Consider the following 57671-nt stretch of genomic DNA (forward strand, 5'->3'; position numbering starts at 1 on the left):
TGGCGAGGGAGCTTGCTCCCGCTGGGCTGCGAAGCAGCCCCAAAAATCTTGCGACCGCTTCGCGCTGGAGCGCCAGCCCGGTCGAACGGGAGCAAGCTCCCTCGCCACAAAAGCAGTCTCGCCACCCTTCAACTTCAAACCACCGCAGCCCGCCGCTGCACAAACCGGTCTACATACTCATCCGCCGGCGAATGCAGGATCTCGCGCGGCGTGCCGACCTGAATCAGCCGCCCGTCCTTGAGGATCGCGATGCGGTTGCCAATCCGCACGGCTTCGTCGAGGTCATGGGTGATGAAGACGATGGTCTTGTGCAGGGTTTTCTGCAGCTCCAGCAACTGATCCTGCATTTCGGCGCGGATCAACGGATCAAGGGCGCTGAACGCCTCGTCCATCAGAATGATGTCGGTGTCCGCCGCCAAAGCGCGGGCCAGGCCGACGCGCTGGCGCATGCCGCCGGAGAGCTGATGCGGGTATTTGTTTTCGTAGCCTTTGAGGCCCACGGTGTTGATCCAGTGCAGCGCGCGTTCGCTGCACATCTGCTTGCTCTCGCCGCGCACTTTCAAGCCGTAAGCGACGTTGTCCAGCACGGTCTTGTGCGGCAACAGGCCGAAGCTCTGGAACACCATGCTGATCTTGTGTCGGCGAAATTCGCGCAGGGCTTCCATGTCGTACTGCAGGATGTCCACGCCATCCACCAGGATCGCGCCGCTGGTGGGGTCGATCAGGCGATTGAAGTGGCGCACCAACGTGGATTTGCCCGAACCGGACAGGCCCATGATCACGAAGATCTCGCCAGTGCCGATGCTCAACGACAGGTCATTCACGCCGACTACGCAGCCGGTTTCGGCGAGCACCTGATCCTTGGTTTTGCCCTGCCCCACCATGGCCAGCGCCTCCCTGGAACGGTTGCCGAAAATCTTGAAGACGTTTTTGACTTCGATCTTGCTGATGGCTTCGTTGCTCATTTGCTCACCTCATGCCGTGGCCGACCGTACGCTTGAGTAATCCGGTCGATGACCACTGCCAGAATCACGATCGCCAGACCGGCTTCAAGGCCGCGTCCGACGTTGAGGGTCTGAATCCCCACCAGCACGTCTTCACCCAGGCCTCGGGCGCCGATCATCGAGGCAATCACCACCATCGACAGGGCCATCATGGTGGTCTGGTTTATCCCGGCCATGATGCTCGGCAGCGCCAGCGGCAGTTGCACGCCAAACAGTTGCTGCCAGCGGTTGGCGCCGAACGCATTGATCGCTTCCATCACTTCGCCGTCAACCTGGCGAATGCCCAGGTCGGTCAGGCGGATCAGCGGCGGCGCAGCGTAAATCACCGTGGCGAAAATCGCCGGGACCTTGCCCAGACCGAACAGCATCAATACCGGGATCAGGTACACGAAACTCGGCATGGTCTGCATGATGTCCAGCAGCGGCATCAGCACTGAGCGCAGGCGATTGCTGCGCGCGGAAAGGATCCCCAGCGGGATGCCGATCAGCACCGATATGACTGTCGCCACCATCATCAGCGCCAGCGTCTGCATCAGCTTGTCCCAGAGGCCGACTGCGCCCACCAGAAACAGCAGACCGACGATGACGGCGGTGGTCACCACTTTGCGCGTGGCGTGCCAGGCGACGCCACCGACGATAGCCAGCATCAACCACCACGGCGCCGCACGCAGCAGGCCTTCCAGATTGACGATGGCCCACAGCAACGTGTCAGAGATGCTGCGGAACACATCGCCGTAATTGGTGACCAGCGAATCGACCCAACCGTTGACCCAGTCGGCGATGGAAAAGGTAAAGCTTTCGGGAAACATAGGAGACTCTCAATCAAGGGGTTGCGATCAAGCGTTCGACTGCCGGTGCCGGCAGTCGGAAAACTCGACCTACAAGGCCGCGTCGATTTTTTTGGCGGCGTCTTCGCTCACCCATGCATGCCAGACTTCAGGATGTTCCTTGAGGAAGATTTTCGCCAGTTTCGGCGAAGCAATCCGCTCCTTGGCCATGCGCCCGAGATTCTGGTTGAGCAGGTCGATCGGCAGGTTGACCTTTTCCAGCACGGCCACCAGTTCCGGGGCTTCGTCGTGGAAGACTTTGGACAGGCCGACCTTGATGGTCACGCTCTTGTCGACGCCCGGTTTCTCTTCGAGTTTGACCAGATCGACCTGGCCCATCAGCGGGGTCGGCGACCAGTAATAGAACAGGATCGGCTCGCCACGTTTGTAGCTCGACAACACCGCCGCATCCAGCGCCGGGCCGGTGCCCGGACGGAAGTTGGTGTAAGTGCTTTCCAGACCGTAGCTCTTGAGCATTTCGCTGTTGTCCAGCTCACAGGTCCAGCCGGCAGGGCAGTTGTAGAAACGGCCTTTGGACGGCTCTTCCTGATCCTTGAAGACTGCTGCGTATTTGCTCAGGTCAGCAATGTTTTTCAGGTCGGGGGCCTTGGCTTCCAGCTTGCGGCTGGCATCACCCTCGATCACGTAGCGCGGCACGTACCAGCCTTCGATCGCGCCAGTGACCGGCGCGCCGACACCCACGACTTTGCCGGCCTTCTCGGCCTTGTTCCAGACTTCGCTGCGGCCAACCCATTCTTCGGCGAACACCTGAATGTCATTGCTGCTCAGGGCGTTTTCCATGGTGATGGAGTTGCCCGGCAGGCTGTCGGTCTTGCAGTCGTAGCCTTTCTCCAGAACGATTTGCAGCACGTCGGTCAGCAGCATGCCGCTTTCCCAGTTCAGGCCGGCGAACTTCACCGGTTTGCCCGATTCGCACCAGCCAGCCGCCTGAGTGGCGCCGGCACCGGTCAGCACGCCCATGGCAAGCAATGCGGTCAGCAGGGTCTTGTTGGATTTCATTGTCGTGACGCTCCTAATCATGAATTGGCTTACGGCAGTCAAGAGGCATCCAGCCCTGTCCACGTCCCAATCAGGCCTGCGCCGCAGCGCCACCGGCCACTCTTGTTTCAGGTTGTGCAACGCTGTCCTGCTCGACCGGCAGAATCAGATGATCGGGCACCGAACCGTGCCATTTTTTTGCGCACAGGTAATACAGGGCGGCGGGAAGCACCAGACCGATAATCCAGGAAATATCCACGCCACCCAGGGTTTCCACCAACGGACCGGTATAGAACTTGGTCGCAATGAAAGGCAACTGCACCAGCACACCGAAAACATAGACGCTGATGCCCAAGGCGTTCCAGCGACCGTAGCGACCGTTTGGATCAGCCAGCGCCGGCACGTCATAGCGCTCGCGAGTGATGCAGTAGTAGTCCACCAGATTGATCGCGCTCCAGGGTGTGAAAAACGCCAGCAAAAACAGGATGAACGACTTGAACGCACCGAGGAACGAGTGCTGGCCGAGCAAGGCGATCAGGGTCGCAGTACCGACGATAATCAGTACGAAGACCAGACGCTGCAAACGCGTGACCTGCAAGTGACCTCGAAAACCGCTGATGATCGTCGCAATGCACATGAAGCTGCCGTAGGAGTTCAGCGTTGAAATGGTGACCTTGCCGAATGCGATGCTGAAGTACAGCAGCGCAGCCGTTGCACCGGTACCGCCCAGACCCACAATGTAGGCCACTTCGTGCCCGGCGAATTGGCCGTTGGCCGATGCGGCGGCAAACACGCCGAGAATCATCGCCACCTGGGCGCCAATCACCGAACCGGCGCCAGCGGCGAAAAAGGTTTTCACCGAGGAAATCTTGCTCGGCAGGTAACGGGAATAGTCAGCCACGTAAGGGCCGAAAGCGATCTGCCAGGACGCCGCGAGCGACACCGCAAGCAGAAAACTGCTCCAGCTGAAGTGGCGGATTCGCAGAAGAGCGCCCACGTCCGTTTGGCTCATCAGACGGTAGAACAGGTAAACAAAAGCAATCACTCCGATAACGCTGGCGACCCGGCCGATGAAGTGGATCACCCGATAACCGAGCACCGTGACCAGCACGATGACGCTGGCGAAAATGAGGATACCGACGCTGTCGCTGACCCCGAACAACTGGCCTAGCGCCTGGCCGGAAAGCACCGTTCCCGTGGCGGTGAAACCAAGGTACATCAAGCAAACCAGTACGATCGGAATGGCCGCGCCGTAAACGCCGAACTGTACCCGGCTGGAAATCATCTGCGGCAGACCCAGCTTCGGCCCTTGCGCCGCATGCAACGCCATCACCCCGCCGCCGATCAATTGGCCGATCAGCAAACCGATCAACGACCAGAACACATCGCCGCCCAGCACCACGGCCAGGGCACCGGTGACAATCGCAGTGATTTGCAGGTTGGCGCCCAGCCACAGGGTGAACTGGCTCAACAGACGACCGTGTCTTTCCGCTTCCGGGATGTAGTCGATCGAACGCCTTTCGATCAACGGTTCGCTGCCTGCACGAGCGTTGTTAACAGCCATGATTCAACCTCTGTGGATTGTTCTTGGAATTCGACTCGTTTTGCTTTTCCTGTGGGAGCGAGCCTGCTCGCGAAGGGGCAAGCACATCTAACATTGATGCTGAATGACCCACCGCTTTCGCGAGCAGGCTCGCTCCCACATAAAGCACTTCTCCAGATCTGTGTTACTTGCCGGTAATCATCGGCAGGTTCAGCCCCTGCTCCTTCGCACAATCAATCGCGATCTGGTAACCCGCATCGGCGTGACGCATGACACCCGTCGCCGGGTCGTTGTGCAGTACGCGCGCGATGCGCTCGGCCGCTTCATCCGTCCCGTCGCAGACAATCACCATGCCCGAATGCTGCGAGAATCCCATGCCAACGCCGCCGCCGTGATGCAAGGAAACCCAGGTTGCACCGCTCGCGGTGTTGAGCAGCGCATTGAGCAGCGGCCAGTCGGACACGGCGTCGGAACCGTCCTGCATCGATTCGGTTTCACGGTTCGGGCTGGCCACCGAACCGGAATCCAAGTGGTCGCGACCAATCACGATCGGCGCGGACAATTCACCGCTACGTACCATTTCGTTGAACGCCAGACCCAGCTTGGCGCGCAGGCCCAAACCGACCCAGCAGATACGTGCCGGCAAACCCTGGAAGCTGATGCGCTCACGGGCCATGTCCAGCCAGTTGTGCAGGTGGGCGTCGTCTGGAATCAGTTCTTTGACTTTAGCGTCGGTCTTGTAGATGTCCTCGGCGTTGCCCGACAGTGCGGCCCAGCGGAACGGACCGATGCCACGGCAGAACAGCGGACGGATGTAAGCCGGTACGAAGCCCGGGAAGTCGAACGCGTTTTCCACGCCTTCCTCTTGCGCCATCTGACGGATGTTGTTGCCGTAGTCGAAGGTCGGAATGCCCATCTTCTGGAATTCCAGCATCGCTTTCACGTGCACGGCCATCGATTGCTTGGCGGCTTTGACCACGGCAGCAGGCTCGGTCTTGGCGCGAGCGCGGTATTCGTCCCAGGTCCAGCCGGCCGGCAGGTAACCGTTGAGCGGGTCGTGGGCGCTGGTCTGGTCGGTGACCATGTCCGGGCGTACACCGCGCTTGACCAGTTCCGGCAGAATTTCCGCGGCGTTACCCAGCAGCGCGATGGAGATCGCCTTGCCTTCCTTGGTGTATTTCTCGATACGCGCCAGCGCGTCGTCGAGGTCGGTAGCTTGCTCGTCGACATAGCGGCTGTTGAGGCGGAAATCGATGCTGACCTGCTGGCATTCGATGTTCAGCGAGCACGCCCCGGCCAGGGTCGCGGCAAGCGGTTGCGCGCCGCCCATGCCGCCCAAACCTGCGGTCAGCACCCAGCGACCTTTGAGATTGTCGTTGTAATGCTGGCGACCGGCTTCGACGAAGGTTTCGTAAGTGCCCTGGACGATGCCTTGGCTACCGATATAGATCCAGCTGCCGGCGGTCATCTGTCCGTACATGGCCAGGCCTTTGGCGTCGAGTTCGTTGAAGTGCTCCCAGCTCGCCCAGTGCGGCACCAGGTTGGAGTTGGCGATCAGCACGCGCGGCGCATTGCTGTGGGTCTTGAACACGCCGACGGGCTTGCCGGATTGCACCAGCAGGGTCTCGTCGTCATTCAGGTTAGTCAGGCTCTCGACGATTTTGTCGTAGCACTCCCAGTTACGCGCAGCACGACCGATACCACCGTAAACCACCAGTTCTTTAGGGTTCTCGGCGACTTCCGGGTCGAGGTTGTTCATCAACATTCGCAGCGGCGCTTCGGTCAGCCAGCTCTTGGCGGTCAGCGTGTTACCGCGTGCAGCACGGATTTCAACGTCACGGCGCTTGGTGAAAGAAGCAGTCGTAGATTTATTGTCAGTCACGAAAAAGACTCCTCAGCGATCAATTCAAACCAACCCTGGCAGTGGGCAAGCAGCCTGCGCGCTTCGTTGCGGCGCAAACGAATCAGTGGACGCTGCAGAGAGTCTCGATCGACTCATACGCATACGTCTTTACTTGTACATACAAGCATATGCAATCGAGCGGCCAACTTTTTGAATCAAATCTTTTGAGAAAACCGGCGCAGGGCTGGAGAGCGCCTGAACCGTGGGTTCTGGCGAAGATGAAATTTTTGCAGGGGGATTTTGCGGAGGGGTGGCTGCTGATTTTTAAGCGTAGCTTTGCGCCACGCTGGGGCGTTTGGTAACAAGATGGTGCGCGATGGGAAACAGGTAAAGAGACTTTTGTGGTGAGGGGGCTTGGCGAAACGTCGCACCGCCCCGTTGGGCTGCGCAGCAGTCCTGTTGTTTTTTGGGGCCGCTTCGCGACCCAACGGGGGCAAGCCCCCTCGCCACAGTGGATCTGTTCAGCAGTTGATCAGCGTGCGGTCAGTTCGATTACGCAGCAGGCGCCGGTAATGGAGACTTCCAGCAGTCCGTTGTTTGCGTCGAGTTGCAAGCAGTCGTGGCGACCCAACTCTGAGGCGCTGTTACCGACTTTGACTTCCAGCGCATCGCTGACACTGAACACCAGCACCGTCCCCGCCGAACTGAAAAACCGTTGCTCGCCTTCCAGCCACTGCAGCCGCGCGCTGTATCGCTGCGGCGCATAAATCAGATTGAAATCGCGGATGGGTCCGCCGAGCAATTTGCAGGAAACCAGGCTCTCGCCGCTGAATGCAAACGGGTCGAGCGGTAACAACGGCCGAGTGTTTTGACCGTCAATCCGCAAGGTCATGCCTTGGCCTTGCAACACAGTGATCACGCGTTGGTAGCCGGTGAATGTGGAAAATCCACCCGACTCACCAATGTCGGCAATCGACAGACGCCAGCCAAAACCATCGAGACCCCTCCCCGCGTCGCGGGTGATTTCTTCAGTGCTGCCGCCGCCGTTTTTCCACGGCATGCGCGGATAATCGACCGCGCGCAAAACCTTCAATTCGCTCATTTGTGGCTCTTTATTTATGAAAGCGTCCTTCCAGACGATGACGGGAACCTGGGTGGATCAAACGGGCGGCGGTCACTGGCTGACGGCCGGACCAGGTGCGACGACGGATCAGCAGGCAAGGCTCGCCCTTTTCAATCTGCAACAACTTGCATTCGGACGCCTCCGCCAGAATCGCCTCAACCACGTGCTCGCCTTCGGTCAACGGCGCGACCTGGTTCAGATAGGCGTAAGGCGTCTGCAGGGTGAAGTCCTGCTTGAGGTAGTCCGGTGCCACCAGCGCGTTGACGAAGCGGTCTTCGATCTGCACCGGAATATCGTTTTCGAAATGCACGATCAGCGAGTGGAAGACTTTCTGTCCCTCGCGCATGTCCAGTGCCAGCGCACGTTCGGAACCCGCCGCCTCTTCTTCGAGGGTGATGACCTTGCAGGTATGGCGATGGCCGCGCGAAGCGATCTCATCGGCAATGTTGTGCACCTCAAACAGGGCCGACTGGCTTTTCGGCTCGGCGACGAACGTACCGACGCCTTGCATGCGCACCAGCAGACCGTCGGCCGTCATCTCGCGCAGAGCACGGTTGATGGTCATGCGGCTGAAACCGAGCTGGTTTACCAACTCGCTCTCCGACGGAACGCGGTAATGCGGCGGCCAGTTTCCACTATCGATCTGCTGGGTGATCATCTGTTTGACGCGGGCGTACAAGGGCGCCGGACTGTCGCCCATGTGTGCGGCCAACGGTGACACTGGGGGCGGAGTCGGCACGGTTAATCCTTGATCGTCTGATGATGGTGGCTAGCTTGCCGGAGTTTACCGAGCAGGCAAACGTCTGTATATGTATATACAAATAACACACGATGGGGTGCTGAACCATGTCCGCCTTCTTTGCCGATCGCGCGCTGCTGCCTAGTGGATGGGCCAATAATGTACGTCTTGAGGTCAGCGCCGACGGCGTTCTGACCCGCATCCAGGCCGATTCCCACGCTGATGGCGCAGAGCGGCTGAACGGTCCGCTACTGCCGGGCATGCCGAATCTGCACTCCCACGCATTCCAGCGCGCGATGGCCGGGCTGGCGGAAGTGGCGGGTAATCCGAACGACAGTTTCTGGACCTGGCGCGATCTGATGTACCGGCTCGTCGGAAAAATCAGCCCGGATCAGCTCGGTGTCATCGCCCGACAGCTTTACATCGAAATGCTCAAGGCCGGTTACACCTCGGTCGCAGAATTCCATTACGTTCATCACGACGCCAGCGGCCAGCCTTACGCCGACCCGGCCGAACTGGCCTTGCACATCAGTCAGGCGGCGCGCTCTGCAGGCATCGGCCTGACCCTGCTGCCGGTGCTCTACAGTCACTCCGGTTTTGGCGGCCAGATCCCGAACGACGGTCAGCGCCGTTTTATCAACAGCACCGAAAGTTACCTGAAGCTTCAAGCGCATCTGCAGCCGATCCTGGCAAGGCAGCCCGCGCAGTCCCTGGGTTTGTGTTTCCACTCATTGCGCGCGGTCACACCACAGCAGATCAGCGAAGTGCTCGCGGCCAGCGACAAGCAGTGCCCGGTGCACATTCACATCGCCGAGCAGCAGAAGGAAGTCGACGACTGCCTGAGCTGGAACGGCCGTCGTCCGCTGCAATGGCTGTATGAAAACGCCGAAGTCGATCAGCGCTGGTGCCTGGTTCACGCCACTCACGCCAACCCGGAAGAAGTCACGCTGATGGCCAAGAGTCGCGCCATTGCCGGTCTGTGCCTGACCACCGAGGCCAATCTGGGCGACGGGATATTCCCGGCGGTGGACTTTCTGGCTCAGGGTGGGCGGATGGGCATCGGCTCCGACAGCCATGTGTCATTGAGTGTGGTGGAAGAATTGCGCTGGCTGGAATACGGCCAGCGTTTGCGCGATCAGCGCCGTAACCGCTTGTATGGCGCGGACCAGCCGATGGTCGGCCGCACACTGTATGACGCGGCACTGGATGGCGGCGCTCAGGCGCTGGGGCAACCGATTGGTGCGCTGGAAGTTGGCAAACGGGCGGATTGGCTGGTGCTGGATGGCAACGATCCGTACCTGGCGACGGCCAATGGTGACGGGATTTTGAATCGTTGGTTGTTCGCCGGTGGCGATCACCAGGTGCGTGACGTGCTGGTCAATGGTCAGTGGGTGGTGCGGGACGGGCGACATGCCGCAGAAGAAGACAGCAACCGCGCGTTCACCCAGGTTCTGCGCGACCTCCTGGGCTGACAACCGATCCCTGTAGGAGCCGGCTTGCTGGCGATGGGGGAGTGTCAGTCAACTTTGATGTAGCTGACACACCATCGCCAGCAAGCCGGCTCCTACAAAGGATTTGCGATCAATGCGACGTCTTCGCCATCTGAGTATCCGACGCTCGCCAGATCAGCCGCGTGGTGTCGTAACCCTGCTGACGCGCCTTGCTCAGCAATTCTTCTCGCACGACGCCATTGACTGATGGCGACCGCGACAGCAGCCACAAGTACTTGCGACTTGGATCGCCGACGATGGCGGTCTTGTAGTCATCGCTGACGTACAACACCCAGTATTGCCCCTTCGCCACGCCGGGCAGCAAACGCGAGAACCAGTTATCAAACTCGACCCACAGCTTGTCGGTTTTACCCGGCACTTGCGGGTAAGCCGTGCCTTTAGCCTCTTCCCACTGCCAGTCTTCAGTCAGGCAGCGGTTCAATACCAAGACGTTGCCATCCGGCTTGAGCGTGTAATGAGCTTCGGATTGTGCGCAGTTGCGCTGGAAGTACATCGGCAGTCGGGCCAGCTCGTACCAAGTCCCTTGGTACTTCTTCAGATTGACACTGTCGACGGTTTTCGGCGCCAAAGGATCTTCGCCAGAAGTGGCGCAGCCAGCCAATACCAGGCCGGCAAAAAGGAGGATCAATAACCGCTTCATTGTTTTTCTCCCGTGGGCAATTGCCCCGGTTTACTTCAGGCCTTGGCCGGAAAACATCAGCACTTTGTCACCGGCATACTGCACGCTGATAAAGCTGTTCTTGTCGCCCCAAGTGCAGCTGGACATGCCGAGCGCACCCGAACAATCCGTGGCTTTGCCGAGCAAGGCTTCTACTTCAGCCTTGGGCATGCCTGCCTCCAACTTGGAATAATTTTCCTGATTGACCTTGCTGCATGCAGCCAGCAGCACACAGAACGACAGCAAGGCGATGGATCGCAGCGACATGTTGAAACTCCTGGAGCGAAGGGGGTTGGCATAGGCTGCCAAGCTGAACCTTAGAAGAGCAAACCCCTATCTGGTTCCCTGATAGTCAGGCTATTTGTGAAGCCGCTCGTCTGGCTTTTTTGAAATTTCAGGAACTTTCGCTCGCTGTTGAGCATTTCGTCGCTTTTCCAGAATGTGCCTAATCTTTGACGCTGAGCTGTCGACATATTCATCAGGAAGAAATTTGCGCCTACAACAGCCCCTTCGCGGTAGCTCAACTAATGACCAGAAACATGAAATTCAGCCACAAGATCCTGTTGGCTGCCGCCCTCGTGGTGGCCGTTGCATTCGCTTGTTTCATAATGTTCAACGACTATCGCCAGCGTCAGACGCTGCGCACCAGCACCGAAACGTCGATGCAGGAACTCGGCAGCCTGACCACCAGCAACATTCAGACCTGGCTGGAAAGTCGCATCCAGCTGCTGCAATCACTGTCCCAGCAGATCGCCGTGGACGGCAGTGCGCCGGCCAGCCTCAAACGCGCCATTGACCTGCCGGCTTACACCAGCAATTTTCAGCTGAGCTATTTCGGCGGTACTGACGGCGTGATGTTCTCGATCCCGGCCGGCAATCGCGCCGCCGACTACGATCCACGCGCCCGCGGCTGGTACAAAGCGGCCAACAGTGCGCAGCAGACTGTCGTAACAGAACCGTATATCGCGGCCTCTTCGGGCAAACTGGTCATCACCGTTGCCACACCCGTGAAGCGTGAAGGTCAGATGATCGGCGTCGCCGGTGCTGACATCGACCTGTCCAGCGTCAGCGCAATCATCAACTCGCTGAACTTCGGTGGCCATGGCCATGCGTTCATCGTCGGTGCCGACGGCAAGATCCTGATCCACCCGGACAGCAAACTGGTGCTGAAGAATCTGGCCGAGGCATACCCGAGCGGCGCGCCGCAGGTCAGCCCCGGCATGAAAGAGGTCGAGATCGACGGCAAGCGCCAGTTCATCTCCTTCACCCACGTCAATGGCGTGCCGTCGGCAGACTGGTATGTCGCGCTGGTGCTGGATCAGGACACCGCGTTCGCGATGCTCAGCGAATTTCGCACTTCGGCGATCATTGCCATGGTCATCGCCGTGGTGATCATCATTGCGCTGCTGGGCATGCTGATCAGTTTTCTGATGCAGCCTTTGCTGACCATGGGCCGCGCCATGCATGACATCGCCGAAGGCGAAGGTGACCTGACCAAACGGCTGACCATTCATGGCCAGGATGAATTCGGTGCGCTGGGTACGTCGTTCAACCGGTTCGTGGAGCGAATCCACACCTCGATTCGTGAGGTGTCTTCGGCCACCGGCCAGGTCAACGAAGTCGCCCTGCGCGTGGTTGCCGCCTCGAATTCGTCGATGTTCAACTCCGACCAGCAAGCCTCGCGCACCAGCAGCGTTGCTGCCGCAATCAACCAGCTCGGCGCCGCCGCCCAGGAAATCGCCCAGAACGCCGCCCTCGCCTCTCAGCATTCCAGCGACGCGCGGGCACTGGCCGAAGACGGCCAGCAAGTGGTGGATAAAACCATTGCAGCGATGCAGCAGCTGTCGGCGAAGATCAGCGATTCGTGCGGCAATATCGAAACGCTCAATAGCAACACGGTCAACATTGGGCAGATTCTGGAAGTGATCACCAGCATCTCGCAGCAAACCAACCTGCTGGCACTCAACGCCGCCATTGAAGCCGCCCGTGCCGGGGAAGCGGGACGCGGGTTTGCCGTGGTCGCTGATGAAGTCCGCAACCTCGCCCATCGCACGCAGGATTCGGCGCAGCAAGTGCAGAAAATGATCGAGGAACTGCAAGTCGGCGCCCGCGAAGCAGTCAGCACCATGACCGACAGCCAGCGCCAGAGCGAGAGCAGCGTCGGCATTGCCAACCAGGCGGGCGAGCGTCTGGGCAGCGTGACTCAGCGCATCGGCGAAATCGACGGTATGAATCAGTCCGTAGCGACCGCTACTGAAGAACAGACGGCGGTGGTGGAGTCGATCAACGTCGACATTACCGAGATCAACATGCTCAACCAGGAAGGTGTAGAAAACCTGCAATCAACCTTGCGTGCGTGCTCCGACCTTGAACAGCAGGCGGCGCGATTAAAGCAGCTTGTTGGTAGTTTCAGGATTTAAGGCGCTCTCACTGGCCTCATCGCCAGCAGGCTGGCTCCCACAGGGGATTTGTGAACGACACAAACCTAATGTGGGAGCCAGCCTGCTGGCGATGGCGGCATCAGCAACAACGAAAAATTAGAACCTGGAACCAGGCTCTGACAGAAAGACCAACTCCTCAGCCGTAGAGTCCCTTCCCAATACCGCATTGCGATGCGGGAACCTTCCAAACCGCGCAATGACCTTTTGATGCTTCTCGGCAAAGTCTAGATAGTCGGTAAACAGCTTCCGATCAGCCTCTGGTAGCTCCGTGAGCAAATCGATGTATCGCGAGACGGCTTCGTTCTGCACTGCAAGATTTTCGCAGTGCTCGAACACCAGGTAGATGAAAACCCGCTGGATGGGCCGCAACTGCCGATCGAAATCCGCAGCAATACCCTGCGCCACCAGCGCTTGAGCTCTGAGGTCGCCGGAAAAGGATTTGGGGGAATTGCGAAAAATCATGCGTGGCAATTGATCGAGCAACAGCACCAGTGCCAGCCAACCTTCGGGGCGTTGCGCCCACTCGGTCAATTCGCCGGCCAGTGCCTGCTCGACCCAGTCCCCGAAACGCATTTGCGCGTCGAGGTCCTGGCTGTCGCGTTTGCCGAACCACAACTTGCCCTTGTCAGCCACTGTCTCTTGCACTGATTCGGAGGAACCGAACCACCAGTCGAGCAATGGCTGCCAGGGCGCGGTCATGCTTTATTCCTTGTGGTAAGCCGTGACACGTGCAACTTCTTCTTTCGAACCGAGGTACACCGCTACGCGCTGGTGCAGGCCTTCAGGCTGAATGTCGAGGATGCGCTGATGGCCGTCGGTGGACGCACCGCCCGCTTGCTCAACCAGGAACGACATCGGGTTGGCTTCGTACATCAAGCGCAGTTTGCCCGGCTTCGACGGCTCGCGGCTGTCACGTGGGTACATGAACAGACCGCCACGGGTCAGGATGCGGTGCACGTCGGCAACCATCGCGGCGACCCAGCGCATGTTGTAGTTCTTCTTCAGCGGGCCTTCCTCACCTGCCAGCAATTCGCTGACATAACGCTGCACCGGTGCTTCCCAGTGACGCTGGTTGGACGAGTTGATGGCGAATTCCTGGGTGGACTCAGGAATGGTGATGTCTTCGTGAGTGAGCACGAAACTGCCCATTTCACGGTCCAGGGTGAAGCCTTTGACGCCGTCGCCCAGGGTCAGCACCAGCATGGTCTGCGGGCCGTAAATGGCATAACCGGCCGCTACTTGCTCGGTGCCTGGCTGCAGGAAGGCCTTTTCATTCAGGGCTTCGTTCTGGCTGAGGTATTCGCTCGGGCAACGCAGTACCGAGAAAATGGTGCCGACCGGAGCGTTGATGTCGATGTTCGACGAACCGTCCAGTGGGTCGAATACCAGCAGGTAGGCGCCTTTTGGGTATTTGCCCGGGATCTGGTAGGCGTTGTCCATCTCTTCGGACGCCATGCCAGCCAGGTGACCGCCCCATTCGTTGGCTTCAAGCAGAATCTCGTTGGAAATCACGTCGAGTTTCTTCTGCACTTCGCCTTGAACGTTTTCGGTGCCCATGCTGCCCAGAACACCACCCAGGGCGCCTTTGGACACGGCGTGGCTGATTTCTTTACAGGCGCGCGCCACCACTTCGATCAGGAAACGCAGATCGGCAGGCGTGTTGTTGCTACGGGTCTGCTCAATCAAATAGCGACTCAGGGTAACGCGGGACATGGAAGGCTCCGGTGGAATGGGGGGCTAAAAACCCGCGCAGTTTAGCGCGAGTCGCGGTGCATTTGCTCCTATCAGACGTGATCCGCCCAAGAGAGTTCATGTGTCGGGTTCAGCGTAGTTGGAAACGGATTGGATGAGCGTTGAGATTCACGGCATTTTCGAATTTTTCTTCGATTGAAAGACAGTCTCCTCAGGATTTCTCAAAGGATTTACGCAGCAAGCTGAATGCCATCGCAGCCAGGAATACGACGCTGAGCAACAGCACTGCCCACAAGCCGAACTTCTTCCAGTCGGGCTCAGCCTGAGATGTCGAGGTTGCCGTTGATGCCGATGCGACCATCGCCGCTTCATCTACCGCTGCCGCGCCCAACGACGCCCCAATGGCAGGCAACTCCCAGATCAATTCCGGGGAAGCGGCAGGAATTTCGTCGAGGGTGAAATGAAGGGTCACAGATATCCCTAAGCAGCCCACTGCCGGGCGGATCCCACAAACCCAATGTGGGAGCGAGCTTGCTGGCGAAAAGGGGCATCACATTCAACATTTTATAGTGAATGTCAGTGCGCATTCGCGAGCAAGCCCGCTCCCACAAGGGTTAAGCGGGCGCTCAATATATCGATCCGATCCCACAACCGTTGGGCATTGATCACATTTGTTGAGGAAGTTACTCCAACGCTTTCCAGATCTCCGTGGCGTACTCGCGAATGGTCCGATCCGAGGAGAACCAGCCCATACGTGAGGTGTTCAACACTGCCGAACGCCACCATTGCTGCGAATCATGCCAATGCGCTTCGACGCGCATCTGCGCATCCCAGTAGGAATCGAAATCGGCACACACCAGGAAGCGGTCGTAGTCGATCAACGAATCGATGAAGCCGGCATAACGCGACGGATCATCCGGCGAGAACACCCCGCCGCGGATCGCTTGCAGCACATCATTGAGGCGATGCGAAGCAGCAATGTCCGGCGTCGCATTGAACTCGTGGTTCTGCTTGCGTGCTTCTACCTGCTGCGCGCTCAGGCCGAAAATGAACATATGCTCGGCGCCGATTCGCTCGCACATTTCCACGTTCGCGCCGTCCAGCGTGCCGATGGTCAACGCGCCGTTGAGGCCGAACTTCATGTTGCTGGTGCCGGACGCCTCGAAACCTGCGGTGGAAATCTGCTCCGACAAATCCGCCGCCGAAATAATGCTTTCCGCGAGGCTGACGTTGTAGTTGGGCAGGAACACCACTTTGAGCAAGCCGCGCACGGTCGGGTCGTTATTGACCACCCGGGCAATGTCGTTGGTCAGTTTGATGATCAGCTTGGCCTGGTGATAACTGGCAGCGGCCTTGCCGGCGAAAATCTTCACGCGCGGCACCCAGTCGATTTCCGGCTCGGCACGAATCGCCTGATACAGCGCGACGGTGTGCAGCAGGTTAAGCAACTGGCGCTTGTATTCGTGAATCCGTTTGACCTGCACGTCGAACATCGCCGCCGGGTTGACCGCCACGCCGAGCCGCTCGTGAATGATGTAGGCCAGGGCTTTTTTGCTGTGCAGACGCTGCTCGGCGAAGGCTTTGCGGAACGCCGGTTGCTCGGCGAACGGTTCGAGATCGAGCAAACGCTCTTCCGGGTTATCTAGCAGATCCGGCCCAAGCGCATCGACCAGCATCGAGGTCAATTCCGAGTTGGCCTGATACAGCCAGCGGCGGAAGGTGATGCCGTTGGTCTTGTTGTTGATTCGCTCCGGGTAGAGCTTGTGCAGCTCGGAGAACACGGTTTTGCGCATCAGCTGCGTGTGCAGCCCCGATACGCCGTTGACGCTGTGCGAACCGAGGAACGCCAGGTTACCCATACGCACGCGGCGGCCGTTGTCTTCTTCGATCAACGATACGGCGCGCAGCACATCAAAATCGTGAACGCCTTTGGCGCGCAGCGAGTCGATGTGTTGCGCGTTGATCAGGTAGATGATCTGCATGTGCCGCGGCAGCATGCGTTCCATCAGCCCGACCGGCCAGGTTTCCAGCGCTTCGGGCAACAGCGTGTGGTTGGTGTACGACAGCGTGTCCACCGTAACCTGCCATGCCGCATCCCACGCCACGTCATAGACGTCGACCAACTGCCGCATGAGCTCGGCCACTGCAATCGAAGGGTGAGTGTCGTTGAGCTGGATGGCCGCGTGGTCACCCAAGGTCAGCACGGAGGTGTGCATGTTGCGATGGCGTCGCAGCAAGTCTTGCAACGACGCTGCAACAAAGAAATATTCCTGACGCAGGCGCAGTTCCTGGCCGGCCTCGGTGCTGTCCGCCGGGTAAAGCACGCGGGAGATACTTTCGGCCCGGGCAACTTCCGCCACGGCGCCCAAGTGGTCGCCGGCGTTGAAGCGCTCAAGGTGCAAGTCTTCCACGGCACGGGCGCGCCACAGCCGCAAGGTATTGACGCTGGCTCCGCGCCAGCCGACCACTGGCGTGTCGTACGCAATGGCGCGCACGGTCTCCGCCGGGGTCCAGACTTGTTTGGTTTTGCCCGATTCGTCGGTGACCGTTTCGACGCTGCCGCCGAACCCGATCGGATACACCACTTCTGGTCGTTCGAACTCCCACGGGTTGCCGAAATCCAGCCAGTGTTCGGTCTGCTCCTGCTGCCAGCCATCGACGATGGCCTGGCGGAACAAACCGTGTTCGTAACGAATGCCATAACCGTGACCGGCGATGCCGAGGGTCGACATGCTTTCCATGAAGCACGCGGCCAGACGGCCGAGACCGCCGTTGCCCAGAGCAGCATCGGGTTCGAGCAAGCGGATGCGCTCGATGTCGACGCCGAGCTCGGTCATGGCTTCGCGGGCGACGTCGAGCAGGCCGAGGTTGCTCAGGCTGTCGTAGAGCAACCGGCCGATGAGGAATTCAAGAGAGAGGTAATAAACCCGTTTCTGACCTTTGCGGTAGATCTGCCGGGTGTGGTCCATCCAGTGCTCGACCATGTGATCGCGCGCGGCGAGCGCAATGGCTTCGAACCAGTCGTGGTCGAAGGCGTGATCCGGGTCTTTGCCCACCGCGTAGGTGAGTTTGGTCAAGACGGCGTCGCGAAATGCGGCCACCTCTGCTTCGCGAACTAGTGGTTCTTGAGTCATCGATAGGACCTCGAGCGAGCGTGAAGTTTCTGAGCCTAGACGCTCTGACAGGTTGCCGGGGCTCTTGTTCGGCAGTTTTCCCTGATAGTGCGAAATCTGTCGCCATTACATTGGCAGGTGCCTGATTCAATGCAGGGGCCGTGCCGAAAGACCGGGCGTTTCGCATGACCCGGGAAAAAATCTGGCGAAAGGTTGTTCAAAAATCCACCAGTCCCGGTATGATCGCGCGCCCTGATGCACACGCTGGTAACAACCGATGATGAAGTCCAACCTGATCGCTGCCGCCGAGATTGATCGCCTCGATACCTGGGCCAAGTACTCTGCGCCTATGTGCGGCTCCTGCGTATCCAGCTGCTGCACGCTGCCCGTCGAGGTCAAGATCAAGGATCTGATCCGCATCGGCATCGTCGATGAATTCGAGCGCGGCGAACCGGCGAAAAACATCGCCAAGCGTTTGCAGAAGGAAGGGATCGTCGAGCGCTACAACCAGAAATCGGAAATCTTCACGCTACAGCGCATGAGCAATAACGATTGCCTGTACCTGGATCGTAAAAGCCGTTTGTGCACTATTTATGAAAAGCGCCCCGATACCTGCCGCAATCATCCAAAGATCGGCCCGCGGCCGGGGTATTGCGCGTACAAGCCGAAGGAAGTGGCGCGCGAGACCAGTGCCAGCCGCCGGACACTCGAGAAGTTCTGATCCAACATTTCGCCGCCTGCCCGGGCCTCATCGCGAGCAGGCTCGCTCCCACAGTGGCCGGTGGCGTTCACAAAATCGGTGCTCACCGCCGAGCCCTGTGGGAGCGAGCCTGCTCGCGATGAGGCCGACACAAACACCGTAAAAATCCCTGACAAACAAAAACGCCCCCGATCTCGCGATCGGGGGCGTTTTTTCAAGCGCTAACTAAGTCGAAACTCAGTTGCCGCTTTTCTTGGCTGCGCGGGTACGCTCGCTTTCGCCCAGGATCTTCTTGCGAAGACGGATGGACTTAGGAGTGACTTCGCACAATTCGTCTTCTTGAACGAATTCCAGAGCCTGCTCCAGGGTGAAACGGATAGGCGGAACCAGAGCGATGGTTTCGTCTTTACCCGAAGCACGCATGTTGTCGAGCTTCTTGCCTTTGGTAGGGTTAACGCCCAGGTCGTTGTCGCGGCTGTTGATGCCGACGATTTGACCTTCGTACACGTCTTCGCCGTGACCCAGGAACAGTTTGCCGCGAGCTTGCAGGGTTTCCAGCGAGTAAGTCAGAGCCTTACCGGTAGCAACCGAAACCAGCACGCCGTTCTGACGGCCGGACATGTCGCCGGACTTCATTACGTCGTAACGGTCGAAGATCGAGGTCAGGATGCCTGCACCGGAGGTCAGGGTCAGGAACTCGTTACGGAAACCGATCAAGCCACGAGCCGGGATGTTGTACTCAAGGCGCACACGGCCCTTGCCATCCGGAACCATGTTGGTCAGGTCGCCCTTACGGATACCGATCTGCTCCATGATCGAACCTTGCGATTCTTCCGGCAGGTCGATGGTCACGTTTTCGTACGGTTCGTGCTTGACGCCATCAACCATACGGATGATCACTTCCGGACGACCAACACCCATTTCGAAGCCTTCGCGACGCATGGTTTCGATCAGTACCGAGAGGTGCAGCTCACCACGGCCGGAGACTTTGAACTTGTCGGCGCTGTCGCCCTCTTCAACGCGCAGAGCAACGTTGTAGAGCAGTTCCTTGTCCAGACGTTCCTTGATGTTACGGGAAGTCACGAACTTGCCTTCTTTACCGCAGAAAGGCGAGTCGTTTACCTGGAAGGTCATGGAAACAGTCGGCTCGTCAACGGTCAGCGGCTTCATCGCTTCAACGTTCAACGGGTCGCACAGGGTGTCCGAGATGAACAGCTGATCGAAACCGCTGATGCAGACGATGTCGCCGGCAGCTGCTTCGTCAACGTCGATGCGGTGCAGACCGTGGTGGCCCATCAGCTTGAGGATACGACCGGTACGCTTCTTGCCGTCGGCGTCGATAGCGACAACCGGAGTGTTCGGCTTGATGCGACCACGAGCGATACGGCCAACGCCGATAACACCCAGGAAGCTGTTGTAGTCCAGAGCCGAGATTTGCATCTGGAACGGACCGTCACGGTCAACTTGCGGCGCAGGTACGTTGTCGACGATCGACTGGTACAGCGGGGTCATGTCTTCAGCCATGTCGGTGTGTTCCAGACCGGCAATGCCGTTCAGGGCCGAGGCGTAGACGACTTTGAAGTCCAGCTGTTCTTCGGTGGCACCGAGGTTGTCGAACAGGTCGAAGATCTGGTCCAGAACCCAGTCCGGACGCGCGCCTGGACGGTCAACCTTGTTGATCACCACGATTGGACGCAGGCCGGCTTCGAAAGCCTTCTTGGTCACGAAACGGGTTTGCGGCATAGGGCCGTCTTGAGCGTCAACCAGCAGCAGAACGGAGTCAACCATCGACATTACGCGTTCAACTTCGCCGCCGAAGTCGGCGTGGCCCGGGGTGTCCACGATGTTGATGTGGAAGCCGTTCCAGTTGATGGCGGTGTTTTTCGCCAGAATGGTAATACCGCGCTCTTTCTCCTGGTCGTTGGAGTCCATCACGCGCTCGTCGTTGAGCTCGTTGCGCTCCAGGGTGCCGGATTGACGCAAGAGTTTGTCTACCAGGGTGGTTTTACCATGGTCAACGTGAGCAATGATGGCGATGTTGCGTAGATTTTCGATCACTTGTGTATCTCGATCAGAGGATTCGGTGTGCTGACAAGTCTTGGCAGCGATTAACAGTAGAGTCAGGCCTTGCCGTTACAGCTTTACGGCAGAGTCGGGGGGCCGGTGACGCAGGCCACAGGCAAACAGCCCCGGGCTCTTAGCTCGGTCGATAAACGCGCACATTGGCATGCCCCTCACTGAGCAAATGGTGGGCATGCAGGCGACTCATCACGCCTTTGTCGCAATACAGCAGGTACTGGCGAGTAGGGTCCAGTTCCTTGAAACGAGCGTTCAATGCATAAAACGGCATCGCTTGTACCTCAACGCCAGCGAGTTCCAGCGGCTCGTCTTCAACGGCATCCTGATGACGGATGTCGATGATGATCTGGCCCGCCAGTGCTTCGCTGACTTCTTCAATCTGCAAGTCCTGGCCCAATTCGTCGATCACGCGATCGATCGGCACCAGCTTGGCATTCTCGAGCGCACGCTCAAGGACTGCCATGTCGAATTCTTTCTCTTCATGCTCCACGCGCGGACGCTTGGCGTGGGTCTTGGGGTTAACCGAGATGACCCCACAGTATTCCGGCATGTGCTTGGCGAAATCGGCAGTCCCGATTTCGTTAGCCAGGTCGATGATGTCCTGCTTGTGACTGGCGATCAGCGGACGCAAGACCAGCTTGTCGGTCACGCAGTCGATCACGGACAGGTTCGGCAATGTCTGGCTCGACACCTGGGAAATCGCTTCACCGGTGACCAGCGCTTCGATTTCCAGCCGATCGGCAATACGGGAAGCAGCGCGCAACATCATACGCTTCAAAACTACACCCATATGACTGTTATCGACTTTCCCGAGAATTTCTCCCAGGACTTCCTCGAACGGCACACTGACAAATAACACGCGTTGGGAGCTGCCGTACTTCTTCCAGATGAAGTGCGCGACTTCCATAACGCCCAGTTCATGGGCCCGGCCGCCCAGGTTGAAGAAGCAGAAATGGCTCATCAGGCCACGGCGCATGATCTGGTAGGCGGCAACGGTGGAATCGAACCCGCCGGACATCAGCACAAGGGTCTGTTCCAGAGCACCGAGCGGGTAACCGCCGATGCTGTTGTGCTGGTTGTGGATCACGAACAACCGTTTGTCGCGAATTTCGATACGGACTTCGATTTCCGGCTCTTTCAGCGAGATTCCGGCAGCACCGCACTGACGACGCAGCTGGCTACCGACATATTTCTCGACGTCCATCGAAGTGAATTCATGCTTGCCGGCACGCTTGCAGCGCACCGAAAAGATCTTCCCGGCCAGCGCCTCACCAAAGTGCAGTTTGCACTTGGCCACGATGTCGTCGAAGTCACCCAGCGGATATTCGTCGACCTGCAGGAAATGCGCGATACCCGGCATGCAGCTCAGGCGCTCGGTCATCTCCTTCAGTACTTTGGGCTCGGCCACGCGGGTTTCAAGCTCGAGATTGTCCCACACACCGTTCACCACCACCGCCGGGTCCAGGTCACGGAGCACGGTGCGGATGTTTTTGGCCAATTGGCGGATGAAACGCATCCGTACCGGGCGGCTTTTGATGGTGATCTCGGGGAAGACTTTTACGATTAGTTTCATGAAAACAGCGCGCGCTGGGCCAGCCGAAAAAGGGGGGCGCGGATTATAGCGGAAATTGCTCAAGGTTTAACCAGTTAATGTGCAGAAGGTTTTTGGCGCACCAAAACGGGTCATTCACAGATTAAAGCGCGACATTACAGGGCGATTAATTTAGCCTCGTCGCATAAATGGCCTTAATAAGCGTGATATTGGGGCAAAAAACCCATGCTGGGGCACTGGCATGCAATTTGCTCCCTTGTGAGGCAGGTTGCCTTGGCAGAGTATTCGCGCCGGCATCACAAACATTATCAGGGCCATCCACTACTAAAGCCCGAAGCCACCCGGAGGACACTATGTCGAAGTCGGTTCAACTCATCAAAGATCATGACGTCAAGTGGATTGATCTGCGCTTCACGGACACTAAAGGCACTCAGCATCACGTGACCATGCCGGCTCGCGACGCGCTGGATGACGCTTTCTTCGAAGAAGGCAAGATGTTCGACGGTTCCTCCATCGCTGGCTGGAAAGGCATCGAAGCCTCCGACATGATCCTGATGCCGGACGACACCACCGCCGTGCTCGACCCGTTCACCGAAGAGCCGACCCTGATTCTGGTCTGCGACGTGATCGAGCCGTCGACCATGCAAGGCTACGACCGCGACCCACGTGCGATCGCCAAGCGTGCCGAGGAATACCTGAAGTCGACCGGTATCGGCGACACCGTATTCGTAGGCCCAGAGCCAGAATTTTTCATTTTCGACGAAGTGAAATTCAAGTCCGACATCTCGGGCTCGATGTTCAAAATCTTCTCCGAACAAGGTTCGTGGATGTCCGACCAGGACGTGGAAGGCGGCAACCGTGGCCACCGTCCCGGCGTCAAAGGCGGCTACTTCCCGGTTCCGCCGTTCGACCACGACCACGAAATCCGTACCTCCATGTGCAACGCCATGGAAGAGATGGGCCTGGTCATCGAAGTTCACCACCACGAAGTGGCGACTGCCGGCCAGAACGAAATCGGCGTGAAGTTCAACACCCTGGTTGCCAAGGCTGACGAAGTTCAGACCCTGAAGTACTGCGTACACAACGTTGCTGATGCATACGGCCGCACCGCGACCTTCATGCCCAAGCCTCTGTACGGCGACAACGGTTCGGGCATGCACGTCCACTTGTCCATCGCCAAAGATGGCAAGAACACTTTCGCTGGCGAAGGTTATGCCGGCCTGTCCGACACCGCTCTGTACTTCATCGGCGGCATCATCAAGCACGGTAAGGCCCTGAACGGCTTCACCAACCCGTCGACCAACTCCTACAAGCGTCTGGTCCCAGGTTTCGAAGCACCGGTCATGCTGGCCTACTCGGCTCGCAACCGTTCCGCCTCGATCCGTATTCCATACGTGTCCAGCCCTAAAGCTCGCCGTATCGAAGCACGCTTCCCGGATCCGGCAGCCAACCCGTACCTGGGCTTCGCTGCACTGCTGATGGCTGGCCTGGACGGCATCCAGAACAAGATCCACCCAGGCGACGCTGCCGACAAAAACCTGTACGACCTGCCGCCTGAAGAGGCGAAAGAGATCCCACAAGTTTGCGGCAGCCTGAAAGAAGCCCTGGAAGAGCTGGACAAGGGTCGTGCATTCCTGACCAAAGGCGGCGTGTTCTCCGACGATTTCATCGACGCTTACATCGCGCTGAAAAGCGAAGAAGAAATCAAGGTTCGCACCTTCGTACACCCACTGGAATATGAGCTGTACTACAGCTGCTGATCCGGTAGCACCTGCGCAAGCGGCGTGACAAAAGAGGCCTCCTTCGGGAGGTCTTTTTTATGGGCGCAATCCGGCAAGCGCTGAGCTCCCGCCCTGTAGGAGCCGGCTTGCTGGCGATAGCGTTCGCACGGACGCCATCGCTGGCAAGCCAGCTCCTACAGGGGTTGGGTGGTGTTTGGACGAGTGGGTCAATCATGCCCAAATGTTAACCGCTTGGGTCTACCGCCACCCGTGGCCTATGCTGCAAGCCAACGCTTTGAGATCGGGTCGATGTTATGGGTCGTGGTTTTCTATTCATCCTGCTGCTGATCGCCCTGCCCGCCGCAGCGCAGATCTACAAGTACACCGACGCCGCCGGCAATACCGCCTACAGCAATCAGCCACCCGATGGTGTCAAGGCCGAAGCAGTCGAGCTGCCGCCAACCAACAGCATTGAGTCGCCACCGACGACAGCACCTGCGCCCCCCCCCGAAGCCGACAGCAGCGAGAAATTACAAAGCGCGTACGAAGTGCTTGAGCTGACCAACCTGCCAACCACCGAAGCCCTGCGCGCCAACAACGGCACGTTTACCGTGAACGTACTGATCAAGCCGCGCCTGCAAGGCTCTCATCTGTTCAGGCTGTTGCTGGACGACCAGCCCTATGGTCAGCCGAGCAACGTGCCAATCCTGCAACTGGTCAACATTGATCGCGGCACCCACAGCCTCGCGGTGCAAGTCATCAGCGGCGAAGAGGTGGTTCAACAAAGCCCATCCGTCACCTTCACCGTTCAGCGGGTGCATACGCCGTGAGGTGGTGGCTCCTGATCGCTTGCCTGAGTTCGCTCCCGGTTTCGGCAGAGGTTTTCACGTATATCGATGCCCAGGGTAATCGGGGTTTCACCGACCAGCCCGGTTCGGGCAACGCCAAACGTGTACCGCTGGCGCCGAGTAATCGCATGTCCGCCAACCCGACCGGCGCTGCGCCGGCGGCGGTAGAAAAAACACCGAAGGCCAAGCCACTGCTCCACTACAACATGCTGCGGTTGTTGATTCCCGAACCCGACGCCACCGTCCGCAGCACTGCCGGCGAAGTGATCGTCACTGCCACCAGCGAACCCGGCCTGCAACGCGGCCATCGGTACCGTTTGCTACTCGACGGCCAACCCACCGGCGAACCTGGCCCCAGCCCGGTGTTTGCGCTGACCGATATCGATCGTGGCACGCATAACCTGTCGGTCGAAATCGTCGACGAGCAGGGACGCACCGTCGAGCGCACCGCCAATCAACCCTTCCACATGCTGCGTATTTCCCTCGCACAGAAACGCCAAGTCAAACCCTGCGCCCTCGCCGATTACGGCCACAGACCGGAATGTCCGCTCAAGAACAAACCCAAAGAAGAAAAAAATCCCTTTCTGCGATTCTTTTAACGTCACGAGAGTTTGCGCACTATGTTGGTGCGATACGCTGCCCAACAACCTTATCGCAACCCATTTTGGTTCGAAAGTACCCGTCAGAGCTGGCAGAACGCCACGCAAACGAGCGTTAAACGCCGGTTTCAGGGGTTAAACGCTTCTTTTCGGAGCCTTGGTTTGGTTTTTGCATTTTCACTGCATCGGCGCGTTGTTCCCGCGCATGCCCTGCTCCAAAAGAGGTCCTGATGACCATAAGCGACGCACTGCATCGATTGCTGCTCGATAACCTGACCACCGCCACCATTCTGCTCGATGCCGAGCTGCGTCTGGAATACATGAACCCGGCGGCGGAAATGCTTTTGGCCATCAGCGGCCAGCGAAGTCATGGTCAATTCATCAGCGAACTGTTCACTGAATCGCCCGAGGCGCTCAACTCACTGCGTCAGGCCGTCGAACAGGCGCACCCGTTTACCAAACGCGAAGCGATGCTCACTGCCCTGACCGGTCAGACATTGACGGTCGATTACGCGGTAACGCCAATCCTCTCTAACGGCGCCACCCTGCTGCTGCTGGAAGTGCACCCCCGCGATCGCCTTTTGCGGATTACCAAGGAAGAAGCACAGCTGTCGAAGCAGGAAACCAGCAAGATGCTGGTTCGCGGACTCGCTCATGAGATCAAAAACCCGCTGGGCGGGATTCGCGGCGCGGCGCAGCTGCTGGCTCGCGAACTGCCTGAGGAAAGCCTGCGCGATTACACCAACGTGATCATCGAGGAAGCCGATCGCCTGAGGAATCTGGTCGACCGCATGCTCGGCTCGAACAAATTGCCATCACTGGCCATGTGCAACGTTCACGAGGTGCTGGAACGGGTTTCGCACCTGGTCGAGGCCGAAAGCCAGGGTTGCATCACCTTGGCGCGCGACTACGACCCGAGCATCCCTGACGTATTGATCGATCGTGAACAAATGATTCAGGCCGTATTGAACATCGTCCGCAACGCGATGCAGGCCATCAGCAGCCAGAACGAATTGCGCCTGGGCCGCATCACGCTGCGCACCCGCGCCATGCGCCAGTTCACCATCGGCCACGTGCGCCATCGCCTGGTGACCAAGATCGAAATCATCGACAACGGTCCTGGCATTCCTGCCGAACTGCAGGAAACCATTTTCTTCCCAATGGTCAGCGGCCGTCCGGACGGTACCGGGCTAGGCCTGGCCATTACCCAGAACATCATCAGCCAGCACCAGGGCCTGATCGAGTGTGAGAGCCACCCAGGCCACACCACGTTCTCGATCTTTCTGCCACTGGAACAAGGAGCCACATCGACATGAGCCGTAGTGAAACCGTGTGGATCGTCGATGACGACCGATCAATTCGTTGGGTCCTGGAAAAAGCCTTGCAACAGGAAGGCATGACCACGCAAAGCTTCGATAGCGCCGATGGTGTGATGAGCCGCCTGGCCCGCCAGCAGCCGGACGTGATCATTTCCGACATTCGCATGCCCGGCGCCAGCGGCCTGGACCTGTTGGCGCGGATTCGCGAGCAACACCCACGTCTGCCGGTAATCATCATGACGGCGCACTCGGATCTGGACAGCGCTGTCGCGTCCTATCAGGGTGGTGCATTTGAATACCTGCCCAAGCCGTTCGACGTTGATGAAGCTGTGTCCCTGGTCAAACGGGCCAATCAGCACGCTCAGGAGCAACAAGGCCTGGAAGTACCCGTCGCCTTGACCCGTACGCCGGAAATCATCGGTGAAGCGCCGGCGATGCAGGAAGTGTTTCGCGCAATCGGCCGCTTGAGTCATTCCAACATCACCGTGCTGATCAACGGCGAATCCGGCACCGGCAAAGAACTGGTGGCCCACGCCCTGCACCGTCACAGCCCGCGTGCAGCTTCACCGTTTATCGCCTTGAACATGGCGGCGATTCCGAAAGATTTGATGGAATCCGAGCTGTTCGGCCACGAAAAAGGCGCGTTCACCGGCGCGGCCAACCTGCGTCGCGGTCGTTTCGAACAGGCTGACGGCGGCACGCTGTTTCTGGATGAAATCGGCGACATGCCGGCGGATACGCAGACTCGTTTGCTGCGCGTATTGGCCGATGGCGAGTTTTACCGCGTCGGCGGTCATGTGCCGGTCAAGGTCGATGTGCGCATCATCGCCGCGACACACCAGAATCTGGAAACCCTGGTACAGGCCGGTAAATTCCGTGAGGACTTGTTCCATCGTCTCAACGTCATTCGTATTCACATTCCACGGCTGTCGGACCGTCGTGAAGACATTCCGACCCTCGCCAGGCATTTCCTCAGCCGCGCAGCGCAAGAATTGGCCGTCGAGCCGAAACTGCTGAAAAGCGAGACCGAGGAATACCTGAAGAACCTGCCGTGGGGCGGCAACGTGCGTCAGCTGGAGAACACCTGCCGCTGGATCACGGTGATGGCTTCAGGCCGCGAAGTGCACATCAGCGACCTGCCGCCGGAACTGCTGAACCTGCCGCAAGACTCGGCACCTGTGACCAACTGGGAGCAAGCGTTGCGTCAGTGGGCCGATCAGGCACTGGCGCGTGGCCAGTCGAGCCTGCTCGACAGCGCGGTGCCGACGTTCGAGCGGATCATGATCGAGACGGCGCTGAAGCACACCGCCGGGCGCCGTCGTGATGCCGCGGTTTTGTTGGGTTGGGGGCGTAATACCCTGACGCGCAAGATCAAGGAATTGGGCATGAAGGTTGATGGCGCGGATGAGGATGAAGGGGAAGAGGGTTAAGCAGCCTGCAGATATTCGCTGACAGCTAGATCTGATCGCGAGCAGGCTCACTCCTACAATGGATTTACGTATTTTCACCGTCGAGTGAATATCAAAAAAACCTGTGGGAGCGAGCCTGCTCGCGAAGGGGCCGGACGATTCAACATTGATGCGCACTGAACCGCCGCTTTCGCGAGCAGGCTCGCTCCCACATTTCGGGCTCTGTGCACCGACTGAACGCACCGTGACCCGCAATCGCGCACGGCCACCGGTTGAAAATCTTGCCTGAATTCGCAATCGAACCCCTACCGAAAAAACACGAAAGCCCCGTATTACGGAGCTTTCGACGTTTTAACGGGGCTTCGTGTTTCAAATTGTTAAAACCTGGCACGCCGCCTGCAATAGTCCAATCAGTGATTCAGTTCACTACCCGGTTTCGGGGACCTTGGTACAGGCAGGCCGGGGATTCCCCTCTTTACATCGGACTCACACCGCACAAGGCGACGAGTCCTGCCGTTTTGGGGCCCTTGATACAGGCAGGTCAGGGGTTCCTTCTTTACACCGGGCTCACGACGCAATGCGCGAGCCCGCCCCTTTCGGGAACCTTGGTACAGGCAGGCCGGGGATTCCCTCTTTTATTGCTCCCGGAGATGGATCTCCAACCGCCAACGGTCATCGACCTCACTGCCGGACCACTCGCCCTGCAGCGGCCGGGCCGCAACCACCGACAGCAATAACCCCCCATCACTCAAACGTACTCGCCAGTTCACGTTCTTGTCGTTGAGCTTGAGCTGGCCTTTCTGCGCCTTGCCGGTAGCCTCGAATAGTAGCGCCAGGCTGCCATCGACAAACTCGCCATGGGACTTGGGTTCATTGTTGAACCAGACCACCAGGCCATCGTTGGTCACTTCGACTTGCTGCAGTTCAGTGGGGTCGGGCGTGGTCAGGCGACCGATCATCAGCCCCACCATAACGCCGACGATCACTAAAGATCCCATTACCCGTGGCAATAGTTTCGATCGATCAACCGCAGGCGGCGTAGAATGCCGCTCATCTTTATCTTCGGAGCCGTGCATGTTTCACGTCATCCTTTTCCAACCAGAAATTCCGCCGAATACCGGCAACGTTATCAGGCTGTGCGCCAACAGCGGCTGCCACCTGCATTTGATCGAGCCGCTGGGTTTCGAGATGGACGACAAACGTCTGCGCCGGGCCGGTCTCGACTACCACGAGTATGCCACCCTGCGACGTCACGCGGACCTCGCCAGTTGCCTGGAAAGCCTCGGTCATCCACGCCTGTTCGCTTTCACCACCAAGGGCTCGAGGCCGTTTCACGATGCCAGCTTCGCCGAGGGTGATGCGTTCCTGTTCGGCCCGGAAAGCCGCGGCCTGCCCGCGGAGATGCTGGATGCCTTGCCCGCCGAACAACGTTTGCGCCTGCCGATGCGTGAAGGCTGCCGCAGCCTGAACCTGTCGAACACTGTGGCCGTCGCCGTCTACGAAGGCTGGCGCCAGCTGGGATTCAAGTAACCCACGTCCCTGTAGCAGCTGCCGCAGGCTGCGTTCGACCCGAAGGGTCGCGGCGACCTGGAAGCAACGACCGCTTCGCGGCCGGACGCAGCCTTCGGCAGCTGCTACAGAATTAATGCCACGAAAAAAGCGCCTTCGAGGCGCTTTTTTCATGATGGCATCAACCGCTTATTGAACAGTCGGCGTCTCGCCCTCAGCCTGCATGCGTTGCAGTTCTTGCGCGTACAGCGCGTCGAAGTTCACCGGGGCCAGCATCAGTGCCGGGAACGAACCGCGAGTGACCAGGCTGTCCAGGGTCTCGCGAGCGTACGGGAACAGGATGTTCGGGCAGAACGCGCCGAGGGTGTGGCTCATCGAAGCGTCGTCGAGGTTCTTGATCAGGAAGATTCCGGCCTGTTGCACTTCAGCGATGAAGGCCACTTCTTCACCGTTCTTCACGGTAACCGACAAGGTCAGCACGACTTCGTGGAAGTCACCTTCCAAAGCCTTTTGACGGGTGTTCAGATCCAGACCGACACTCGGCTCCCATTGCTGGCGAAAGATCGCCGGGCTTTTCGGGGCTTCGAAGGACAAGTCACGAACGTAGATGCGCTGCAAGGAAAATTGCGGTGCGGTTTCTTCTTCGCTGGCTGCAGTGTTCTGTTGGTCAGTCATCTCAGATCCTTTCTGATCTTGGGGTCTTATAGGGAAGGCGTTCAGGCCTTGAGCAGCGCGTCGAGCTTGCCGGCGCGCTCAAGGGCAAACAAATCATCACAGCCGCCGATGTGGCGCTCACCGATCCAGATCTGCGGCACGGAGGTGCGCCCCGCTTTCTGAGCCATGGCGGCACGCACCTGCGGCTTGCCATCGACCTTGATCTCTTCGAAAGCCACGCCTTTGTTCTCGAGCAGGTACTTGGCTCGCGAGCAGTAGGGGCAGTAATCGCTGGAGTAGACGATGACGTTGCTCATGTCACTTCACCAACGGCAGGTTGTCGCCTTTCCAGCTGGAAATTCCGCCGGACAGCTTGGCGGCGGTGAAGCCGGACTTCATCAGTTCGCGAGCGTGGGTACCAGCGGTCTGGCCCATGGCGTCGACCAGAATAATGGTTTTGGACTTGTGCTTTTCCAGTTCGCCAACGCGAGCTGTCAGTTTGTCGTGCGGAATGTTCAACGCGCCGACAATGTGACCAGCGGCGAAATCCTTGACCGGACGAATGTCGATCACCACGCCGGCATCCTTGTTGACCAGCCCGGTCAGTTCACCGGTGCTCAGGCTCCGACCGCCGCCCTGCATCTGGTAAGCGATCAACAACGCCAGCAGTACGACGAAGATACCGACGAGAAGATAATGATTAGTGGCGAATTGAATCAGGTTAGCAACCATCGAAGGAGGTTCCAGGGCGTTAAAATGTCGGCCAGTATACACAGCCACTATGGTGGGCCAAACCCCGTCCGGCGGTGACGGCGTCGGAACTTAGCTTTAAACTGCGACTCACTTTTTCCATCGCCTCTTTTAATTCAGCCACGAGTGGAATCCATGACTACCACGCCTAAACCTTTGGTCCTGATTATTCTCGACGGCTTCGGTCACAGTGAGAGCCCGGAATCCAACGCTGTCCTAGCCGCGAAGAAGCCCGTGCTGGACCGCCTCTGTGCCACCTTGCCGAACGGCTTGATCTCGGGGAGTGGAATGGACGTCGGTCTGCCGGACGGGCAGATGGGCAATTCCGAAGTGGGCCATATGAACCTCGGTGCTGGCCGCGTTGTGTATCAGGACTTAACGCGGGTGACCAAATCGATCCGCGACGGCGAGTTTTTCGAAAACCCGACGATCGTGGCTGCCGTCGATAAAGCCGTTGCCGCCGGTAAAGCGGTGCACTTCATGGGCCTGTTGTCCGACGGTGGTGTTCACAGCCATCAGGATCACCTGGTCGCCATGGCCGAACTGGCCTACAAGCGTGGCGCTGAAAAAATCTACCTGCATGCTTTTCTCGACGGCCGCGACACGCCGCCGAAAAGCGCGCAATCGTCCATCGAATTGCTCGACGCAGCCTTCCAGGCGCTGGGCAAAGGCCGGATCGCCAGCATCATCGGCCGCTATTTCGCCATGGACCGCGACAATCGCTGGGACCGCGTGTCCCAGGCATACAACCTGATCGTCGACGGCAGCGGCCAATTCAATGCCGCCACCGCGCAGGAGGGCCTCGAAGCCGCCTACGCCCGGGGCGAGAGCGACGAGTTTGTCAAAGCCACCTCCATCGGTGAACCGGTAAAAGTCGAAGATGGCGACGCGGTGGTGTTCATGAACTTCCGCGCCGACCGCGCCCGCGAACTGACCCGCGTGTTTGTGGAAGACGATTTCAAGGAATTCGAGCGCGCGCGTCAGCCTAAACTGGCTGGCTTCGTCATGTTGACCCAATACGCCGCCAGCATTCCCGCGCCTTCGGCCTTCGCCGCCGGCAGCCTGGACAACGTGCTGGGCGATTACCTGGCGCAGAACGGCAAGACGCAGTTGCGCATCGCCGAGACCGAAAAATACGCGCACGTGACCTTCTTCTTCTCCGGCGGCCGCGAAGAACCGTTCCCCGGCGAAGAGCGCATCCTGATCCCGTCGCCGAAAGTCGCCACCTACGACCTGCAGCCGGAAATGAGCGCGCCGGAAGTCACCGACCGCATCGTCGATGCCATTGAAAACCAGCGTTATGACGTGATCGTGGTCAATTACGCCAACGGCGACATGGTCGGTCACAGCGGCGTGTTTGACGCTGCCGTCAAAGCGGTGGAATGCCTGGACCTGTGCGTTGGCCGCATTGTCGAGGCGCTGGACAAGGTTGGTGGCGAGGCGCTGATCACCGCAGACCACGGCAACGTCGAGCAAATGTCCGACGAATCCACCGGTCAGGCCCACACGGCGCACACCACCGAGCCGGTGCCGTTCATTTATGTCGGCAAGCGTGACCTCAAAGTGCGTGAGGGTGGCGTCCTGGCGGATGTGGCGCCGACCATGCTGAAGCTGCTGGGCCTGGAGAAACCGGCGGAAATGACCGGGACTTCGATACTGGTGTAACCAGCTCTTAAAGCACCGCAAAACCCTGTGGGAGTGAGCCTGCTCGCGATAGCAATCTGACATTCAACATCCTTGTCGAATGGACTGATGCCATCGCGAGCAGGCTCACTCCCACAATGGTTTCAGGGCGTTTTCGAATGCAACTCTGCTCCAGTTATCACACAGCCCCAATTGGGCGTTTTTTTTGCAGCGCTTGGCGGGCATACTAGGCCGTCCCTTTCCCTGGTGTCGCCCGCCTCTATGCTCCGCGTCCTGATTGCCTTTGCCCTTACCTGCCTGCTCCAACCGGCCTTCGCCGACGAGCGCGCGCAAACCCAGCAACAGTTGGACGCCACGCGTCAGGACATTGCCGAGCTGAAAAAACTGCTGGGCAAGCTGCAGGAAGAAAAATCCGGTGTGCAAAAGGACCTCAAGGGCACCGAAACCGAGATGGGCAAGCTCGAGAAGCAGGTCGAAGCCCTGCAGAAAGAGCTGAAGAAAAGCGAATCCGAGCTGAACCGACTCGATACCGAGAAAAAAAAACTCCAGAGCGCGCGCATTGAACAGCAGCGACTGATCGCCATTCAGGCCCGCGCGGCCTATCAGAACGGCCGTCAGGAATATCTGAAGTTGTTGCTCAACCAGCAAAACCCGGAAAAATTCGCCCGCACCCTCACCTACTACGACTACCTGAGCCAGGCCCGCCTGGAGCAGCTGAAGAATTTCAACGAAACCCTGCGCCAGCTGGCCAATGTCGAACAAGACATCGCCCTGCAACAGGCGCAGCTGCTGGTGCAGAAAAGCAGCCTCGACAGCCAGCGAGAAGAACTCGACAAGGTCCGCAAGGAACGCCAGCAGGTGCTGGCCAAACTCAATGTCGACGTAAAAGCCCGCGACCAGAAGCTGGCTGCCCGCGAGCAGGACCAGGCAGACCTGTCTAAAGTCCTCAAAACCATCGAAGAGACCCTGGCGCGTCAGGCTCGTGAGGCAGAAGAGGCGCGGCAAAAAGCGCTGATCGCCCAGCAGGAAGCCGAAAAAAAGCGTTTACGTGAGGCCCAGGCTACAGCAGATGCTGATGCCACTGACGCCCCACGTAAACCCGTCAAATCTACCTCCGGAGCGCTGGTTTCCAGCTCCGGCGAAACCTTCGGTGGCCCATTTGCTTCAAGCCGGGGCAAACTTCCGTGGCCGGTTGATGGTCGATTGCTTGCGCGTTTCGGTGAATCCCGTGGCGACGATACCCGCACCAAATGGGACGGGGTGATGATCAGCGCCTCCGCGGGCAGCCAGGTTCACGCGGTGCACGGCGGTCGCGTGGTGTTTGCCGACTGGTTGCGCGGTGCCGGGCTGCTGGTGATTCTCGACCACGGCAATGGTTTTTTGAGTCTTTACGGTCACAACCAGACGCTGCTCAAGTCTGCGGGTGACGTGGTTAAAGCCGGCGAGTCCATCTCCACTGTGGGTAGCAGTGGCGGCCAGGACACGCCAGCGCTGTATTTCGCTATTCGTCAGCAGGGTCACCCGAGTGATCCGGCGCAATGGTGTCGTGCGCAAGGATAAGCACGTTACCTAATTCAGGAGTTCGTTCGACATGCTGCACTTGTCCCGCCTTACCTCGCTGGCCCTGACGATCGCCCTGGTGATCGGCGCGCCTCTGGCGTTCGCTGCCCAACCGGCTCCGGCGGTCGCGCCTGCGGGCACTGCTGCAACCACCAAAGCGCCGTTGCCGCTGGAAGAGTTGCGCACTTTTGCCGAGGTCATGGACCGGATCAAGGCGGCGTATGTCGAACCTGTCGACGACAAAACACTGCTGGAGAATGCGATCAAAGGCATGCTCAGCAACCTTGATCCGCACTCCGCTTACCTCGGGCCGGAAGATTTCGCCGAGCTGCAGGAAAGCACCAGCGGCGAATTCGGCGGCCTCGGTATCGAGGTCGGCGCCGAAGACGGCTTCATCAAGGTGGTTTCGCCGATCGATGACACCCCGGCGTCCAAGGCTGGCATTCAGGCCGGCGATTTCATCGTGAAGATCAACGGCCAGCCAACACGCGGCCAGAGCATGACCGAAGCCGTGGACAAGATGCGCGGCAAGATCGGCGAGAAAATCACCCTGACACTGGTGCGCGACGGCGGCACACCGTTCGACGTGACCCTGGCCCGCGCGATCATCCAGGTGAAAAGCGTCAAGGCGCAGTTGCTGGAATCCGGCTACGGCTACATTCGTATCACCCAGTTCCAGGTCAAGACCGGCGACGAAGTTTCCAAGGCGCTGGCGAAACTGCGCAAAGACAACGGCAAGAAACTCAACGGCATCATTCTCGACCTGCGCAACAACCCGGGCGGCGTGCTGCAAGCCGCGGTGGAAGTGGTCGACCACTTCATCACCAAGGGCCTGATCGTTTACACCAAGGGCCGAATTGCCAACTCCGAGCTGCGCTTCTCCGCCACCGGCAAGGACGAAAGCGAAGCGGTGCCGATGGTCGCGCTGATCAACGGTGGCAGCGCCTCGGCTTCGGAAATCGTTGCCGGCGCTTTGCAAGACCAGAAACGTGCAGTGGTCATGGGCACGACCAGTTTCGGTAAAGGTTCGGTACAAACCGTGCTGCCACTGAACAACGAACGCGCATTGAAGATCACCACGGCGCTGTATTACACGCCGAACGGTCGCTCGATTCAGGCGCAGGGCATCGTCCCGGACATCGAAGTGCGCAAGGCCAAGATCACCACCGAGCAGGACAGCGAATACTTCAAGGAAGCCGATCTGCAAGGCCACTTGGGCAATGGCAACGGCGGCGCCGATAAACCGACTGGTTCCGGTGGCAAGCCCAAGGTCATGCCGCAGGACGACGATTACCAATTGGCCCAGGCCCTGAGCCTGCTCAAAGGGCTGAGCATCACGTCCGGCCGCTGAGATGCGCTTGCGGCTAGTTCTCGGTCTGCTGTGCTGCCTGGCGGGTGTTGCGCATGCATCGCCCGCCCCTCAAAAAGCCTATCTGAGTTTGATCATCGACGACCTGGGGCAGAACCTGCCTCGGGATCGTCGCGTGCTGGCCCTGCCCGGCCCGGTCACGGCGGCGATCATGCCGGACACCCCGCACGCTACCGAAGTTGCTCGCGAGGCTCATCGCGCCGGCAAAATCGTCATTCTGCACATGCCCATGGACCCGGCCACTGGCCCTTTCGCCTGGCACCCGGAACTGCCCGTCGCAGAGCTCGAGAAGCGCTTGAACGCGGCGCTCAAAGTGGTGCCGTACACCGCCGGCATCAATAATCACATGGGCAGCCGCATGACCGCGCAACCGGGGGCCATGGCCTGGCTAATGGCCGATTTGCAGCGTCGCCACAAAGTCTTTGTCGACAGCCGTACCAGCGCGCAAACGGTCGCTGCAGCCGAGGCGCAGAAAATCGGTTTGGCGAGCATTTCGCGGGACGTGTTTCTGGATGACGAGCGCACGGAAGAGGCGATTTTTACTCAGTTGCAAACGGCGATCAGTCTGGCGCGCAAGCAAGGCTCGGCCGTCATGATCGGGCATCCGTATCCGCAGACGCTGGCGGTGCTTGAGCGAGAACTGCCGAAGCTCAAGGCTCAGGGAATCGACTGGATCGATATCAAAATGATGATCAGCGTACGCGGCAATCGGGCGATGGCCGGGCATGGGAAGGATGGGGTGTACCGCTAGACAAGCTCGTTCCCACGCTCCGCGTGGGAATGCAGCCATGGACGCTCCGCGTCCACTGTGACGCGGAGCGTCACGGGAGGCGTTACCACGCAGAGCGTGGGAACGATCAGTATCAAAAATGATGATCAGCGTACGCGGCAATCGCGCGATGGTCGGGCATGGGAACGATCGGTGCTGGCTCCCACATTTGGATCATCGGTATCAGAGATACCGCGCCATGATCTGCTCGACCACACCGTCCTTGCGCATCTGATCGAGGGCCGTCTGCAGCTTGGCAACGGTCTCGTCCGGCACGTCTTTGTTCAGCGCGAGATAAAGCTCGGCGCTGTTGAAACGCAACACGGTCTTGAGCCCGGTCACGCCGTCCTGGCGCGCGAGATAGCGACCGGCCGGATCCCCGGTGGCCCACAGATCAATCTGGCCGTTCACCAGTTTTTTCGCATTGTCCTGATCGCGTAGCACGACGATAGGTTTGAGCCCCTGTTTGATCAGCGTCTCGGCAATCGCGTCACCCTTGTACGCACCGACCTTGAACTTGCGCGCGTCATCCAGCGTTTCCAGGCTGATCTTGCTGTCTTCACTGGCCAACATGATCCAGTCATCGGGACCAATCGGACCAACCCATTTGAACAACTTTTCGCGGTCCGGCAAGCGCGCCATCACGAACACTCCGTAACCCGGTTTCTCCAGGGCGAGTTTGTAGATTCGCTCCCAGGGGAAGCGCAGCGTCAGGCTGTAAGTCATGTCGGCGCGTCTGAACATCTCACGAACGATATCCACAGCGATGCCGTTGATGTTCTCGTCCTGAGCGAAGTTCTTGCCGTTTTTCGCCATGTTGTAAGGCGGGAAGTTTTCGGTCAGCAACACCAGATCGGTGTCTGGATTTTCTGCAGCCTGCACTCCGTTGATGAGCAACAGAGCAGTACTGGTGAGAGCGAGAAGGAGACGTTTGAGCATGTCTGGCTACCGAGATCCATGGCGTACCCAAGAGTGCCTTGAGCCCGCCATGATGTCCACTGGCCTGTACGGAATGTTTAGCGCATCACGATGCCGCGATGGGCCATATAGACTTTGGCTTCCTGCACAGTATATTCGCCAAAGTGGAAAATACTCGCCGCCAGTACCGCGCTGGCGTGGCCTTCGATGATGCCGTCGGCCAGGTGCTGCAGATTGCCGACCCCGCCCGAAGCAATCACCGGAATGCCCAGCGCATCGCTGATGGCGCGGGTGACGCCCAGGTCGAAGCCGTTTTTCATGCCATCCTGATCCATGCTGGTCAGCAGGATTTCGCCGGCGCCCAGGGCTTCCATTTTTTTCGCCCACTCGACAGCGTCGAGGCCGGTGGGTTTGCGCCCGCCGTGGGTGAAGATTTCCCAGCGCGGGGTTTCGCCGGGGCCGGAGACCTTTTTCGCATCAATGGCGACGACGATGCATTGCGAGCCGAAATGCTGCGCCGCTTCGCCGACGAATTCCGGATTGAAGACTGCGGCAGTGTTGATCGACACCTTGTCTGCACCGGCATTCAGCAAATTGCGAATGTCCTGCACGGTACGCACGCCGCCGCCCACGGTCAGCGGGATGAACACCTGGCTGGCCATGCGCTCAACGGTGTGCAGCGTGGTATCGCGACCGTCGACGCTGGCGGTGATGTCGAGAAACGTAATTTCGTCGGCACCCTGCTCGTCGTAGCGACGGGCGATTTCCACCGGGTCACCGGCATCGCGGATGTTCTCGAACTTCACACCTTTGACGACCCGGCCGTTATCCACGTCCAGGCAAGGGATGATGCGTTTGGCCAGCGCCATGGTCAGTCCTCAGCCTTTGTACGAATCGCAGAAAGCTTGCGCTTCAGCGACGTCGAGGGTGCCTTCATAGATCGCCCGGCCGGTGATTGCACCAATGATGCCTGGGGCTTTTGCATCGAGCAGCGACTTGATGTCGCCAAGGTTGTGAATGCCACCGGAGGCGATCACCGGAATCTTCGTCGCCGCAGCCAGCGCAGCGGTGAAGGGAACGTTGCAGCCCTGCATCATGCCGTCTTTGGCGATGTCGGTATAAACGATCGCGGAAACCCCGTCGGCCTCAAATCGCTTGGCCAGGTCGATGACCTGAACGGTGCTGATTTCAGCCCAGCCGTCAGTGGCGACAAAACCGTCCTTGGCATCCAGACCGACAATCACCTTGCCCGGAAACGCGCGGCAGGCTTCTGCGACGAATGCCGGATCTTTCACGGCTTTGGTGCCGATGATCACATAGCTCACGCCAGCCTTGACGTAGTGCTCGATGGTTTCCAGCGAGCGGATACCGCCACCAATCTGGATCGGCAGGTTCGGGTAGCGCTTGGCGATGGCCGTGACCACTTCGCCGTTGACCGGCTGGCCTTCGAACGCGCCGTTCAAGTCGACCAGATGCAGACGACGGCAACCGCCCTCCACCCACTTGGCAGCCATGCTCACCGGGTCATCGGAGAACACTGTGGAATCTTCCATGCGGCCCTGGCGCAGACGTACACAGGCACCGTCCTTGAGATCGATAGCGGGAATAATCAGCATCTGGCAAACCTTCAAATTCGAGTATTCAGCTTCGCTCGGAAATCAGTTTTTCTCGAGCGCCCACAAGTCGCTTTCGATGCTCTCGAACCTCTCTTTGAGATGCGTCTGCACATCGAAAATCGCCCTGTTGTAATAGTGCGGAGCAATTTCACGGGTAAACAGCTCAAGGATTTCGGCTGCTTCGAACGAACCGAGGTCCAGGTCGAAACGATCCTCCATGAAGCGCTTGATCTTATGATTGGCCTCGTTCTCCTGTTCGGGAGTGAGGGTCAGGATCGGCGGCTTCTTTTTGACGGCCATTTACCAGCGCCCATCCCACGCGGCGAAGTTCTGCAGCAATTGCAGGCCATGGGTATGGCTTTTCTCCGGGTGGAACTGCACGGCAAAACGCGACCCTTCAGCCAGCGCAGCAGCGAAATCGACACCGTAGTGACCGCCACCCACCACCTGCTGCGCATTGCCGGCGGCGATGTAGTAGCTGTGCACGAAGTAGAAACGCGCCAGGTCCGGAATGTCGTGCCACAGCGGATGACTCACCGTCTGCTTCACTTCGTTCCAGCCCATGTGCGGGACTTTCAGGTGCTCGCCGTCTTCATGCAAATCCTTGCCGAAAAACTTCACCGCACCCGGAAACAGGCCGATGCAGTCGACGCCGTCGTTCTCTTCACTGCTGTCGAGCAAGGCTTGCATGCCGACGCAGATGCCGAGGAACGGACGGTCCTGGCTGACTTCACGCACCAGCGAATCGAAGCCCAGACGACGGATCTCCGCCATGCAATCGCGAATCGCGCCAACACCGGGAAACACAACCCTGTCGGCTTCGCGAATCACATCGGCATCGCTGGTGATCAGAACCTTGCCGGCACCGACGTGCTCGAGGGCCTTGGCCACCGAGTGCAGGTTGCCCATGCCGTAATCGATAACCGCGACCGTCTGCATTACAGAACGCCTTTGGTCGACGGCATCTGGCCGGCCATGCGGTCATCCAGCTCGACGGCCATGCGCAGCGCGCGGCCGAATGCCTTGAACACGGTTTCGATCTGGTGGTGAGTGTTGTGCCCACGCAGGTTGTCGATGTGCAGCGTGACGTTGGCGTGGTTGACGAAGCCCTGGAAGAATTCCTGGAACAGGTCAACGTCGAAACCGCCGACGGTGGCGCGGGTGTAGGGCACATGCATCTGCAGGCCAGGACGGCCGGAGAAATCGATCACCACGCGCGACAGCGCTTCATCGAGCGGCACGTAGGCGTGACCGTAGCGACGGATGCCTTTCTTGTCGCCGATGGCTTTGGTGAATGCCTGACCGAGGGTGATACCGACGTCTTCCACGGTGTGGTGGTCGTCGATATGCAGGTCGCCCTTGCTGACGATATCCAGGTCGATCAGCCCGTGACGGGCGATCTGGTCCAGCATGTGCTCAAGAAAAGGAACACCGATATCAAATCGGGCCTTTCCGGTGCCATCCAGGTTGATCGAGGCTTTAATCTGGGTTTCCAGAGTGTCGCGCTCGACTGACGCCATACGTTCGGCCATCACCAGCTCCGCAAATCATTGGGCGAAAAAGGCAGCCATTATAGGCACGCGGGCGGGAAACAGAAACACGGGAGGTGATATGACTGACGGAGTGATTTCGGGGGTTTGGCGGGTAGACATGTCCATACAAGCCGGCATTCATTGCGAATGCTCGGCTTTTTACTCTGTAGGAGCCGGCTTGCTGGCGATACAGGCGCCGCAGTCGTGCAGGCTTACCGCGTAATCGTTCATCGCCAGCAAGCCGGCTCCTACAAGAGTTGACGTTAGTTGAACAGCACCGCAGTCTTCTGCAGCGTGACCCAAACACCCCACGCCAACGGAATCCCCACGACCAGCCACGCGGCGAGCGCCAGTGGTTTGGTGCCAGGCGCGGCTTTCCATTCCAGCACGGTGCTGGCATCAGCACCCTTGTCATGGCCCAGCGCCTGTTCGGCAGCCAGTTCCGCGTCGGTCATGAAGTACTTGTCCGCCACCGGACGCACCAGCAGGTTGCAGATGAAACCCAGCACCAGCAGGCCAGCGAGGATGTACAGCGTAATGTCGTAAGCGGCCGCGCGTTCAACGCCGATGCTCAACTGATATTCACGCAGGTAGTTCACCAGCACCGGACCCAACACACCCGCCGCCGCCCACGCTGTCAGCAGACGACCGTGAATCGCGCCGACCATCTGCGTACCGAACAGATCAGCCAGATAGGCTGGAACGGTCGCGAAACCGCCGCCGTACATCGACAGGATGATGCAGAACGCGGCCACGAACAGCGCAACGTTACCCAGATGACCAAGGTTCGGGATCAACGCGTATAGCGCGAAACCCAGGGCGAAGAACACGAAATAGGTGTTCTTGCGGCCCAGGTAATCCGAGAACGAAGCCCAGAAGAACCGACCGCCGATGTTGAACAGGCTCAACAAACCGGTGAAGCCCGCAGCAATCGCAGCGATCGATGCCAGTTGCCCGGCGTCCAGTTGACCAAACGGCAGGTCAACACCGATCAGCTTGCCACCGAACACTTCCTGCAACAGTGGCGAAGCCATGCCGAGGATGCCGATACCGGCCGATACGTTCAGGCACAACACCAGCCAGACCAGACGGAATTGCGGGGTTTTCCACGCCACATTCACGTGCACGTGGCGATGGGTGATCATAGCGTTCGCGGCTTTTTTCGCCGGGGCAGTCCAGCCTTCAGGCTTCCAGCCGGTTGGCGGCACGCGGTAGGACAGTGCGCCGCCGATCATGAACACGAAGTAGATCGCGGCCATTACCAGGAAGCTCTGCCAAACGCCGACGCTGGTTGGCGACGAGAAGTGGCTCATCAAGGCTGCAGCCAGGGGAGCACCGACCATTGCGCCACCGCCGAAACCCATGATCGCCATGCCGGTCGCCATGCCACGCTTGTCCGGGAACCACTTGATCAGGGTCGAGACCGGCGAGATGTAACCCAGGCCCAGACCGATGCCGCCAATCACGCCAGAACCGAGCCACATCAGCCAGATCTGATGCGTATAGATGCCGAGCGCTGAGATCAGCAGACCACCACACCAGCACAGCGCCGACACGACACCGGCCTTGCGCGGCCCGGCGTGTTCCAGCCAGCCGCCCCAGATCGCTGCCGAGCAGCCGAGGAAGATGAAGAACAGGGTGTAGATCCAGCCGAGCATGGAAATCGGCCAGTCACATTGCGACGAAAAAATCTGTTCGATGAAACCCATTTCCGGGGCGCAGGCCACTGCCTTGGTCACGCCCAAAGCTTTGGACAATGGCAGCCAGAACACCGAAAAGCCGTAGGCCATGCCGATGCACAGGTGAATGGCCAGCGCGGCCGGTGGGACCAGCCAACGGTTGAACCCGGGCTTGGCGATAATGCGCTCCTTGGACAGAAACGCTGGCTGGGCGGCGCTGTAGCCGTCCGCCGTAGTACTCGTTGTCATTGTGTATCCCCCAATTATTAGTATGGTTCGTCAGCCACTGCTTAACCCCAGCCTTATGCGCACGCATGACTGTCTTGTAGGGTTGAAGCTCCATTTTGGTGCGACAGCTTGCCGCAGAAGGACGGACGAACCGGCAGAGGTTACCATCTGAACGTGACAGAAAAACCAATCTGATATCACTATTTGCAAGTCGCCTGGTTTGCGAGTCGCCGCCAGGCTGAAGCTGCCACTGAATATGCTGCCGGGCTGATCGCTGCCAGTCATGTGCTTTGGAGCGCTATACTCCCCGGCTAAATTTCGAATTCGACTAACTACAAGGACTCGCCCATGAAAGCGTTCGGCAAAATCCTGGGTCTGGTACTTCTCGGGCTGTTGCTGATCATAGTGGCGCTGGGCTTTGCCCTGACCCATCTCTTCGATCCCAACGACTATAAAGACGAGATTCGCCAGATAGCCCGCGATAAGGCTCACATCGAGCTGACGCTCAATGGCGATATCGGCTGGAGCCTGTTCCCATGGCTGGGCCTGGAGCTGCATGAAGCCAGTGTCGCAACCCTGAACAAGCCCACCGAGCCCTTTGCCGATCTGCAAATGCTCGGCTTGTCGGTTCGCGTATTGCCGCTGCTGCGCCGTGAAGTGCAGATGAGCGATGTCCGTGTCGAAGGCCTGAACCTGCGCCTGAACCGCGACAAGGATGGGCACGGCAACTGGGAAGACATCGGCAAGGCACCGGCGGATCCTGCCACCGCGCCGACGACCGGTGAACCCGCGACTGACACAGCCGCCAAGCCAGAAAAACCGGCGCAGCCGATCCGGCTCGACATCGACAGCCTGACCGTCAACAACGCTCGCGTGGAGTACACCGATGAAAAAACCGGCAAGCTGTACAGCGCTGAAAGCATCCAGCTGAGTACCGGCCCGGTTCACGACTCGACCAATATCCCGGTGAAACTCACGGCGTTCCTCGGCAGCAACCAGCCTGTGCTGCGCGTGCGTACCGAGCTCAACGGCGAGTTGCGCTTCGAGCGCGCGTTGCAGCGTTACAAATTCGAAGACATGAAATTGTCCGGTGAAGTGGCCGGCGAGCCGTTGCAAGGCAAGACCATGACGTTCGCTGCTCAGGGTCAACTGCTGCTGGATAAAGCCGCGAACGTCGCCGAATGGACGGGCATCAAGATCTCTGCCAACCAAATGCGCGCACTCGGTGAACTGAAGGTTAACGACCTCGACAAAACGCCGCAGATCACCGGCGGTATTTCGATCGCCCAGTTTGATCTGGCGAAATTCGTCGACAGTATCGGCCAGAAACTGCCGGCCATGGCCGAGGGCAGCCTGAGCAAGGTCGAACTGGTCAGCCGCATTGCAGGCACACCCAACAGCCTTTCGCTGGACAACATTAATCTAAAAGTCGACGACAGCAATTTCAGTGGGCGCATTGCCGTCGAGGATTTCGCCAAGCAATCGCTGCGGGCCATTCTCAAGGCCGATACGTTTAATGTTGATCGCTACCTGCCGCCGAAGTCCGCCGAAGCCAGCAGCGCAACGCAAGTGCGTCAGGCCGAAGTGGCGAGTACCGAAGCCAGTGCCATGGCAGGCGCGGGCAGCACACCGCTGCCGGACCAACCCACCAAAGGCGCCTGGAGCACCGAGCGTCTGTTGCCGGTGGAGCGCCTGAGCAAGCTCGACGTGGACGCCGACCTGACCTTCGGCCTGCTGACCCTCGACAAATTGCCAATCGAGAATGCCGCACTCAAAGCCACCGGCGAGGGCGGCCTGCTGACACTCGAGAATCTGCGCGGCGACCTGTACAACGGCAACTTCGAAGCCAGGGGCACACTCGACGTGCGTCAACAAGTGCCCGCGTTGAGCATGCAGACCAACATCAGCAAAGTCCCGGTGGAAAAAATCCTCGAAAGCCAGGGTAAAAATCCGCCGGTCAAAGGCCTGATCACACTTAACAGCGACCTGAGCGGTAGCGGTAATAGCCAGAAGGCGCTGATCGAAAGCCTTAACGGCAATGCCAGCTTCGTCATCAACAACGGCGTGCTCCTCAACGCGAACCTCGAGCAGCAACTGTGCAAAGGCATCGCCACGCTCAACCGCAAAACCCTGAGCGGCGAACCGCGCGGCAAGGACACTCCGTTTCAGGAGCTCAACGGCAACCTGACCTTCCGTAACGGCGTGGCCAGCAATCCGGATTTGCGGGTTCGCATCCCCGGCATGACAGTCAAGGGTGACGGCGACGTCGATCTGCGGGTGCTGGGCATGGATTATCGCGTCGGCATCATCGTCGAGGGCGACAAGAGCGACATGCCCGATCCGGCCTGCCAGGTTAGCGAGAAATTCGTCGGCATCGAATGGCCGCTGCGCTGCCGTGGCCCGCTGGAACTCGGCGCCAAGGCATGCCGTCTCGACAACGAACGCATGGGCCAGGTCGCTGCCAAACTTGCAGGCGACAAGCTCAGCGACAAAATTGACGAGAAACTGGGCGACAAGGTCAGCCCTGAGCTGAAAGACGCGTTGAAAGGGCTGTTCAAGCGATGAGAGCGGAGCAGTTTTCAGCGGCCGTGCTGGATTGGTACGACCGCCATGGCCGCCACGATTTACCCTGGCAGCAAGGCATCACGCCGTATCGGGTGTGGGTCTCGGAAATCATGTTGCAACAGACCCAGGTCAGCACCGTGCTGAATTACTTCGACCGCTTCATGGCGTCCTTGCCGACGGTGGAAGCTTTGGCCGCCGCCCCGGAAGATGAAGTGCTGCACCTGTGGACGGGCCTCGGTTATTACACCCGCGCGCGCAATCTGCAGAAGACCGCAAAAATCGTCGTGGCTGAATATGGCGGCGAGTTTCCGCGCGATGTCGAAAAACTGGTTGAGCTGCCGGGCATCGGCCTGTCCACCGCCGGCGCTATCGCCAGCCTGAGCATGGGTTTGCGCGCACCGATTCTGGATGGCAACGTCAAACGCGTCCTGGCGCGCTTCACGGCGCAGGAGGGCTATCCCGGCGAGCCTAAGGTGGCCAAACAGCTGTGGGCGAATGCCGAGCGTTTCACACCGCACGATCGAGTCAACGCCTATACGCAGGCAATGATGGATCTGGGCGCCACGCTGTGCACGCGCAGCAAACCGAGTTGTCTGCTGTGTCCGCTGGAAAAAGGCTGCGAAGCGCACATGCTTGGCCTGGAAACCCGCTACCCGATTCCCAAGCCGCGTAAAGCCGTGCCGCAGAAACGCACACTGATGCCGATGCTCGCCAACGATGACGGTGCGATTCTGCTTTACCGCCGACCTTCCACAGGCTTGTGGGGCGGCCTCTGGAGCCTGCCGGAACTCGACGACCTCGATGACCTGCAGCATCTGGCCACGCAGCACTCGCTGGAATTGGGGACGCAACAAGCGCTGCCGAGCCTGGTGCACACCTTCAGCCATTTTCAGTTATCCATCGAACCTTGGCTGGTTCAGGTTCAGGAGGCCGGCCATCACGTGGCCGAGGCCGACTGGCTCTGGTATAACCTCGCCACCCCGCCGCGCCTGGGCCTTGCCGCCCCGGTCAAAACCTTGCTCGAACGCGCGGCCGCCGTATTGAACGCAGGAGAGTCGTCATGACCCGCACTATCATGTGCCGCAAGTACAAAGAAGAATTGCCCGCCCTTGAGCGCGCTCCATTCCCGGGCGCAAAAGGTCAGGACATTTTTGACCACGTATCGGCCAAGGCCTGGGCCGACTGGCAAAAACACCAGACCCTGCTGATCAACGAAAAACGCCTGAACATGATGAACGCCGAAGACCGCAAATATTTGCAGGGCGAGATGGACAAGTTCTTTTCCGGCGAGGAATACGCCAAGGCCGACGGCTACGTGCCACCCGCTGAATAATCCCGATTTCTCTGGGGTCGGATCGTAAGCGACGGTAATAATTAAATATTTTTTGAAAACTTGCTTGACGACCCCCTGAAAAACCCGTTTAATGCGCCCCGTTGCCCAGATAGCTCAGTCGGTAGAGCAGGGGATTGAAAATCCCCGTGTCGGCGGTTCGATTCCGTCTCTGGGCACCAAATACCGAAAACCCTGAATCGCAAGATTCAGGGTTTTTTTATGCCTGGGATTTGATCACGGGTCCGTAAGAGCATCCGGCGTGCCAGAGCCGCGCTCGCCGCGAACCGCCTTTCTCGGCAATTTTCGGGCGAATTCTTCCGAAACAACAATCCCCCCGTCAGCCAAAAGTTAGATGGTAGCCTTGCTCGGCGAGTAGGACACTCGCCACGGACTGCTTGAAAACGTGCAATAAATCGCTACCCCCACGGATGGAATAATGACGGAAGCTATCAAGCGACGCGTTCGGACTGTTGAGTCCTACGTCGAACAGGAAGTTGGAACCCTCAGCTTCACTAACGCCCAATCTAAGCTGCTCCACCGTTTCTCTGAAGAGCTGGCCGCCCTCGGCGGGCCGCAATCCTCAAGTGCCAACGCCAAGGCCTGCGACGGGGCCACAGAGCTGAAGCGTTCGTTTTCTGATGATCAAAATGCACTTCTGACGGCTTATTCGGATGGGCTGGTTTCTCTGCTGATCTTTGATGGGTTGCAACGGATCACCGACGCGAGTCCGCCCGCCCAGCTCCCCGACCTGGCAGCCCTGGAGGAGCGACATGACGTCCTCTGTCTGGCCGGCCGCAATCAAATCCTGTTGAAGCTGGTGGACAACAGCGCCTTCGCCTACGACATGGATAACGAAGGAAAACTGGTTCGACTGGTTGCCAACTTCAAGGGCGGCGGGCTGACGGTGATCCACGACGAGCCCACCATCAAAGAACTGAGCTCCCACTCCGGCCTGGCGCTCGGCCCGCACACGGAGGCGCCTTACTGGTGCGCGGTGAACGCGGAAAGAGGGCATTCTCCCTCGCCCTCTTCGCTGATTCTCTCGGCCCTGTGGAATCCGGGCCTGGAACCCACCTTGGTGATACCGCTTCCGCCAATACTGGAGAAAATCGGCATTACCCACAGCCTCGCGCTGACCACTCCTAATTTTCAATTTACTCGCAGTGACTCTTTCGTCGATGGCAAGGGTGAGGACGGTCGGAATGTCTCAATTCTGCAGTTCGATGAAAAGGTCGGCTGGGCAGCACGCTTTAACTCATACCGTTTCTCGCTCCAGGACAATGCCTCCCATTTGGTCGCGAGGGCCTACGCCGCGCTTTGCCAGACGATAGGCGAGGCAAATCCAGTCAAGTTCACACTCACTCAAGAGTCGGCCATGATCATCAATAACGTCCGGGCCCTGCACTGTCGCGATGTTATCAAGGACAACAGACGTGTACTGGTGCGGATTTTCGGCCTGTCAAAATTTTCCTCTCCGATTGTTATTTCAGAAGACCCGTTGCTGCTGCGGGGATGACTCCTGTTTAACGCTCAATTGCCTAATTGCCAGTCATAGGTGAAGTGGCCAGAATTTTATAAACGAGGAAATTCGATGTCTTGGGATGTCATTGGCATATTGGCACTCGTTGCATTTTGCGCAGGGTTTTTCGACGCTATTGCAGGGGGCGGTGGGTTGATCACGTTGCCCGCATTATTTTTGGCCGGAATGGACCCCATCAGCGCTATTGCAACAAACAAGTTTCAAGCGGCTTCAGCAACGATTTCTGCGACGGTCACTTTCGCTCGTAAAGGATTGATCGAATGGCGCGAGGGCCGCTGGCTGGTTATCTGCGCATTTTTGGGTGGCGCAGGCGGAGCCTTGCTGGTCAGTTCGGTAGATAAGCGTTATCTGGAAGTGTGCGTACCGATCATGCTGATACTGGTGGCCATCTATTTTGCGCTGTCACCGAAACTGACTAACGAAGACCGGCGCAAAAAAATTGGCATTCTGCTTTTCTCGTTTACCGTGGCGCCGATTCTGGGCTTTTACGACGGTATTTTTGGCCCCGGTGTCGGCTCGTTCTTTATCGTCGGGTTCGTGCTCCTGTGCGGCTTGGGGATGATGCGGGCCATGAGTTTTACCAAACTCGCCAATGCCTCATGCAACCTGGGTTCCCTGTCGATCTTCATCACCAAGGGCGTGATTGTCTGGCCCGTCGCCATAGCCATGGCTCTCGCCGCATTTGTGGGCGCTCAATTGGGCGCGCGAGCCGCCGTGCGGGTCGGTCCAAAACTCATCAAGCCGATGCTGATCGTCGTCTGCTGCGCCCTGGCCATCAAGTTGCTGAGCGTAGAAACCAACCCGTTGCGCGTTGCGGTCATGCGGTCGCTGGCTTTCCTGTGAGACTCGGCATGAAGGCCACACTGGATGCTCCAATTCCAGAGTGATTAGCACCCCAAGTCACTGCGAAACGGACTACAGGGCGCGCTCCTTGAGCCCTGCTCGCAGTCGGTATGGTCCCGCAAAATCAACCGAACCTTCCTTCCGGTTTATCAGCCGCGCCCGGCATCGGAGACCTGGCTTCCTTGCAATGATTTCCACCTGTTCATTCAGCAGTGGAAGACTTCATGAGCGTACTCAGACCTGGCAATACTCAAGACTCACACCTCGACACCCTGCTCGGTGATTCGGGCAAGCTGATCCGAGAGGCACGGCTGAAAATTCTGCGCACGGTTGATACCGTTCAGGTGCAAACCTGCTGGCAGATTGGACGGCATATCGTGGAGTTCGAGCAGGAGGGGGCTCGGCGGGCGGCGTATGGTAAACGCTTACTTCCAACCCTCGCGATCAACCGGACTACCCAGTTCGGCAAAGGGTTTGACGAACGCAACCTGCGATACATGCGGGACTTTTATCAGACTTTTCCAATTTGGAGCGCACTGCGTTCCGAATTGAGCTGGACCCATTATCGCCGCCTGCTCCGCGTAGAGAATGATCGCGCCCGACATTGGTACATGAACGAGTCGGCCGTTCAGAACTGGTCCAGCCGGGCTTTGGAACGCCAGATCAACACGCTCTACTACGAGCGCCTGCTGGTTAGCCGCGACCGATCTGCCGTTGAGCAGGAGGCCTGCACCAACCTTCAGCAAATGAACGCACAACCCAGAGATTTCATCAGAGACCCGGTGATGCTTGAATTTCTGGGCCTGCCCAATGCAGGGCTTACGCAGGAAACCAGTCTCGAACAGCCATTGATCAATCAACTTCAGGCTTTCTTGCTTGAGCTAGGCAAAGGCTTCGCTTTCATCGCCCGGCAGCAGCGGATAAGCACAGAGAGCAAAGACTTCTACATCGACCTGGTGTTCTACAATTATCTGCTTAAGTGCTTTGTCATTTTTGATCTCAAACGTGGCGAGCTGACTCATCAGGACGTAGGGCAGATGGACATGTATGTGCGCATGTATGACGACTTGAAACGTGGTGCGGAGGATGGTCCGACCGTTGGAATTATTCTTTGCGCACAAAAAGATGAATCGGTAGTGCGTTACTCGATGCTGGAAGGTCATGAGCAATTGTTCGCCAGCAAGTACAAGTTGGTTCTGCCTAGCGAAGAAGAATTACGTGCGGAACTGGATCGCGAACGCGCGGCGGTCGAAGAGCGGAGACTCGCTCAGAACACCGGATAAAGTCTATCGTTGACAGCCACTGGCAGAGGTCATACCTGATGAATCTGGACATCGCATTGCCCACCACTCAAGTGGAGCCGCCGCCAGCACAGTCCGTTTCCGGCCACCCCTTCAAAGAGCCCGCCGCAGACGGCTACACCCTTGGCGGTTACACCTGGCGGCATTCGTCTCAAGACATCACTCGTCCAGTGGTGATCATCAACGCCGCCACATCGGTTCGCTGCCCGCATTACTCGCGCTTCGCCGATTACCTTTTCGACAACGGCTTCGACGTCATCACTTATGATTACCGCGGCATTGGCGAGTCGCGACCGTTATCACTGAGACAGTTGCAGGCGTCATGGTCCGACTGGGGCGCGCTGGATTTCGAAGCGATGCTCAAGCGCGCCAAGCGCGAATTTCCCGGGCAACCCATTGATGTCGTCGGCCACAGCTTTGGTGGCTGTGCTGCAGGCCTGGGCGCATCCGGACACGTCATCCGGAACATGGTCACCGTCGGCGCGCAATTCGCCTACTGGCGCGACTACGCCCCGGCGCAACGCTGGCGGATGTTTGGCAAGTGGCACGTGGTGATGCCACTGATCACGATGCTCTGCGGCTACTTTCCCGGCAAACGCCTGAGCTGGCTCGAAGATACGCCCGCGGGGGTCGTCCGCGACTGGAGCACGCCCACAGGGCTGTATGAAACACGACCCAGTGGTCGCATCATCCACGCGGCCGGCGGCAGCCTGCCCTTCGCCAATGTCAGCGCAAAAATTCTCGCCATCAGCATCACAGACGATCCATACGGTACGATTCCGGCCATCGAACGCCTGCTCGCCTACTTCATCAACAGCACAAACACCCACCTGCGGATCGCCCCGGAAGATATCGGCGAACAAGAAGTTGGACATTTCGCCTTTTTCCGCAGCGCATACCAAGCCACACTATGGCCCATTGCATTGTCCTGGCTGCAACACGGCGAACTGGCCCCCGATACGCCCGGGCGGACAGTGCCGCGCAGTCAGCCCCTTTAACGTACAACGGATCAAAACCATGGCTTCCGCCAGCAAACAGCAAAAACGTGCCACCCGCGCCAAAGCCAAGGCCAAGCAAAACCGCACCCAGCGGGCTGCCGCGCCGGTGGAACTGGACCCGAATGATGATCGCATCGACTTCGAGTCGGTCGACCTGACCGATTTGTTCAAGGAAATGATCGACGCGGAAAAAATCAGCCAGAAAGCCATGTGCACAGCCTTTCTCGAACACCCACTGCTCGCTCTCGTGCTGCAGCAGGAAGGTGAAGAAACCGCGACGGACTTCATCATCGGCGCCTTGATCGAGTATCGCCAATGGTCCACCGAAACAGACGAAGCCGGCGCACTGGCCTGGATCGAATCCCCAGCCTTCCAGGTTGATTACGTAGCGGCCTCCGAAGCCATCGCGGCCCAAAATCCACAGCAACGAGACTAAGCCCCATGGCCTCCCTGAATAAGCAGCAGAAACGCGCAAAGCGCGCAAAAGCGAAAGCCAAGCAAATTCGTGTCAGTGGCAGAGCTCCTCTGGCTGGCGTCAATGATCCAGCCGAAACAGACGGACTTTACGATTCATATGAGCTGCCGGAAGGAGAAGACGGGATTCCTGAAAATATCCTGATCATGTTCAGCAACATGCAAATGGAAGAAGAACAGGGTCGCGTCAATATGCTGGTGAGCATGTTGGTGTCTTTGAGCGTCATCATCAGCGAAGAGCCTGATCTCCTCGACATGGAAAATGCCGATGACGAAGCCATGGCTGCTACACATCTGGCTGCCGACATGCTGATCGATTATCGGATGTGGGCTGATGGCATCGACCGGGAAGCTGCTCAGCGCTGGCTGGAGGATCCCGAAGTCATCAAGGACTTCGGCACCGCCCTGGATAGCTACCGCCAGGCAATCGATATCGTGATGGAACCAAAGCACGCTGAGTAATTCACGGCAGAGTTGGCTTTTTCATGGATACGGCTATTTCTGGCTTCACGACATCAACATCTGCATGTTCGCCATCAAGAACAAACCGCAAAAACGGCCGCCTGTCATTCCTGACAGCGGCCGTTTTGCGTCATCCCTGAAACATCAATTCAACGCAACTGCCCCGACTCTTTGCAACTTGCGACGCCGAGACACAAACAGGCCAGCAGCGACCACAAGCACGCTCAGCAAACCGGTTGCGAGGATTTCCACGCGATGGGCTTCCTGAAACAGCATGATCGTCAGCACGCCGACAATGCACACAATGACGGCGTAGGTCAGGCCGGGGAAAAGCCACATCTGGAACTCGACTTTCTCCCCGGCCGCTTTACGTTTCTGACGCATGCGCAGCTGGGAAACCGCGATCACCAAATAAACCAGCAACGCGATGGCGCCGGAGCTGGCCAGGAGGAATTCGAACACGGCAGCCGGTGCTACGTAGTTGGCAAATACCGCCAGGAATGCAGCGCCGGTCGATAGCATGACGGCCCAATACGGCGTGCCGCTGCGATTGGTGCGCGTGGAGACGGCCGGCGCATCGCCGCGCTTGCCCAGCGAGAACATCATCCGCGAAGCGGTATAGAGCGCCGAATTCAGGCAACTGGTGACAGCCACCAGCACCACGATGTCGACGATCAGCTTGGCGTTCGGGATGCCCATCCGCTCAAGCACTGTCTGATAGGAGCCGACGCTGGCCAGTACCGGGTCGTTCCAAGGCACCAGCGCCACGACGATGAAAATCGACACGAGGTAAAACAAGCCGATCCGCCAGATCACCGAGTTGGTTGCCTTGGAGATTTGCTTGCCGGGGTCCTTGGACTCCGCCGCGGCGATGGTCACGATCTCCGTACCCATGAAGGAAAACATGGTGGTCAGCATGGCAGCGAGTACCGCGCCCATGCCGTTCGGCAGGAAACCTTGAGTGTCGAACAGGTGCGAGACGCCGCTGACCTGGCTGGTCGGCAGGAAGCCGAAAATGGCCAGAACACCCAACGCAATGAAGCCGACAATCGCAATGACCTTGATCAGAGCGAACCAGAACTCGAACTCACCGTAATTCTTCACGCTGAACAGGTTGGTCGCGGTCAGCAGCAGTGTGATCACCAGGGTGAATGCCCAAATCGCGATGTTCGGGAACCACGCATGCAGAATGGTCGCCGCGGCGTTGGCTTCCAGCGGAATCACCAACACCCAGAACCACCAGTACAACCAGCCGATGGTAAAACCGGCCCAGTGGCCGATCGCACGATCGGCGTAGGTCGAAAACGAGCCAGTGTCCGGTGAAGCGACAGCCATTTCGCCGAGCATGCGCATGACCAGCACGACTAACGTACCGGCGGCCGCATAGGCCAACAGCACAGCTGGGCCTGCCGCAGCGATGGCGTGGCCGGAGCCGACGAACAGGCCGGCACCGATAACCCCGGCGATCGACAGCATGGTCACATGACGCGGTTTGAGCCCCTGTTCGAGGCCGTTGGAGCTTGGGTTACTGCTCATAAAACTACCTTTGTAAGGGAAAGCGGTGTGCGTCCATCCCGCCGACATTCCTTTCTCGTAAAAAGAAACCAACGGGGCGTTTCTTATTCCGCACGCAATAATTGCGCCAAAATGTAACAAAGTCTGTAAACCCGAGGGCTGAGGACTGACCGGACGGTCATCGCAAGTCATTGAGATTAATGGCAATTCGCCAGAGCGTTACCCTGCGACTCACTTTCAGGACGAATACCCGCACCAGAAACCCAGCACAAAAATGCCGGTCGCCCAATAAAAGTGCAGATCAGCCACGTTTGGCGGATAGCGCTTCCAGTACCCCGCCAAAGCTGGCACCATCGCGCCTTTTTTTAGGCGACACCTGCAGCGTTATAGCTAAAAGCAGGCTTCAAACAGCTGTTCGGTTGATAGCAGCGCGACAGTCTGCTGCGCCGATGCGACAACCGACCGCACGCCACCCGTTTACCGCCCCAACCGCTGTTGGCTGCCATTCAGACGCTATGCTAGCTTGGCCGCCTCGCCAGGAAGGCCGCTAACAGCAGGAGCGAAATATTATGAGGAACGCACATGGCTGAGGCCACGCCCGCGCTTGAAATCCGCAACTTGCACAAACGCTACGGCCAGCTCGAGGTGCTTAAAGGCATCTCGCTGACCGCCCGCGACGGCGATGTGATCTCGATCCTGGGTTCCTCCGGTTCCGGCAAGTCCACGTTCCTGCGTTGCATCAATCTGCTGGAAAACCCGCATCTGGGTCAGATCCTCGTGGCGGGTGAAGAACTCAAGCTCAAAGCCGCGAAGAACGGCGAACTGGTTGCTGCCGATGGCAAGCAGATCAATCGCCTGCGCAGTCAAATCGGTTTTGTGTTTCAAAACTTCAATCTGTGGCCGCACATGAGCGTGCTCGATAACATCATCGAAGCCCCGCGCCGCGTGCTCGGTCAGAGTAAAGCCGAGGCCACCGAAGTCGCCGAGGCCTTGCTGGCCAAGGTCGGCATCGCCGACAAACGCCACGCCTACCCCGCCGAACTGTCGGGCGGCCAGCAGCAACGCGCGGCCATCGCCCGCACACTGGCGATGCAGCCCAAGGTGATTCTGTTCGACGAACCCACTTCCGCGCTTGACCCGGAAATGGTCCAGGAAGTACTTAATGTCATCCGTGCATTGGCCGAAGAAGGCCGCACCATGTTGCTCGTGACCCATGAGATGGGCTTTGCTCGTCAGGTCTCCAGCGAAGTGGTGTTCCTCCACCAGGGCCTGGTAGAAGAGCAAGGATCGCCACAGCAGGTGTTCGACAACCCGCTTTCGGCGCGCTGCAAACAATTCATGTCCAGCAACCGCTAACGGAGCTATCCACATGCAGAACTTCAAAAAAATCTTCCTGGCAGCCGCCGTCACCCTGGCGTTCAGCGCCGGTGCCGCCGCCGAAACCTTGAAGATGGGCATCGAAGCGGCTTACCCGCCGTTCAATAACAAAGATGCCAGCGGCAACGTTGTCGGCTTCGACAAGGAAATCGGCGACGCACTGTGCGCCAAGATGAAAGTTGAATGCACCGTGGTCACCTCTGACTGGGACGGCATCATCCCGGCCCTGAACGCGAAGAAGTTCGACTTCCTGATCTCTTCGATGTCGATCACCGACGAGCGCAAGCAAGCGGTCGACTTCACCGACCCGTACTACTCCAACAAACTGCAATTCATCGCGCCGAAAAACGTCGAATTCAAAACCGACAAGGATTCCCTGCAAGGCAAAGTGATCGGCGCACAACGTGCGACCCTCGCCGGCACCTGGATGGAAGACAACATGGAAGGCGTCGAAGTCAAACTCTACGACACCCAGGAAAATGCCTACCTCGACCTGACCTCCGGTCGTCTCGACGGCATCCTGGCCGACAAGTACGTCAACTATGAGTGGCTGAAAAGCGACGCTGGCAAGTCGTACGAATTCAAAGGCGACCCGGTGGAAGAAAGCGACAAGATCGGTATCGCAGTCCGTAAAGGCGATGAGATTCGCAACAGGCTGAACACCGCTCTGAAAGAAATCGTTGCCGACGGCACCTACAAGAAAATCAACGACAAGTACTTCCCGTTCAGCATCTATTGATTCTGACCTGCCGGACCGACGCTGTTCTCTGACGGCGCCGGTCCCCGGCATTGCCTGCCGCGATTGAAAAGAATTCCATGACTATCGATCTCTACGGATTCGGCCCCGCGCTCGCCGCTGGCGCGCTGATGACTGTGAAACTGGCACTCTCTGCCTTGTGTCTCGGGCTGGTGCTCGGCCTGCTCGGCGCTTTGGCCAAGACTTCCCCGTACAAGCCGCTGCAATGGCTTGGCGGCACGTATTCCACGTTGGTTCGCGGCATTCCGGAATTGCTCTGGGTGCTGCTGATCTACTTCGGCACGGTCAATCTGATGCGTGCCCTGGGCGAATTTTTCGGCAAGCCCGACCTCGAACTCAACGCGTTCTCCGCTGGCGTTATCGCGCTGGGCCTGTGCTTCGGCGCGTATGCCACGGAAGTTTTCCGGGGTGCGATCCTGGCGATCCCCAAAGGACACCGTGAAGCCGGCGTCGCCTTGGGCCTGTCGAAATTTCGCATCTTCACCAAGCTGATCATGCCGCAGATGTGGCGCATCGCCCTGCCCGGCCTGGGCAACCTGTTCATGATCCTGATGAAAGACACCGCGCTGGTGTCGGTGATCGGCCTGGAAGAAATCATGCGCCACGCGCAAATCGGCGTGACCGTGTCCAAGCAACCTTTCACCTTCTATATGGTTGCCGCGTTCATGTACCTGGGCCTGACGATTCTGGCCATGACCGGCATGCACTTCATGGAAAAACGCGCCGCTCGCGGCTTCGCGAGGAGCACCCAATGAACTGGGAAGTCATCATCAAATGGCTGCCGAAACTGGCCCAGGGCGCCACGCTGACCCTGGAGCTGGTGGCCATTGCAGTGATCGCCGGGTTGCTGCTGGCGATCCCGCTGGGCATCGCCCGGTCATCACGTCTCTGGTACGTGCGCGCGTTTCCCTACGCCTACATCTTCTTTTTCCGCGGTACGCCGTTATTGGTTCAGCTGTTCCTGGTCTACTACGGCCTAGCGCAGTTTGACGCGGTGCGTAACAGCTCAATGTGGCCGTACCTGCGCAGTCCGTTCTGGTGCGCGACCGCCACCATGACGCTGCACACGGCTGCCTACATTGCCGAGATCCTGCGCGGCTCGATTCAGGCGATCCCGAAGGGCGAGATCGAAGCCGCCCGGGCGCTGGGCATGTCTCGCGCCAAAGCAATGTTTTACATCATCCTGCCGCGTGCCACACGCATCGGGTTACCGGCGTACAGCAACGAAGTGATCCTGATGCTCAAGGCCAGCGCCCTGGCCAGTACCGTGACGTTGCTGGAGCTGACCGGCATGGCCCGCACCATCATTGCGCGGACCTACCTGCCGGTGGAGATCTTCTTTGCCGCGGGCATGTTCTATCTGCTGATGGCGTTTGTACTGGTCCGCGGCTTCAAGCTGCTGGAGCGCTGGCTGCGCGTCGATGCCTGCCAAGGGCGCTGATCCCTGCGTGTTGACGGGCGAGAACCTACTCGCCCGCTTCACCGCGCTGGATGCGTTTCTGACAGAGCATCAGGCGTTATGGAAGCCTCGGCCGTTCACACATCTGCAGCTCCCCTGGGAAGCGTCCTACCCGCAATTGGCTGCATGGCTACGGCAACGTTCGCTGGAAGATGCGGAAAGCGCGCATAACCAGCCTGCACGTCTTGATGCACCAGAACCCTTCGCTTCACTGGCGGCCATGTCGCTTGAGCTGAGTGCGGTGGGTGAGTTGCCTTCGCGTGAACTTGAAGCGGCAGCCCATCGCTTGAACGTTGATGTGCCGGGGCGTAAATGGCAGCAGATCGAGGCGTTTGCCAGTCGGTTGATATTTACCGCAAATCCCACCCATTGGCTGGATTGGTGTTCGGGTAAAGGGCATTTAGGTCGGAGGTTGTTGCAACATTCTCAGCAGCTCACTTGCCTGGAGTACGATCCGGCGCTGGTCACAAGTGGGCAAGCGCTCAGCCAGCGTCATCAGTTGCACGCTCTACATGTCGAGCAGGATGTTCTGGCGCCAGGCGTCGCTTCTTTATTGAACGCCTCGCACACGCCGGTCGCGTTGCACGCTTGCGGTGATCTGCACGTGCGGCTGATTCAGCTCGCCAGCGCGGCCGGTTGCAAACAACTGGCGATCGCGCCGTGCTGTTACAACCGAATCAGTTCTACCGCTTACCAGCCAATTTCCCGCGCTGGCTTGAGATCCGACTTACAGCTTTCACTCAACGATCTGTCGCTACCCGCGAGTGAGACCGTCACCGCCGGCGCCCGCGTCAGACGTCAACGCGATACCTCGATGGCCCGGCGCCTGGCTTTCGACCTGCTGCAACGGGAGTTGCGCGGTGTTGATGAATATCTGCCTACGCCGTCCCTGCCGAGTTCCTGGCTGGATAAATCCTTCGCTGATTACTGCCATCATCTGGCCGCGCTGAATGAGTTATCCACAACGGGCGTGCAGGACTGGTCGGCGCTTGAAGCCGCTGGATGGCAGCGATTGGCCGAAGTGCGCAATCTTGAGCTACTGCGGGGACTTTTTCGGCGCCCGCTTGAGCTCTGGCTGGTGCTTGATCGGGCGCTTTTC

Annotated in this window: 54 protein-coding genes, 1 tRNA gene and 1 pseudogene (1 of these 56 running past the window's edge); 29 read left to right on the forward strand and 27 right to left on the reverse strand. The window is 58.7% G+C overall.

Features of this window, described 5'->3' with window-relative positions; all coding sequences use genetic code 11:
- Positions 1–134 precede the first annotated feature (134 nt).
- The 7 genes from DU29_RS01000000129525 to hutC form a co-directional block, all read right to left on the reverse strand.
- Positions 135–965 (reverse strand): quaternary amine ABC transporter ATP-binding protein, encoded by an 831-nt coding sequence (locus DU29_RS01000000129525; RefSeq protein WP_050483078.1) that lies wholly within the window; start codon positions 963–965, stop codon positions 135–137.
- Positions 962–1813 carry an ABC transporter permease gene (locus DU29_RS0106020; protein ID WP_028620916.1) on the reverse strand — a complete coding sequence of 284 codons (852 nt, stop codon included), beginning with the start codon at positions 1811–1813 and terminating at the stop codon, positions 962–964. Before DU29_RS0106020 ends, DU29_RS01000000129525 begins: the two co-directional genes overlap by 4 nt.
- 69 nt (positions 1814–1882) lie before the next feature.
- A complete protein-coding gene (locus DU29_RS0106025; protein WP_028620917.1) occupies positions 1883–2851 on the reverse strand; it encodes an ABC transporter substrate-binding protein in 969 nt (322 codons plus the stop codon).
- Between the two features lie 70 nt (positions 2852–2921).
- Positions 2922–4394 (reverse strand): purine-cytosine permease family protein, encoded by a 1473-nt coding sequence (locus DU29_RS0106030; RefSeq protein ID WP_028620918.1) that lies wholly within the window; start codon positions 4392–4394, stop codon positions 2922–2924.
- 163 nt (positions 4395–4557) lie between these two features.
- Positions 4558–6255, reverse strand: a complete 1698-nt coding sequence (gene hutU / locus DU29_RS0106035; RefSeq protein WP_028620919.1) for a urocanate hydratase — start codon at positions 6253–6255, stop codon at positions 4558–4560.
- Positions 6256–6748: 493 nt separating this feature from the next.
- Positions 6749–7318, reverse strand: a complete 570-nt coding sequence (locus DU29_RS0106045; protein WP_028620921.1) for a HutD/Ves family protein — start codon at positions 7316–7318, stop codon at positions 6749–6751.
- A gap of 10 nt (positions 7319–7328) precedes the next feature.
- On the reverse strand, positions 7329–8039 hold the full coding sequence (gene hutC / locus DU29_RS0106050) for a histidine utilization repressor (protein WP_177326944.1): 711 nt from the start codon (positions 8037–8039) through the stop codon (positions 7329–7331).
- 146 nt (positions 8040–8185) lie between these two features.
- On the opposite strand from hutC, the gene DU29_RS0106055 reads away from it, so the two are divergent.
- Positions 8186–9550, forward strand: coding sequence for a formimidoylglutamate deiminase (locus DU29_RS0106055; protein ID WP_028620923.1), 1365 nt, complete (start codon positions 8186–8188; stop codon positions 9548–9550).
- A 109-nt stretch (positions 9551–9659) separates the two neighbouring features.
- Here DU29_RS0106055 and DU29_RS0106060 read toward each other — a convergent pair whose 3' ends face one another.
- Both DU29_RS0106060 and DU29_RS0106065 read right to left on the reverse strand, forming a co-directional pair.
- A complete protein-coding gene (locus tag DU29_RS0106060) occupies positions 9660–10229 on the reverse strand; it encodes a lipocalin family protein (RefSeq protein ID WP_028620924.1) in 570 nt (189 codons plus the stop codon).
- A gap of 30 nt (positions 10230–10259) precedes the next feature.
- Entirely contained in the window at positions 10260–10514 is a 255-nt protein-coding gene (locus tag DU29_RS0106065; RefSeq protein WP_028620925.1) for a hypothetical protein, read from the reverse strand.
- Between the two features lie 341 nt (positions 10515–10855).
- On the opposite strand from DU29_RS0106065, the pseudogene DU29_RS1000000133670 reads away from it, so the two are divergent.
- Both DU29_RS1000000133670 and DU29_RS1000000133675 read left to right on the forward strand, forming a co-directional pair.
- A pseudogene (locus tag DU29_RS1000000133670) lies at positions 10856–11809 on the forward strand (HAMP domain-containing protein); the annotation flags it as partial.
- 93 nt (positions 11810–11902) lie between these two features.
- Entirely contained in the window at positions 11903–12667 is a 765-nt protein-coding gene (locus tag DU29_RS1000000133675; protein WP_442961280.1) for a methyl-accepting chemotaxis protein, read from the forward strand.
- 117 nt (positions 12668–12784) lie between these two features.
- Here DU29_RS1000000133675 and DU29_RS0106080 read toward each other — a convergent pair whose 3' ends face one another.
- From DU29_RS0106080 to DU29_RS0106095, 4 genes are all read right to left on the reverse strand, one after another.
- Positions 12785–13387 (reverse strand): DUF924 family protein, encoded by a 603-nt coding sequence (locus tag DU29_RS0106080; protein WP_028620928.1) that lies wholly within the window; start codon positions 13385–13387, stop codon positions 12785–12787.
- 3 nt (positions 13388–13390) lie between these two features.
- Positions 13391–14401, reverse strand: coding sequence for a class 1 fructose-bisphosphatase (locus DU29_RS0106085; protein ID WP_028620929.1), 1011 nt, complete (start codon positions 14399–14401; stop codon positions 13391–13393).
- A gap of 190 nt (positions 14402–14591) precedes the next feature.
- Entirely contained in the window at positions 14592–14852 is a 261-nt protein-coding gene (locus DU29_RS1000000132170; RefSeq protein WP_028620930.1) for a DUF3999 family protein, read from the reverse strand.
- Positions 14853–15063: 211 nt separating this feature from the next.
- Positions 15064–17514 (reverse strand): glycogen/starch/alpha-glucan phosphorylase, encoded by a 2451-nt coding sequence (locus tag DU29_RS0106095; RefSeq protein ID WP_028620931.1) that lies wholly within the window; start codon positions 17512–17514, stop codon positions 15064–15066.
- A 259-nt stretch (positions 17515–17773) separates the two neighbouring features.
- On the opposite strand from DU29_RS0106095, the gene DU29_RS0106100 reads away from it, so the two are divergent.
- A complete protein-coding gene (locus DU29_RS0106100) occupies positions 17774–18214 on the forward strand; it encodes a YkgJ family cysteine cluster protein (protein ID WP_028620932.1) in 441 nt (146 codons plus the stop codon).
- 216 nt (positions 18215–18430) lie between these two features.
- On the opposite strand, the gene typA is transcribed toward DU29_RS0106100, so the two are convergent.
- Positions 18431–20251 (reverse strand): translational GTPase TypA, encoded by a 1821-nt coding sequence (gene typA / locus DU29_RS0106105; RefSeq protein ID WP_028620933.1) that lies wholly within the window; start codon positions 20249–20251, stop codon positions 18431–18433.
- Between the two features lie 139 nt (positions 20252–20390).
- On the reverse strand, positions 20391–21845 hold the full coding sequence (thiI, locus tag DU29_RS0106110; RefSeq protein ID WP_028620934.1) for a tRNA uracil 4-sulfurtransferase ThiI: 1455 nt from the start codon (positions 21843–21845) through the stop codon (positions 20391–20393).
- Between the two features lie 332 nt (positions 21846–22177).
- Between thiI and glnA the strand changes: the two genes are divergently transcribed.
- From glnA to ntrC, 5 genes are all read left to right on the forward strand, one after another.
- Positions 22178–23584 carry a glutamate--ammonia ligase gene (gene glnA / locus DU29_RS0106115; protein ID WP_028620935.1) on the forward strand — a complete coding sequence of 469 codons (1407 nt, stop codon included), beginning with the start codon at positions 22178–22180 and terminating at the stop codon, positions 23582–23584.
- A gap of 275 nt (positions 23585–23859) precedes the next feature.
- Positions 23860–24375, forward strand: a complete 516-nt coding sequence (locus DU29_RS0106120; protein ID WP_028620936.1) for a DUF4124 domain-containing protein — start codon at positions 23860–23862, stop codon at positions 24373–24375.
- The gene (locus tag DU29_RS0106125; protein WP_028620937.1) at positions 24372–24992 is read left to right on the forward strand and encodes a DUF4124 domain-containing protein; all 621 of its coding nucleotides are present in this window, start codon (positions 24372–24374) and stop codon (positions 24990–24992) included. The genes DU29_RS0106120 and DU29_RS0106125 overlap by 4 nt, the downstream gene beginning before the upstream one ends.
- Before the next feature lie 230 nt (positions 24993–25222).
- Positions 25223–26308, forward strand: coding sequence for a nitrogen regulation protein NR(II) (gene glnL / locus DU29_RS0106130; RefSeq protein WP_028620938.1), 1086 nt, complete (start codon positions 25223–25225; stop codon positions 26306–26308).
- Entirely contained in the window at positions 26305–27741 is a 1437-nt protein-coding gene (ntrC, locus tag DU29_RS0106135) for a nitrogen regulation protein NR(I) (protein WP_028620939.1), read from the forward strand. The genes glnL and ntrC overlap by 4 nt, the downstream gene beginning before the upstream one ends.
- A gap of 614 nt (positions 27742–28355) precedes the next feature.
- Here the strand turns inward: ntrC and DU29_RS0106140 are convergent.
- Entirely contained in the window at positions 28356–28796 is a 441-nt protein-coding gene (locus DU29_RS0106140; protein WP_081832443.1) for a hypothetical protein, read from the reverse strand.
- Here DU29_RS0106140 and trmL point away from each other — a divergent pair.
- Positions 28795–29250 (forward strand): tRNA (uridine(34)/cytosine(34)/5-carboxymethylaminomethyluridine(34)-2'-O)-methyltransferase TrmL, encoded by a 456-nt coding sequence (gene trmL, locus DU29_RS0106145; RefSeq protein ID WP_028620941.1) that lies wholly within the window; start codon positions 28795–28797, stop codon positions 29248–29250. The genes DU29_RS0106140 and trmL overlap by 2 nt on opposite strands.
- Before the next feature lie 168 nt (positions 29251–29418).
- On the opposite strand, the gene secB is transcribed toward trmL, so the two are convergent.
- Genes secB through DU29_RS0106160 form a run of 3 tightly spaced genes read right to left on the reverse strand, consistent with a single transcriptional unit; the run spans position 29419 to position 30615 of the window.
- Positions 29419–29904: a protein-export chaperone SecB gene (secB, locus tag DU29_RS0106150; RefSeq protein ID WP_028620942.1), complete on the reverse strand. Its 486-nt coding sequence runs from the start codon at positions 29902–29904 to the stop codon at positions 29419–29421.
- 41 nt (positions 29905–29945) lie between these two features.
- The gene (grxC, locus tag DU29_RS0106155; RefSeq protein WP_028620943.1) at positions 29946–30200 is read right to left on the reverse strand and encodes a glutaredoxin 3; all 255 of its coding nucleotides are present in this window, start codon (positions 30198–30200) and stop codon (positions 29946–29948) included.
- A gap of 1 nt (position 30201) precedes the next feature.
- Positions 30202–30615, reverse strand: a complete 414-nt coding sequence (locus tag DU29_RS0106160) for a rhodanese-like domain-containing protein (protein WP_028620944.1) — start codon at positions 30613–30615, stop codon at positions 30202–30204.
- 153 nt (positions 30616–30768) lie between these two features.
- On the opposite strand from DU29_RS0106160, the gene gpmI reads away from it, so the two are divergent.
- From gpmI to DU29_RS0106180, 4 genes are all read left to right on the forward strand, one after another.
- Positions 30769–32298, forward strand: coding sequence for a 2,3-bisphosphoglycerate-independent phosphoglycerate mutase (gpmI, locus tag DU29_RS0106165; RefSeq protein ID WP_028620945.1), 1530 nt, complete (start codon positions 30769–30771; stop codon positions 32296–32298).
- Positions 32299–32538: 240 nt separating this feature from the next.
- On the forward strand, positions 32539–33837 hold the full coding sequence (locus DU29_RS0106170; RefSeq protein WP_028620946.1) for a murein hydrolase activator EnvC family protein: 1299 nt from the start codon (positions 32539–32541) through the stop codon (positions 33835–33837).
- A gap of 31 nt (positions 33838–33868) precedes the next feature.
- A complete protein-coding gene (locus DU29_RS0106175) occupies positions 33869–35188 on the forward strand; it encodes a S41 family peptidase (protein ID WP_028620947.1) in 1320 nt (439 codons plus the stop codon).
- Position 35189: 1 nt separating this feature from the next.
- Positions 35190–35957, forward strand: coding sequence for a divergent polysaccharide deacetylase family protein (locus DU29_RS0106180; RefSeq protein ID WP_028620948.1), 768 nt, complete (start codon positions 35190–35192; stop codon positions 35955–35957).
- Positions 35958–36158: 201 nt separating this feature from the next.
- Here the strand turns inward: DU29_RS0106180 and DU29_RS0106185 are convergent, their stop codons facing one another.
- The 7 genes from DU29_RS0106185 to DU29_RS0106215 form a co-directional block, all read right to left on the reverse strand.
- Entirely contained in the window at positions 36159–36914 is a 756-nt protein-coding gene (locus tag DU29_RS0106185) for a substrate-binding periplasmic protein (RefSeq protein WP_028620949.1), read from the reverse strand.
- Between the two features lie 77 nt (positions 36915–36991).
- Positions 36992–37762 (reverse strand): imidazole glycerol phosphate synthase subunit HisF, encoded by a 771-nt coding sequence (gene hisF, locus DU29_RS0106190; protein WP_028620950.1) that lies wholly within the window; start codon positions 37760–37762, stop codon positions 36992–36994.
- Between the two features lie 9 nt (positions 37763–37771).
- Entirely contained in the window at positions 37772–38509 is a 738-nt protein-coding gene (gene hisA / locus DU29_RS0106195; RefSeq protein WP_028620951.1) for a 1-(5-phosphoribosyl)-5-[(5-phosphoribosylamino)methylideneamino]imidazole-4-carboxamide isomerase, read from the reverse strand.
- Positions 38510–38551: 42 nt separating this feature from the next.
- Entirely contained in the window at positions 38552–38809 is a 258-nt protein-coding gene (locus DU29_RS0106200; RefSeq protein WP_028620952.1) for a DUF2164 domain-containing protein, read from the reverse strand.
- The gene (gene hisH, locus DU29_RS0106205) at positions 38810–39448 is read right to left on the reverse strand and encodes an imidazole glycerol phosphate synthase subunit HisH (protein ID WP_028620953.1); all 639 of its coding nucleotides are present in this window, start codon (positions 39446–39448) and stop codon (positions 38810–38812) included.
- Positions 39448–40041, reverse strand: a complete 594-nt coding sequence (gene hisB, locus DU29_RS0106210) for an imidazoleglycerol-phosphate dehydratase HisB (RefSeq protein ID WP_007939452.1) — start codon at positions 40039–40041, stop codon at positions 39448–39450. Before hisB ends, hisH begins: the two co-directional genes overlap by 1 nt.
- Before the next feature lie 263 nt (positions 40042–40304).
- On the reverse strand, positions 40305–41969 hold the full coding sequence (locus tag DU29_RS0106215) for an OFA family MFS transporter (RefSeq protein ID WP_028620954.1): 1665 nt from the start codon (positions 41967–41969) through the stop codon (positions 40305–40307).
- A gap of 327 nt (positions 41970–42296) precedes the next feature.
- Between DU29_RS0106215 and DU29_RS0106220 the strand changes: the two genes are divergently transcribed.
- From DU29_RS0106220 to DU29_RS0106265, 10 genes are all read left to right on the forward strand, one after another.
- Positions 42297–44513, forward strand: a complete 2217-nt coding sequence (locus DU29_RS0106220) for an AsmA family protein (RefSeq protein WP_028620955.1) — start codon at positions 42297–42299, stop codon at positions 44511–44513.
- Entirely contained in the window at positions 44510–45577 is a 1068-nt protein-coding gene (mutY, locus tag DU29_RS0106225) for an A/G-specific adenine glycosylase (protein WP_028620956.1), read from the forward strand. Before DU29_RS0106220 ends, mutY begins: the two co-directional genes overlap by 4 nt.
- Positions 45574–45846 (forward strand): oxidative damage protection protein, encoded by a 273-nt coding sequence (locus tag DU29_RS0106230; protein WP_008149405.1) that lies wholly within the window; start codon positions 45574–45576, stop codon positions 45844–45846. The genes mutY and DU29_RS0106230 overlap by 4 nt, the downstream gene beginning before the upstream one ends.
- A gap of 103 nt (positions 45847–45949) precedes the next feature.
- Positions 45950–46025, forward strand: a tRNA-Phe gene (locus DU29_RS0106235).
- A gap of 257 nt (positions 46026–46282) precedes the next feature.
- Positions 46283–47362 carry a hypothetical protein gene (locus tag DU29_RS0106240; RefSeq protein ID WP_028620957.1) on the forward strand — a complete coding sequence of 360 codons (1080 nt, stop codon included), beginning with the start codon at positions 46283–46285 and terminating at the stop codon, positions 47360–47362.
- Between the two features lie 75 nt (positions 47363–47437).
- Positions 47438–48229 (forward strand): TSUP family transporter, encoded by a 792-nt coding sequence (locus DU29_RS0106245; RefSeq protein ID WP_028620958.1) that lies wholly within the window; start codon positions 47438–47440, stop codon positions 48227–48229.
- Between the two features lie 224 nt (positions 48230–48453).
- On the forward strand, positions 48454–49512 hold the full coding sequence (locus DU29_RS0106250) for a PDDEXK nuclease domain-containing protein (protein WP_028620959.1): 1059 nt from the start codon (positions 48454–48456) through the stop codon (positions 49510–49512).
- Between the two features lie 38 nt (positions 49513–49550).
- Positions 49551–50528, forward strand: a complete 978-nt coding sequence (locus DU29_RS0106255; protein WP_028620960.1) for an alpha/beta hydrolase family protein — start codon at positions 49551–49553, stop codon at positions 50526–50528.
- Between the two features lie 19 nt (positions 50529–50547).
- Complete coding sequence (locus tag DU29_RS0106260; RefSeq protein WP_028620961.1) at positions 50548–50964, forward strand: hypothetical protein; 417 nt, start codon at positions 50548–50550, stop codon at positions 50962–50964.
- A gap of 5 nt (positions 50965–50969) precedes the next feature.
- Positions 50970–51464, forward strand: a complete 495-nt coding sequence (locus DU29_RS0106265; RefSeq protein ID WP_028620962.1) for a hypothetical protein — start codon at positions 50970–50972, stop codon at positions 51462–51464.
- A gap of 144 nt (positions 51465–51608) precedes the next feature.
- Here the strand turns inward: DU29_RS0106265 and gabP are convergent, their stop codons facing one another.
- Complete coding sequence (gene gabP / locus DU29_RS0106270; protein ID WP_028620963.1) at positions 51609–53000, reverse strand: GABA permease; 1392 nt, start codon at positions 52998–53000, stop codon at positions 51609–51611.
- A gap of 561 nt (positions 53001–53561) precedes the next feature.
- Between gabP and DU29_RS0106275 the strand changes: the two genes are divergently transcribed.
- The 5 genes from DU29_RS0106275 to DU29_RS0106295 form a co-directional block, all read left to right on the forward strand.
- Positions 53562–54335, forward strand: coding sequence for an ABC transporter ATP-binding protein (locus DU29_RS0106275; RefSeq protein ID WP_028620964.1), 774 nt, complete (start codon positions 53562–53564; stop codon positions 54333–54335).
- A 13-nt stretch (positions 54336–54348) separates the two neighbouring features.
- Positions 54349–55095, forward strand: a complete 747-nt coding sequence (locus DU29_RS0106280) for an ABC transporter substrate-binding protein (protein WP_028620965.1) — start codon at positions 54349–54351, stop codon at positions 55093–55095.
- Between the two features lie 77 nt (positions 55096–55172).
- A complete protein-coding gene (locus tag DU29_RS0106285; protein ID WP_028620966.1) occupies positions 55173–55868 on the forward strand; it encodes an ABC transporter permease in 696 nt (231 codons plus the stop codon).
- The gene (locus tag DU29_RS0106290; RefSeq protein ID WP_028620967.1) at positions 55865–56554 is read left to right on the forward strand and encodes an ABC transporter permease; all 690 of its coding nucleotides are present in this window, start codon (positions 55865–55867) and stop codon (positions 56552–56554) included. Before DU29_RS0106285 ends, DU29_RS0106290 begins: the two co-directional genes overlap by 4 nt.
- Positions 56535–57671, forward strand: the 5' portion of a protein-coding gene (locus DU29_RS0106295) for a methyltransferase (RefSeq protein ID WP_028620968.1). It continues 93 nt past the right edge of the window; only the first 1137 of its 1230 coding nucleotides appear in the window; it begins with the start codon at positions 56535–56537; its stop codon lies beyond the right edge, outside the window. The genes DU29_RS0106290 and DU29_RS0106295 overlap by 20 nt, the downstream gene beginning before the upstream one ends.

The organism is Pseudomonas sp. Ant30-3 (assembly GCF_000690905.1).
Lineage (GTDB): Bacteria > Pseudomonadota > Gammaproteobacteria > Pseudomonadales > Pseudomonadaceae > Aquipseudomonas.

Bases quoted from the DNA above. Each gene is read 5' to 3' on its own strand.
- grxC (WP_028620943.1), bottom strand. From the start codon at position 30,200: ATGAGCAACGTCATCGTCTACTCCAGCGATTACTGCCCCTACTGCTCG.
- DU29_RS0106170 (WP_028620946.1), top strand. From the start codon at position 32,539: ATGCTCCGCGTCCTGATTGCCTTTGCCCTTACCTGCCTGCTCCAACCG.
- DU29_RS0106085 (WP_028620929.1), bottom strand. From the start codon at position 14,401: ATGTCCCGCGTTACCCTGAGTCGCTATTTGATTGAGCAGACCCGTAGC.
- DU29_RS1000000133675 (WP_442961280.1), top strand. From the start codon at position 11,903: ATGTTCAACTCCGACCAGCAAGCCTCGCGCACCAGCAGCGTTGCTGCC.
- DU29_RS0106280 (WP_028620965.1), top strand. From the start codon at position 54,349: ATGCAGAACTTCAAAAAAATCTTCCTGGCAGCCGCCGTCACCCTGGCG.
- DU29_RS0106250 (WP_028620959.1), top strand. From the start codon at position 48,454: ATGAGCGTACTCAGACCTGGCAATACTCAAGACTCACACCTCGACACC.
- DU29_RS0106160 (WP_028620944.1), bottom strand. From the start codon at position 30,615: ATGGTTGCTAACCTGATTCAATTCGCCACTAATCATTATCTTCTCGTC.
- DU29_RS0106185 (WP_028620949.1), bottom strand. From the start codon at position 36,914: ATGCTCAAACGTCTCCTTCTCGCTCTCACCAGTACTGCTCTGTTGCTC.
- trmL (WP_028620941.1), top strand. From the start codon at position 28,795: ATGTTTCACGTCATCCTTTTCCAACCAGAAATTCCGCCGAATACCGGC.
- ntrC (WP_028620939.1), top strand. From the start codon at position 26,305: ATGAGCCGTAGTGAAACCGTGTGGATCGTCGATGACGACCGATCAATT.
- DU29_RS0106245 (WP_028620958.1), top strand. From the start codon at position 47,438: ATGTCTTGGGATGTCATTGGCATATTGGCACTCGTTGCATTTTGCGCA.
- gpmI (WP_028620945.1), top strand. From the start codon at position 30,769: ATGACTACCACGCCTAAACCTTTGGTCCTGATTATTCTCGACGGCTTC.
- DU29_RS0106140 (WP_081832443.1), bottom strand. From the start codon at position 28,796: ATGCACGGCTCCGAAGATAAAGATGAGCGGCATTCTACGCCGCCTGCG.
- gabP (WP_028620963.1), bottom strand. From the start codon at position 53,000: ATGAGCAGTAACCCAAGCTCCAACGGCCTCGAACAGGGGCTCAAACCG.
- thiI (WP_028620934.1), bottom strand. From the start codon at position 21,845: ATGAAACTAATCGTAAAAGTCTTCCCCGAGATCACCATCAAAAGCCGC.
- DU29_RS0106290 (WP_028620967.1), top strand. From the start codon at position 55,865: ATGAACTGGGAAGTCATCATCAAATGGCTGCCGAAACTGGCCCAGGGC.
- DU29_RS0106025 (WP_028620917.1), bottom strand. From the start codon at position 2,851: ATGAAATCCAACAAGACCCTGCTGACCGCATTGCTTGCCATGGGCGTG.
- DU29_RS0106215 (WP_028620954.1), bottom strand. From the start codon at position 41,969: ATGACAACGAGTACTACGGCGGACGGCTACAGCGCCGCCCAGCCAGCG.
- DU29_RS0106285 (WP_028620966.1), top strand. From the start codon at position 55,173: ATGACTATCGATCTCTACGGATTCGGCCCCGCGCTCGCCGCTGGCGCG.
- DU29_RS0106120 (WP_028620936.1), top strand. From the start codon at position 23,860: ATGGGTCGTGGTTTTCTATTCATCCTGCTGCTGATCGCCCTGCCCGCC.
- secB (WP_028620942.1), bottom strand. From the start codon at position 29,904: ATGACTGACCAACAGAACACTGCAGCCAGCGAAGAAGAAACCGCACCG.
- DU29_RS0106100 (WP_028620932.1), top strand. From the start codon at position 17,774: ATGAAGTCCAACCTGATCGCTGCCGCCGAGATTGATCGCCTCGATACC.
- glnA (WP_028620935.1), top strand. From the start codon at position 22,178: ATGTCGAAGTCGGTTCAACTCATCAAAGATCATGACGTCAAGTGGATT.
- DU29_RS0106240 (WP_028620957.1), top strand. From the start codon at position 46,283: ATGACGGAAGCTATCAAGCGACGCGTTCGGACTGTTGAGTCCTACGTC.
- DU29_RS0106095 (WP_028620931.1), bottom strand. From the start codon at position 17,514: ATGACTCAAGAACCACTAGTTCGCGAAGCAGAGGTGGCCGCATTTCGC.
- DU29_RS0106230 (WP_008149405.1), top strand. From the start codon at position 45,574: ATGACCCGCACTATCATGTGCCGCAAGTACAAAGAAGAATTGCCCGCC.
- DU29_RS0106030 (WP_028620918.1), bottom strand. From the start codon at position 4,394: ATGGCTGTTAACAACGCTCGTGCAGGCAGCGAACCGTTGATCGAAAGG.
- mutY (WP_028620956.1), top strand. From the start codon at position 44,510: ATGAGAGCGGAGCAGTTTTCAGCGGCCGTGCTGGATTGGTACGACCGC.
- DU29_RS0106045 (WP_028620921.1), bottom strand. From the start codon at position 7,318: ATGAGCGAATTGAAGGTTTTGCGCGCGGTCGATTATCCGCGCATGCCG.
- DU29_RS0106055 (WP_028620923.1), top strand. From the start codon at position 8,186: ATGTCCGCCTTCTTTGCCGATCGCGCGCTGCTGCCTAGTGGATGGGCC.
- DU29_RS0106020 (WP_028620916.1), bottom strand. From the start codon at position 1,813: ATGTTTCCCGAAAGCTTTACCTTTTCCATCGCCGACTGGGTCAACGGT.
- DU29_RS01000000129525 (WP_050483078.1), bottom strand. From the start codon at position 965: ATGAGCAACGAAGCCATCAGCAAGATCGAAGTCAAAAACGTCTTCAAG.
- DU29_RS0106180 (WP_028620948.1), top strand. From the start codon at position 35,190: ATGCGCTTGCGGCTAGTTCTCGGTCTGCTGTGCTGCCTGGCGGGTGTT.
- DU29_RS0106065 (WP_028620925.1), bottom strand. From the start codon at position 10,514: ATGTCGCTGCGATCCATCGCCTTGCTGTCGTTCTGTGTGCTGCTGGCT.
- hisH (WP_028620953.1), bottom strand. From the start codon at position 39,448: ATGCAGACGGTCGCGGTTATCGATTACGGCATGGGCAACCTGCACTCG.
- DU29_RS0106275 (WP_028620964.1), top strand. From the start codon at position 53,562: ATGGCTGAGGCCACGCCCGCGCTTGAAATCCGCAACTTGCACAAACGC.
- hisA (WP_028620951.1), bottom strand. From the start codon at position 38,509: ATGCTGATTATTCCCGCTATCGATCTCAAGGACGGTGCCTGTGTACGT.
- DU29_RS0106080 (WP_028620928.1), bottom strand. From the start codon at position 13,387: ATGACCGCGCCCTGGCAGCCATTGCTCGACTGGTGGTTCGGTTCCTCC.
- hutC (WP_177326944.1), bottom strand. From the start codon at position 8,039: ATGGGCGACAGTCCGGCGCCCTTGTACGCCCGCGTCAAACAGATGATC.
- DU29_RS0106060 (WP_028620924.1), bottom strand. From the start codon at position 10,229: ATGAAGCGGTTATTGATCCTCCTTTTTGCCGGCCTGGTATTGGCTGGC.
- glnL (WP_028620938.1), top strand. From the start codon at position 25,223: ATGACCATAAGCGACGCACTGCATCGATTGCTGCTCGATAACCTGACC.
- hisB (WP_007939452.1), bottom strand. From the start codon at position 40,041: ATGGCCGAACGTATGGCGTCAGTCGAGCGCGACACTCTGGAAACCCAG.
- DU29_RS0106260 (WP_028620961.1), top strand. From the start codon at position 50,548: ATGGCTTCCGCCAGCAAACAGCAAAAACGTGCCACCCGCGCCAAAGCC.
- DU29_RS0106255 (WP_028620960.1), top strand. From the start codon at position 49,551: ATGAATCTGGACATCGCATTGCCCACCACTCAAGTGGAGCCGCCGCCA.
- DU29_RS0106200 (WP_028620952.1), bottom strand. From the start codon at position 38,809: ATGGCCGTCAAAAAGAAGCCGCCGATCCTGACCCTCACTCCCGAACAG.
- DU29_RS0106220 (WP_028620955.1), top strand. From the start codon at position 42,297: ATGAAAGCGTTCGGCAAAATCCTGGGTCTGGTACTTCTCGGGCTGTTG.
- DU29_RS0106265 (WP_028620962.1), top strand. From the start codon at position 50,970: ATGGCCTCCCTGAATAAGCAGCAGAAACGCGCAAAGCGCGCAAAAGCG.
- hisF (WP_028620950.1), bottom strand. From the start codon at position 37,762: ATGGCGCTGGCCAAACGCATCATCCCTTGCCTGGACGTGGATAACGGC.
- DU29_RS0106175 (WP_028620947.1), top strand. From the start codon at position 33,869: ATGCTGCACTTGTCCCGCCTTACCTCGCTGGCCCTGACGATCGCCCTG.